31 protein-coding genes and 1 rRNA gene are annotated in these 46,227 nt (G+C 70.3%); 16 read left to right on the forward strand and 16 right to left on the reverse strand.

Features of this window, described 5'->3' with window-relative positions:
• Positions 1-35: 35 nt before the first annotated feature.
• Positions 36-3,509: a CDP-glycerol glycerophosphotransferase family protein gene (locus tag RCO28_RS25425; protein ID WP_308943589.1), complete on the forward strand. Its 3,474-nt coding sequence runs from the start codon at positions 36-38 to the stop codon at positions 3,507-3,509.
• A complete protein-coding gene (locus tag RCO28_RS25430) occupies positions 3,506-5,113 on the forward strand; it encodes a hypothetical protein (RefSeq protein WP_308943590.1) in 1,608 nt (535 codons plus the stop codon). Before RCO28_RS25425 ends, RCO28_RS25430 begins: the two co-directional genes overlap by 4 nt.
• 131 nt (positions 5,114-5,244) lie before the next feature.
• Here the strand turns inward: RCO28_RS25430 and RCO28_RS25435 are convergent, their stop codons facing one another.
• A complete protein-coding gene (locus RCO28_RS25435) occupies positions 5,245-6,852 on the reverse strand; it encodes a glycosyltransferase family 39 protein (protein WP_308943591.1) in 1,608 nt (535 codons plus the stop codon).
• 82 nt (positions 6,853-6,934) lie between these two features.
• Between RCO28_RS25435 and RCO28_RS25440 the strand changes: the two genes are divergently transcribed.
• The 3 genes from RCO28_RS25440 (at position 6,935) to galE (ending at position 11,037) form a co-directional block, all read left to right on the forward strand.
• On the forward strand, positions 6,935-8,218 hold the full coding sequence (locus RCO28_RS25440) for a glycosyltransferase 87 family protein (RefSeq protein WP_308943592.1): 1,284 nt from the start codon (positions 6,935-6,937) through the stop codon (positions 8,216-8,218).
• Positions 8,219-8,254: 36 nt separating this feature from the next.
• Positions 8,255-9,883, forward strand: coding sequence for a glycosyltransferase family 2 protein (locus tag RCO28_RS25445; protein ID WP_308943593.1), 1,629 nt, complete (start codon positions 8,255-8,257; stop codon positions 9,881-9,883).
• A gap of 173 nt (positions 9,884-10,056) precedes the next feature.
• On the forward strand, positions 10,057-11,037 hold the full coding sequence (gene galE, locus RCO28_RS25450; protein ID WP_308943594.1) for a UDP-glucose 4-epimerase GalE: 981 nt from the start codon (positions 10,057-10,059) through the stop codon (positions 11,035-11,037).
• A gap of 76 nt (positions 11,038-11,113) precedes the next feature.
• Here the strand turns inward: galE and RCO28_RS25455 are convergent, their stop codons facing one another.
• On the reverse strand, positions 11,114-11,725 hold the full coding sequence (locus RCO28_RS25455; protein ID WP_308943595.1) for a TetR/AcrR family transcriptional regulator: 612 nt from the start codon (positions 11,723-11,725) through the stop codon (positions 11,114-11,116).
• A 122-nt stretch (positions 11,726-11,847) separates the two neighbouring features.
• Here RCO28_RS25455 and RCO28_RS25460 point away from each other — a divergent pair, with 122 nt between their 5' ends.
• Positions 11,848-12,786, forward strand: coding sequence for an ABC transporter permease (locus tag RCO28_RS25460; RefSeq protein ID WP_308943596.1), 939 nt, complete (start codon positions 11,848-11,850; stop codon positions 12,784-12,786).
• On the forward strand, positions 12,779-13,600 hold the full coding sequence (locus RCO28_RS25465) for an ABC transporter ATP-binding protein (protein WP_308943597.1): 822 nt from the start codon (positions 12,779-12,781) through the stop codon (positions 13,598-13,600). The genes RCO28_RS25460 and RCO28_RS25465 overlap by 8 nt, the downstream gene beginning before the upstream one ends.
• Before the next feature lie 49 nt (positions 13,601-13,649).
• Here RCO28_RS25465 and RCO28_RS25470 read toward each other — a convergent pair whose 3' ends face one another.
• The 3 genes from RCO28_RS25470 to RCO28_RS25480 form a co-directional block, all read right to left on the reverse strand.
• Positions 13,650-14,816, reverse strand: coding sequence for a glycosyltransferase (locus RCO28_RS25470; RefSeq protein ID WP_308943598.1), 1,167 nt, complete (start codon positions 14,814-14,816; stop codon positions 13,650-13,652).
• On the reverse strand, positions 14,813-17,716 hold the full coding sequence (locus RCO28_RS25475) for a bifunctional glycosyltransferase family 2 protein/CDP-glycerol:glycerophosphate glycerophosphotransferase (protein ID WP_308943599.1): 2,904 nt from the start codon (positions 17,714-17,716) through the stop codon (positions 14,813-14,815). Before RCO28_RS25475 ends, RCO28_RS25470 begins: the two co-directional genes overlap by 4 nt.
• A 268-nt stretch (positions 17,717-17,984) precedes the next feature.
• Entirely contained in the window at positions 17,985-22,919 is a 4,935-nt protein-coding gene (locus RCO28_RS25480) for an NAD-glutamate dehydrogenase (protein ID WP_308943600.1), read from the reverse strand.
• Positions 22,920-23,449: 530 nt separating this feature from the next.
• Here RCO28_RS25480 and RCO28_RS25485 point away from each other — a divergent pair.
• Positions 23,450-24,016 (forward strand): DJ-1/PfpI family protein, encoded by a 567-nt coding sequence (locus tag RCO28_RS25485; protein WP_308943601.1) that lies wholly within the window; start codon positions 23,450-23,452, stop codon positions 24,014-24,016.
• 136 nt (positions 24,017-24,152) lie between these two features.
• Here RCO28_RS25485 and RCO28_RS25490 read toward each other — a convergent pair whose 3' ends face one another.
• Both RCO28_RS25490 and RCO28_RS25495 read right to left on the reverse strand, forming a co-directional pair.
• Positions 24,153-24,821: an HAD family hydrolase gene (locus tag RCO28_RS25490; protein WP_308943602.1), complete on the reverse strand. Its 669-nt coding sequence runs from the start codon at positions 24,819-24,821 to the stop codon at positions 24,153-24,155.
• 130 nt (positions 24,822-24,951) lie between these two features.
• Positions 24,952-25,458, reverse strand: a complete 507-nt coding sequence (locus RCO28_RS25495) for a DUF6912 family protein (protein WP_308943603.1) — start codon at positions 25,456-25,458, stop codon at positions 24,952-24,954.
• Between the two features lie 394 nt (positions 25,459-25,852).
• Between RCO28_RS25495 and RCO28_RS25500 the strand changes: the two genes are divergently transcribed.
• On the forward strand, positions 25,853-26,245 hold the full coding sequence (locus RCO28_RS25500; RefSeq protein ID WP_308943604.1) for an Rv3235 family protein: 393 nt from the start codon (positions 25,853-25,855) through the stop codon (positions 26,243-26,245).
• Between the two features lie 104 nt (positions 26,246-26,349).
• Here RCO28_RS25500 and secA read toward each other — a convergent pair whose 3' ends face one another.
• Positions 26,350-29,196 carry a preprotein translocase subunit SecA gene (gene secA / locus RCO28_RS25505; RefSeq protein WP_308943605.1) on the reverse strand — a complete coding sequence of 949 codons (2,847 nt, stop codon included), beginning with the start codon at positions 29,194-29,196 and terminating at the stop codon, positions 26,350-26,352.
• Between the two features lie 249 nt (positions 29,197-29,445).
• On the opposite strand from secA, the gene RCO28_RS25510 reads away from it, so the two are divergent.
• Positions 29,446-30,030 carry a GNAT family N-acetyltransferase gene (locus RCO28_RS25510; RefSeq protein WP_308943606.1) on the forward strand — a complete coding sequence of 195 codons (585 nt, stop codon included), beginning with the start codon at positions 29,446-29,448 and terminating at the stop codon, positions 30,028-30,030.
• Between the two features lie 29 nt (positions 30,031-30,059).
• On the forward strand, positions 30,060-31,232 hold the full coding sequence (locus RCO28_RS25515) for a DNA glycosylase AlkZ-like family protein (protein WP_308943607.1): 1,173 nt from the start codon (positions 30,060-30,062) through the stop codon (positions 31,230-31,232).
• Between the two features lie 30 nt (positions 31,233-31,262).
• Here RCO28_RS25515 and RCO28_RS25520 read toward each other — a convergent pair whose 3' ends face one another.
• The 7 genes from RCO28_RS25520 to mtnA form a co-directional block, all read right to left on the reverse strand.
• A complete protein-coding gene (locus tag RCO28_RS25520) occupies positions 31,263-32,009 on the reverse strand; it encodes a response regulator transcription factor (RefSeq protein ID WP_308943608.1) in 747 nt (248 codons plus the stop codon).
• A 185-nt stretch (positions 32,010-32,194) separates the two neighbouring features.
• Positions 32,195-32,887: a ribosome hibernation-promoting factor, HPF/YfiA family gene (gene hpf, locus RCO28_RS25525; RefSeq protein WP_374991243.1), complete on the reverse strand. Its 693-nt coding sequence runs from the start codon at positions 32,885-32,887 to the stop codon at positions 32,195-32,197.
• Positions 32,888-33,202: 315 nt separating this feature from the next.
• The gene (locus RCO28_RS25530; protein ID WP_308943609.1) at positions 33,203-34,144 is read right to left on the reverse strand and encodes a ComF family protein; all 942 of its coding nucleotides are present in this window, start codon (positions 34,142-34,144) and stop codon (positions 33,203-33,205) included.
• 299 nt (positions 34,145-34,443) lie between these two features.
• Positions 34,444-36,282, reverse strand: coding sequence for an LpqB family beta-propeller domain-containing protein (locus tag RCO28_RS25535; RefSeq protein WP_374991244.1), 1,839 nt, complete (start codon positions 36,280-36,282; stop codon positions 34,444-34,446).
• Positions 36,272-38,581, reverse strand: a complete 2,310-nt coding sequence (gene mtrB / locus RCO28_RS25540) for an MtrAB system histidine kinase MtrB (RefSeq protein ID WP_308943610.1) — start codon at positions 38,579-38,581, stop codon at positions 36,272-36,274. Before mtrB ends, RCO28_RS25535 begins: the two co-directional genes overlap by 11 nt.
• Before the next feature lies 1 nt (position 38,582).
• Positions 38,583-39,272, reverse strand: coding sequence for a two-component system response regulator MtrA (gene mtrA, locus RCO28_RS25545; protein ID WP_282537543.1), 690 nt, complete (start codon positions 39,270-39,272; stop codon positions 38,583-38,585).
• A 4-nt stretch (positions 39,273-39,276) separates the two neighbouring features.
• On the reverse strand, positions 39,277-40,422 hold the full coding sequence (gene mtnA, locus RCO28_RS25550; protein WP_308943611.1) for an S-methyl-5-thioribose-1-phosphate isomerase: 1,146 nt from the start codon (positions 40,420-40,422) through the stop codon (positions 39,277-39,279).
• 140 nt (positions 40,423-40,562) lie between these two features.
• Here mtnA and RCO28_RS25555 point away from each other — a divergent pair, with 140 nt between their 5' ends.
• The 5 genes from RCO28_RS25555 to RCO28_RS25575 are packed head-to-tail and all read left to right on the forward strand — an operon-like array spanning position 40,563 to position 46,008.
• On the forward strand, positions 40,563-41,840 hold the full coding sequence (locus RCO28_RS25555) for a hypothetical protein (protein ID WP_308943612.1): 1,278 nt from the start codon (positions 40,563-40,565) through the stop codon (positions 41,838-41,840).
• A gap of 4 nt (positions 41,841-41,844) precedes the next feature.
• Complete coding sequence (locus tag RCO28_RS25560; protein ID WP_308943613.1) at positions 41,845-42,531, forward strand: DUF4129 domain-containing protein; 687 nt, start codon at positions 41,845-41,847, stop codon at positions 42,529-42,531.
• Positions 42,528-43,706 carry a DUF4350 domain-containing protein gene (locus tag RCO28_RS25565; RefSeq protein WP_308943614.1) on the forward strand — a complete coding sequence of 393 codons (1,179 nt, stop codon included), beginning with the start codon at positions 42,528-42,530 and terminating at the stop codon, positions 43,704-43,706. The genes RCO28_RS25560 and RCO28_RS25565 overlap by 4 nt, the downstream gene beginning before the upstream one ends.
• Positions 43,703-44,686, forward strand: a complete 984-nt coding sequence (locus RCO28_RS25570; protein WP_308943615.1) for a MoxR family ATPase — start codon at positions 43,703-43,705, stop codon at positions 44,684-44,686. The genes RCO28_RS25565 and RCO28_RS25570 overlap by 4 nt, the downstream gene beginning before the upstream one ends.
• Before the next feature lie 11 nt (positions 44,687-44,697).
• Positions 44,698-46,008, forward strand: a complete 1,311-nt coding sequence (locus RCO28_RS25575) for a DUF58 domain-containing protein (protein ID WP_308943616.1) — start codon at positions 44,698-44,700, stop codon at positions 46,006-46,008.
• A 102-nt stretch (positions 46,009-46,110) separates the two neighbouring features.
• Here the strand turns inward: RCO28_RS25575 and rrf are convergent.
• A 5S ribosomal RNA gene (rrf, locus tag RCO28_RS25580) occupies positions 46,111-46,227 on the reverse strand.

The following is a 46,227-nucleotide window of genomic DNA, read 5'->3' on the forward strand; positions in this document are numbered from 1 at the left end:
TCATGCGATCAGCGCAGCCACGTCTCAGCGTCGTCGTGCCCATCTACAACGTCGAGGACTATCTGGAGGAGTGCCTGCACTCCGTCGCGCGGCAGACCCTCGCGCCCGAGCACGGCATCGAGGTCGTCCTCGTGGACGACGGCTCCACCGACGGCAGCACCCGCATCGCCCGCGCCTTCGCGGCGGACGACCCGCGCTTCCGGTACGTCCACCAGGAGAACGCCGGCCTCAGCGCCGCCCGCAACACCGGCGTACGGCACACCTCGCCGGACTCCACGTATCTGGCCTTCGTCGACAGCGACGACATCGTGCCGCACGACGCGTACGCGCGGATGCTCGCCAGCCTCGACGGCACCGGCTCCGACTTCGCCACCGGCAACGTGTGGCGCCTGGGTGAGCGCGGCCGGCAGCAGGCCTGGCAGTACAAGTGGCTCACCAGGGCCGCCCGCCGCACCCACATCACGCGCGACCCCGCCCTGCTCTCCGACCGGGTCGCCTGGAACAAGGTGTTCCGCAAGGACTTCTGGCTCCGCCACGCCCTCACGTTCCCCGAGGGCAAGCTCTACGAGGACACCCCAGTGATGATCCCGGCGCACTTCCTCGCCTCCTCCGTGGACGTGCTGCGCGAGCACGTCTACTACTGGCGCGTCCGGGAGGGCTCGATCACCCGGCGGCGCAGCGACGTCAAGGGCGTCACCGACCGCATCGCCGCCTGCCGAGGCGTCAGCGCCTTCCTCGCCGAGCACTTCCCCGAGCAGAAGCGCACGTACGACGTGTCCTGTCTGCGCGACGACTTCGTGTACTTCCTGGAGGGGCTGCCGATGGGCGGGCCCGAGTACCGCGCCGCCTTCCTCGACGGCGCCGGGGCCTTCCTGGACGAGGCCGATCCGTCCGTGGTCGCGGACCTGCCGGTCGAGCTGCGCGTCAAGTGGCAGCTGGTGCGCGAGCGGCGCCTCGACGACCTGATCGGCCTGTGGGAGTGCGAGCAGCACAGCGGGACCGCCTTCCACGTCCGCGGCCGCCTGCGCCGCACCGCCGCCCACCCCACCCCGGCCGGCCCGCCGCTCGCCGTCGACTCCTCGCTCACCCGCCTGAAGCGCCGCGAACTGCCGGTCGTGGCACGGGTGTCGGAGACCTCCTTCGACGCGCAGGGGCGGCTGCGGATCAGCGGCTACGCGTACGTACGGAATCTGGAGGCGGCCCGCCGGGGTCAGACGATCAAGGCCGGGCTGCTCAAGTCCTCGCGGCACAAGGGCAGGCTGCGCACGGTCCCGACCCGGACCGTCGCCGCCCCGCGGGCCACCGAGGACTCCGGGCAGCGGCTGCACGACTACGACCTGTCCGGGTTCGAGATGACCCTCGACCCGAAGAGGCTGAAGACCAGGGGCCGTTGGCGGCCGGGGAACTGGCAGCTCGGCATCGTCGTCGCCGGTCACGGGCAGCTCCGCCGCGCCGCCGTGCGCGCCGTCGACGGCCCGGCCGCGCAGTCCGTGGTGCGCGACCTCGGCGACGGCACCCGGCTCGTCCTCGCCTTCAGCAACGGCCGGCTCGTCCTCAAGGTGCAGACGTACGCGGCCCGGATCGAGCAGCACGCGCGCGTGGGTGAGGACGTGCTGCTCACCGGGCGGCTGTACGGCGGGCTGCGGCCGACCGGACTGCACCTCAAGCACAAGCACTCCGACACCGAGATCACCTGCCCGGTCACCGTCGACGGCACCGACTTCACCGCGCGCGTGCCGCTGCCCGAACTGGAGGCCGTACCGCCCGCCCCGCACCTCGCGCCCCGCGAGGTCGAACCGCGGCCGGGCGACCGCTGGCAGGCCAACCTGGTGCTCGCCGACGGCTCCCTGAAGTCGGTCGCCGCTCTCACCGACCTGCCGCCCGGCCGGTACGCGACGGGCGCGGGCCGCGAGCTGTGCACCACCGCCAACGACACCGGGCAGCTGGTGGTCGAGCTGACCCGGCAGCCGATCGCGGACACCGTGCTCTGGTCCGACGACGGCGTCCTGGAGGTCGAGGGCAGCCTGGCGGCGGCGAGTTGGGGCGAGACGGAACTGGTGCTGCGGCACAGCGCGCGCGGCGACGAGGTCACCGTGCCCGTCGAGCGCACCGACGACCGCTTCCGCGCCGCCTTCCCGCCCGCCTCGGTGCACGACGGGCTGCCGCTGCGCGCGGGCCGCTGGTACGCGTTCCTGCGGGAGACCGCGCCGGGGCCCGACGTGGGCGAGGTGCACGCGCGCGACGGCATGCCGGTGCGGCTGCTCACCTCGCTCTGCGCCGAACTGCCCCGCAAGCAGAGCATCGACGGCCGCGAGTACGCCGCCGACCGGCGCTTCGGCGACCGGCTCCTGATCGAATCGGGCCCGGTCCTTCCCCCGGCCGAGCGGGGCGCGTACCGGCGCGAGCGGCTGCGTACCGAGCACTACGCACGGCAGCGTGAACTCCCGCTCCGGGAGGCGGTGTTGTGGTGCGACGGCGGCTCGCCGCGGGCCGTCCACGAGGAGCTGGTGCGGCGCGGCGTGGAGATCGACCACCTGTGGGTCACGGACGACGGCCGGACCCGCGTACCGCCCGCCGCGCGCGGAGTGGAGCGGCACAGCGCCGACTGGTACGAGGCGCTGGCCCGCTGCCGCCGCATCGTCACCGAGGACCACCTGCCCGACTGGTTCGAGCGCCGGGACGGCCAGACCGTCGTGCAGACCTGGCACGGCTCCCCGCTCAAGCGCATCGGCACCGACCTCACCGACACGCTCTACGCCGACCACGGCCACCTCGACGCGCTGCCGCGCCTGTCCGCCCAGTGGAGCGTCCTGGTCACGCCGAACCGGTACGCCATCCCGCACATGACCCGCGCCCTGCACTACGAGGGCGAGATCCTGCAGGCCGGATCGCCCCGCAACGACCTGTTCTTCGCCGAGGACCGCGAGAAGGTCGCCGACCGCGTCCGCACCGAACTCGGCCTCGACGAGGACCGCCGCATCGTCCTGTACGCCCCCACCTACCGCGACCACCTCGCCCACGCGCGCGGCCGATTCCGCTACGAACCCACCCTGGACTCAGCCGAGTTGGAGCGGCAACTGGGCGCCGACCACACCCTCCTCGTCCGCCGCCACCCGCTCGCCTCCGGCCGTCTCACCGGCGCCCGCGCCCCCTTCGTACGGGACGTGAGCGACCACCCGCAGCCCGCCGAGCTGCTCCTGGTCGCGGACGTCCTGGTGACCGACTACTCGGCCCTGATGTTCGACTTCGCGCACACCGGGCGGCCGATGCTGTTCCTCACCCCGGACCTGGAGCACTACCGGGACACCCTGCGCGGCTTCTACGTCGACCTGGAGCGCCGCGCACCCGGACCGCTCCTGCGCACCACCGCCGAACTCGCCGCAGCCCTCGGCGACTTGGACAGGGTCGCGGACCGGCACGCGGACGCGTACGCCACGTTCCGGCAGGCGTACTGCGACCTCGACGACGGCCGGGCGGCGGGCCGGGTCGCGGACAGGCTCCTGCGGTGAGCACGACCGCCCCGGCCGCCTCGCGTACCGAAAACCGTCACTACGCGCGCGTGGTGCGGGGCGCGACGGCCGTGTTCGGCGGCCACCGCTCCCTGCGCCCGAGCCCCTACCTGGTCTTCGGCACCCTCTTCTGGGTGCTTGTCTCGGCGGCCGCCTGGCGGGTGCCGATCTGCTGCGACTTCGGCCAGCACGCGGCCGTCGTCGAGCGCCTCAAGGCCGACCTCCTGAACCCGGCCCACCCGACCGTCGCGCTGCCGGGCGACGGCAGCGCCTACTACTCGCCGTACGCCGTCATCCAGGGCGCGTTCGCGCAGCTCACCGGGCTCGCGGGCTGGCAGGTCGTCAAGCTCACCGGCGCGGTCAACCTGATCGTCCTGCTGACCGGCCTGAACCGCGCCGTCAAAACCCTCACCACGCGCGCGTGGGCGCCCGTTCTCGCCCTGGCCTTCATGGTGCTGCTGTGGGGCACGCGGATGGCCTGGTGGTCCGGGTACCTGGGCCTGATGTCGCTGACGGGGCACCTGCCCTTCCCGTCGACGTTCGGGATCGGGCTCACCTTCTGGGCCTGGGCGCTGACGGCCCGCCTGGCGCGCTCGGGCGGTTCCCCTCGGGCGTACGCGGGACTCGGCGCGCTGTGCGGACTCGTGCTGCTCGTGCACCCGATCTCGGCGGTGGCGGCGATGACCGGCGTGCTCGCCTTCGTCGTCGGTCGGCAACGTGACTGGCACGCGCGCGTGGTGGGGTGTTGGGCGCTCGCCGGTGCGGTGGCGATTCTGGTCGCGCTGGTGTGGCCGTACTACAGCGTGTTCTCACTCGTCGGCGACCAGAGCGTGCACGGCATCCACGAGCAGCTCTACTCCGAGATGGAGGCCCGCTTCTGGCTGGCCCTGATCGGCGTACCGGTGCTGTGGCTCCGCCGCCGGAGGGACCGCCTCGACCCGCTGGTCCTCATGTTCGCGGCGGAGGTCCTGGTCATCGCGTACGGCTGGTTCAGCGGCCACTACACGTACGGCCGGATCCTCGGACTCACCCTGGTCCCCCTGCAGTTCGCGCTCGCCGTGGAGCTGGCCGAGCCCCGCCCGTGGCCCGTGAGCCGCCGCTTCCTGGCCCAGGCGGCGGCGGTCGGCACGGCGCTCGGCTTCCTCGTCCACGGCGGCGCGGTGGTGCCCCGCTCGGTCGACCCGATCGGCTTCGACCAGCCGCCGCGCTGGCCGCAGTACGCGTGGGCGGCGCGGCGGATCGCCCCCGGCGAGGTGGTCCTCACCGACGGCTACCGCGCGTCCCGCTCGCTGCCCGGCTACGGCCCCAACCTGGTCGCCCCCGCCTGGCCGGACGCGTCCCTCCCGGAGCCGGAACGGACACGGCGCCAGGACGCCGTCCACCGCTACCTCGCCGATGACTCGACCCCGGCCGAACGCGCCGCGATCGTCCACGAGTACGACGTCCGCTGGCTCCTCCTCTCCCCCGACCAGAAGGCGCCGAGGGAGGCGGTGGTGGTGGCTTGGGGTCCGGAGACGGGCGAGGTACTGGCACGCGTGCCTGGCGATCCCGGCCGGGGAAAATCCAGCCCGGCCCGGGGAAAAACCAGCCCGGCCGGCGCTTGAGGACGAGGCCGGAGGCCGACAATCCAGCCCGTCCGGCGTTTGAGGACGAGGCCGGAGGCCGATGGGGGTCTGGGGGCGGAGCCCCCAGGTGCCGAGCCCCGGACCACGGCAAGTGGACGTCGACGTAAGACCTACTCCACCGGCGGCCAGCCGACCGGCTTCTCCGGCGGCCGCCGGAGGTAGTGCCGCAGCACCCCGCTGCGCGTCTGGTACTCGTCCCGCAACAGGAACTCCTCGTTCACGACGGTGAGTTTCGCCCGCTCGGTCGCGCTCTTCGGGTTCCACTCGGCACTCGCCGCGTACGGCTCCGCGAGCAGCCACACATGCTCCAGGTTCGCGAGCCGCCGCCGCAGTTCCGCCGGGCCGGTCTCCTCGCCGTACAGCGTTCCGGAGGCGGCGGCGGTGCGCGCGAGGGCGATGTCGTTGGTGTTCCGGAACTCGTGCGGGTAGGCGAGCGCGGTGCGCCGCCCGACGGACGGCAGGTAGAGCATCGCGTCGCCCGGACCGATCCGCTCCGCCACGAGCTGGGCGACCGCCGCCGGATCGTCGGGCCGCTGCTCCGTCGTACGGTCGTCCCGGTGCAGCGGCAGCTGCCAGCAGAACGCGAGGCCGAGGACGGCCGCCCCGAAGACCGCGCCGCCCGCGCGGCGACCGGGCCGGGAGCGCATCATCCGTACGCCACGGGCGATCCGCTCGGCACCCGCGGCGGCGCACAGCGGCGCACCGGCGAGGGCGAAGAACAGGTAGCGGTCGTGGTGCAGCGGCGTGTACTGCGAGGCCGCGAGGAGCACCAGCGGAGGCAGCACCATCAGCGGCATGGCGACCGCGTTGAGCGAGAGCCGGCCGGTGCGCTCCAAGGGCGAGTTGAGGGAGACGCAGGCGAGCAGCAGGGCCGCGGTGAGCACGAGTTCCGTCGGCCCGGCGAAGGCCTTGAGGAGGGAGGCGGAGCCGCCCTCGTCGGAACCCGCGAGCCAGGCGGCGTGCTCGCTCTGGCCGAGGGTGAGCCGGGCCAGCGGCAGCAGCACGGTGAGCGCGGCGCAGCCGCAGACGGCCCAGTTGCGCCAGGCCCGCGGGTCGAGCCGCTTCCAGGAGAGCAGCAGCGTGACGGCGTGCGCGAGCAGGATCAGCGCGGCGAGCTGGTGCAGCAGGACGGTCACGGTGACGACGGCCCCGTACAGGCACCAGTCCTTGACACGGCCCTGCCGCACGGCCCGGACGAGGAGCAGCGTGGCACCGGTGACTCCGGCGGCGACGAGGGCGTAACTGCGGCCCTCCTGGGCGTAGTACCCGGTGAGCGGGGTGGCCACGTAGAGGAGTCCGGCCCAGAGGCCGACGCGGGGGCGGGCGAGGCGGACGCCGAGTGCGGCGATCAGGGCGGCGGTGGCGGCGCCGGCGAACACCGACGGCAGCCGCAGGGCGACTTCGCCGGGGTGCACGGCGAGCACGGCGTGCATCAGGAGGTAGTAGAGGCCGTGGACGGCGTCGGCGCTGCCGAGCAGCCGCACGATCTCGGGGAGCGAGCGGGTGGCCACCTGGTGGGTGACCCCTTCGTCGCGCCACATGGATTCGCGGTCCAGGCCCCAGAGGCCGAGGAGGAGCATGGCGGCGGCGGGAACGAGCACGGCCGTGGCGGCCGGCCTGGCGGTGAGTGCAGCCCATGCGGTGCGGATGTGGCCCGGCGCGGCGGCCGTGGCGGACGGTCCGGCAGCGAGGGCCGCACGAAGAGTCGTGACGTGCATGCGCCACAGTTTGTGCTATTAACTCACCGATCCTGTGGATTGACGGCGCCTCAGATGGTTTGTACGACCTACGCTGCCCTCGATGACCACGACACTCATGCCGCCGCCCGCCACGCCCCCGGCCGACCGCCGCGCCACCGTCCGAGCCCTGCTGGCCCTGGTCACGGCCTGGGCGGCGACGCGTGCCGTGATGCTGGTCCTGCTCGCCCGGGACGGCCGCCACCCGCTCGGCGTCGGCGGCATCGCCCGCGAGGTGCACGAGCTGTACTTCCACTGGTTCGGCGTACTGACCGAGGGCGGATTCCCGCTCGACGACCCGCTCTGGCAGTACCCACCGGCCGCGGGCCCGGTGCTGCTCTCCCCCGCGCTGCTCCCCGGGCTCAGCTACTTCCAGGGCTTCGTGGCCCTGGCCCTGCTCGCGGACGCCGCCGTCGCGGTCGCGCTCGCCGGCGCGGGGCGCCGTCCGGGGCGCAGCCTCGCCGGGGCCGCGCTCTGGGTCGGCGGTCTGCCGCTGCTCCTGCACATCCCGCTCGCCCGGTACGACGTGCAGGTCACCGCGCTCGCCGTGCTCGCCCTGCTGTGCGTGGCGCGCAGACCTCGCGCGGCCGGGGTGCTCGCCGCGCTCGGAGCCCTCGTGAAGGTCTGGCCCGCGCTCGCGCTGCTCGGCACCCCGCGCGGGCGCACCACGCGCGCGTCCTGGGCCGCCGCGCTCGCCGCCGCCGCGGCGCTGCTCCTCGTCCTTGTGGCCGCCTTCGAGCACCCCTTCGCGTTCCTGCGCCAACAGGGCGGCCGGGGCGTGCAGATCGAGTCGCTCGGCGGCACGGCGCTCGCGTTCGCGCGGCTCGCGGGACAGCCCCTGCACGTCGAGTACCGCTTCGGCGCGATGGAGTTCACCGGCCCGTACGTCACGGCCGTCGCCCACGCCTCGCTGCTCGCGACGGTGCTGGGCGGCGCGGCACTGCTGCTCTGGCGGGTGCGGGCCCGGCGCTGGACGGAGGCCACGCCCTTCGACGCGGCGCTCTGCGCGGTGCTCGTCTTCACGGTCACGAGCCGGGTGATCAGCCCGCAGTACCTCATCTGGCTGCTCGGCCTCGCCGCGGTCTGCCTCAGCTCCCGCGCGACCAGCCAGCGCCCGGCCGCGGCCCTGGTCACGGCCGCCGCGGCGGTCACCACGCTCGGCTATCCGCTGCTGTACGAGGACGTCATGGCCTCCACCTGGACCGGCACACTCGTCCTGTTCGTACGGAACGTCCTGCTCGTCACAGCCGTCTTGCTGTCCTGGCGGGGGCTCTGGCGTTCCACGGTCTCCGCCCACCCTCCACGCGGGACTCCACTTCGGACTGCCACGCCCACCAAACCCCGCTAGTCGGACAATTCCTCGTAAGGGCTAAAATTCCGACCTATGAACAGCGCTCCGTCTCAGCAGCCCCAGGTGTGCGTCGTCGTCATCGGATTCAACGACGCGGCCCATGTGGCGGACGCGGTGCGCTCGGCGCTCGGCCAGGGCGCCGCGGTCCGCGAGGTCATAGCCGTCGACGACTGCTCCACCGACGAGAGCCCCGAGCTCCTCGGCCGCCTCGCCGCCGAGGACCCGCGCCTGAGACTGGTCCTGCGCAGCGCCAACAGCGGCGGCTGCGGCACCCCGCGCAACGACGGCATCGACGCCTGCACCTCGCCGTACGTGATGTTCCTCGACAGCGACGACATCCTGCCGCCCGGCGCGGTCGACACCCTGCTCACCGCCGCCACCGAGCACGGCACCCAGGTCGCCGCCGGCCGCTGCGTCCGCCGCGAACTGCCCTCCGGGCGCGAAGTCCCCTGGCAGCCCGAGCTGTACGACTCCCCCGCGATCGTCGACCGCCCGGAGAAGCGGACCCGGCTCGTCCACGACACGCTCTGCGTCAACAAGCTCTACCGCACCGACTTCCTCCGCGAGCACGGCATCCGCTTCCCCGACGGCCGGTTCGTCTACGAGGACTTCGTGTTCACCGCGCGCGTGCTCGCCGCCGCCCCGCGCCTCGCGCTCGTCCCCGACACCGTCTACATCTGGCACGTCCGCCGCGCCGCCGCGAAGCTCTCCCTCTCCCTGGACCGGGCGGGCGTCGCGAACTGGCGGGCCCGCGTGGAGGCCCACCGCCAGGTCGTCGAGATCCTCCTCGACGCCGGTGAGAAGAAGCTGGCCCGCGCCGCCCGCGCCAAGTTCCTCGACCACAGCCTGCGGATGTACGCCAAGGAGCTGGACCAGCGCAGCGCCGAGTACCGCCGCGCCTGGTGGGACAGCACGCGCGCGTACCTCCAGACCTTCGACGACGCCGACTTCGCGCTCGCCCCCGCCCCCGGCCGGGTCATCGGCCGTGTCGTCCTGGCCTCCCCCGAGCCCGTCGACCTGAACCGCCTCAAGCAGGTCGCGGCCGGCCCGGCCCGCCTCGTCCCGCCGTACGCACAGGCCGCCGACGGGACGCCCGTCTGGTCCGAGCAGCTGCCCCAGGTGACGCTCGACCACCTCCTGGTCCGCCCGATGCGGCTGCTCCCGCTGGCCGTCGACGCCGAACTGCGTCCACGCGCGCGTGCATCCGCACTCCGGCTGCGCCTGCACGAGCTGTACGGCAGGGTGGCCGCGGCCGAGCCGACCACCGTCGACGTCGAGCTGCGCCACCGCGACAGCGGCCGCTGCGGCCTCCGCCGTACGGCGGCCTGGTCCCCGGAGTCCGGCGGGGCCGGCTGGACCGCGCTGCTCCTGGTCGACCTGGCCGCGCTCGACACCGGGGTGTGGGACGTGAAGGCGCGGGTGCGCTTCGCCGACGGCACGGCGCGCGACACGACGGTGCGCGCGGTCGAGGGCGCGGGCCTGCTGCGATCCGCCGCCCGCCCGCACCCGCGCCGCGGCGTGCTGCTCGTACGCCCGTACGCCACCACCTCAGGCAACCTCGCGCTACGCCTCTCGGTCGGGACGCGCAGCGCGGCGGGCATGCTGCGCCGGAAGGCGGTACGGCTGCTGACGTCGGTCGGACTCAGGCCGTCCGACGGATAATTCAGCCCGTCCGGGGGCACCTCCCAGCGCTAGCTGGGGGAGTTCGAGGACGAGCCCGAAGGGCGATCGACGGCGCCCGAGTCGCACGCACCGACCAAGACCGCGGAACCCCGGCCAGGGCCCACGCGTTACCGTCACACCACCACAAACATCGCACGCGGAACAGGGTGACCATGACCTGGCTGATCACCGGCGGAGCCGGCTACATCGGGGCGCACGTCGTCCGCGCCATGACCGAGGCGGGCGAGCGGGCGGTCGTCCTGGACGACCTCTCCACCGGATTCGCCGAGCGCGTCCCCGAGGGAGTGCCGCTCGTCCAGGGCTCCACCCTCGACCGGGCGCTGCTCGACCGCGTCATTGCGGACCACGGCATCACCGGCGTCGTCCACCTCGCGGCGAAGAAGCAGGTCGGCGAGTCCGTGGAGCAGCCGCTGCGCTACTACCGCGAGAACGTCGAGGGCCTGCGCACCCTCCTCGAAGCGGTCACCGACGGAGGCGTGCCCAGCTTCGTCTTCTCCTCCTCCGCCGCCGTCTACGGCATGCCGGACGTCGACCTCGTCACCGAGGAGACCCCCTGCACGCCGATGAATCCGTACGGCGAGACGAAGCTCGCGGGCGAGTGGCTGGTCCGGGCGGTCGGCCGGGCGCACGGTCTGTCGACGGCCTGCCTGCGGTACTTCAACGTGGCGGGCACGGCGGCCCCCGAGCTCGCCGACACCGGTGTGTTCAACATCGTCCCGATGGTCTTCGAGCGCCTCACCGCAGGCGAGCCCCCGCGCATCTTCGGCGCCGACTACGACACCCCGGACGGCACCTGCGTCCGTGACTACATCCACGTGGCCGACCTCGCCGACGCCCACGTGGCCGCCGCCCGCAAACTGGCCACGGCCCCCGGCTCCGACCTGACGGTCAACATCGGCCGCGGCGAAGGAGTTTCGGTGCGCGAGCTGATCGACCTGATCAACGACGTGACGGGGTACGGCATCGCCCCGCAGGTCGACCCGCGCCGCCCAGGCGACCCGGCGCGCGTCGTCGCCTCGGCCGAGCGGATCTCCGCGGAGCTCGGCTGGAAGTCCCGGCACGACGTACGCGCGATGATCACGTCGGCGTGGGCGGGCTGGGTGCTCCGGCACCCGGAGGCCGCGCGCGGCTGACCCAGCAGCACATGCACAGCCCAAGGGGGCGCCGGGTTCACGGAACCGGCGCCCCCTTCGCGTACCCGCTACTTCCTCACAGCGCCCGCAGCCCCGCGGCCGTGGCCGCTGCCAGCCTGCCCAGGTAGCCCTTCGGCAGGTCGGCCCGCACGACGACCGAGCGCCAGTAGAGCGGGCCCGAGACCAGGTCGAGGGCGAGGTCCTCGTCGATGCGGGCGCGCAGTTCGCCGCGGGCGACGGCGGCCTGCACGATGCCGCTGGCCACGCTGTGCTGCCCTTCGCGCAAAGCTTTCTGCAGGGCCTGGGCGATCTCCGGGTTGCGGGCCGCCTCCGCTTGCAGGTCCGGGATGATCTGCCCGGCCACCGGGTGCTTCAGGGCGCGCGACGTGACCTCGTAGAGCAGCCGCAGGTCGCCTTCGAGGCTGCCCGTGTCCGGCGCCGGGAGGCCCTGCACCGCCACCGCCGAGACCAGGTCGAGGACCAGGTGCAGCTTGGACTTCCAGCGGCGGTAGACCGCCGTCTTGCCGACGCCCGCGCGGCGCGCGATGCCCTCGATCGACATCCGTGCGTAGCCGACGGCGGCGAGCTCCTCGAAGACCGCGGCGCGAATGGCCTCGGTCACATCCTCACGGAGTACGGCGGCGCCCGCGGGGGCTCTGCGGCGGGTACCACCGGGGCTTTCAGTCATGGCACCAGCATAGGACGGGACGACGAAACGGTTGCGTTCCGACGTCGCGGCGCTCTACCCTCGGCGTGACGACGATACGGGTCCGTCCCGACGTTGGTCCCGACGTAAGGAGCCGGTCGGCAGTGAGTCAGACGCTGGACACCCCCCAGACACCCGCGCCCGCACAGACGCCCGCGCAGGCCCCCCTCGACGCCGCAGCGCTCGCCGCCCTGCACGGGCTCTCGGTCAGCAACGCGCGCCCCTCCCTGCCGCAGTACGTACGGCAGTTGTGGGCCAGGCGGCACTTCATCACCGCCTTCGCGACCGCCAAGCTCACCGCGCAGTACAGCCAGGCGAAGCTCGGCCAGGTCTGGCAGGTGATGACGCCGCTCCTGAACGCCGCCGTCTACTACTTGATCTTCGGGCTGCTGCTCGGCACCAGCCGGGGCATCGAGGACTTCGTGCCGTTCCTGGTCACCGGCGTCTTCGTGTTCACGTTCACGCAGAGCTCGGTGATGGCAGGCACCCGCGCGATCTCCGGCAACCTCGGCCTGGTGCGCGCCCTGCACTTCCCCCGCGCGTCCCTGCCGATCTCGCTCTGTCTGCAGCAGCTCCAGCAACTGCTGTTCTCGATGGCCGCCCTCGCCGTGATCCTCCTCTGCTTCGGGGTGCCGCCCGCCTGGTCCTGGCTCCTCGTGGTCCCGGCCCTGGCGCTGCAGTTCGCGTTCAACACCGGGCTCGCGCTGGTCATGGCGCGGCTCGGCAGCCGGACGCCCGACCTCGCCCAGCTGATGCCCTTCGTGATGCGCACGTGGATGTACGCCTCCGGCGTGATGTTCAGCATCAAGAAGGTGCTCCCGGAACAGGGCGTGCCGGAGTTCGCGAAGGTCCTGCTCGAATGCAACCCGGCGGCCGTCTACATCGACCTGGTGCGGTACGCCCTGATCGACAGCTTCGACGCGGGCCAACTCCCGTACGGCATCGGGGCGATGTGGGCGCTGGCGCTCGGCTGGGCCGTGGTCCTCTGCGCCGGCGGGTTCATCTACTTCTGGAAGGCAGAGGAGACGTACGGCCGTGGCTGACACCCTCATCGAAACCGCACCCGAGGCCGGGGCGGGCACCGAGCCCCGCACGCCCACCGTCATCGCGGACGGCGTCGACATCGTCTACCGCGTCACCGGCACCGGAGCCGGCCGCGGCAGCGCGACCGCCGCGCTCAACCGCATCGTCCGGCGCGAGAAGCACGGCAAGGGCGGGGTGCGCGAGGTGCACGCCGTCAAGGGCGTCTCGTTCACCGCGTACAAGGGCGAGGCCATCGGGCTCATCGGCACCAACGGCTCGGGCAAGTCCACCCTGCTCAGGGCCGTCGCGGGCCTCCTCCCGACGGAGAACGGCCGGATCTACACCCACGGCCAGCCCTCGCTGCTCGGGGTCAACGCGGCCCTGATGAGCGATCTGACCGGCGAGCGGAACGTCATGCTCGGCGGCCTCGCGATGGGCATGTCCCGCGAGCAGATCCGCGAACGGTACGACGGGATCGTGGAGTTCTCCGGCATCAACGAGAAGGGCGACTTCATCACCCTGCCGATGCGCACCTACTCCTCCGGCATGTCCGCCCGCCTCCGCTTCTCCATCGCCGCCGCCAAGGACCACGACGTCCTGCTCATCGACGAGGCCCTCGCCACCGGCGACCGCAAGTTCCAGAAGCGCTCCGAGGCCCGCATCCGCGAACTGCGCGCCACCGCCGGCACGGTCTTCCTCGTCAGCCACAACAACAAGTCCATCCGCGACACCTGCGACCGCGTCCTGTGGCTGGAGCGCGGCGAACTACGCATGGACGGCCCGACGGCCGAAGTCCTCAAGGAGTACGAGAAGTTCACGGGCGCCGGGAAATAGCTCCCCGGCGCCCGGTGGGAGATCCCCGGCGCTCCGGGGAGGGTGGGGCTCAGCGCTCAAGGAACGCGAACAGCTCCTCCCAGCGGCGCACGATCTCGTCCGTCGTGTACCGCTGGATGTTCTGCCGCGCCAGCTCGCCCATCTTGTCCCGCAGCTCCTTGTCGGACATCAACGTGTCCAGCCTGCGGGCCAGTTCACCGGTGTTGCCGAGCCCGGCGAGCAGCCCGTCCTCGTCGTCCTGGACGATCTCGTGCACACCCGGCGCGCAGTCGAACGCGGCGCACGGCACCGCAGCCGCCATCGCCTCCATCAGCGCAAGCGGGAAGCCCTCGCCGCGCGAGGACTGCACGAACACCGAGCCGCCGCGCAGCGCCCCCGGCACATCGCCGGTCCGGCCCATCCACTCCACCGAGCCGTCCAGACCCAGGTCGGTGCACTGCCGCTTGAGCTGCTCCTCGTCCTCGCCGGAGCCGTAGATCCGCAGTGTCCAGTCCGGGTGCAGCGGCGCGACCTCCGCCCAGGTGTCCAGGAGCATGTCGATGCCCTTCTGGTCCTGCAGCCGACCGATGCTGGTGACGACCTTCTCGGTGCGCGGCGAGGGCACCTCGGGCATGAAGGGCAGTGGGTTCGGCATGTACGACGCGTTGTCCATGCCGCCCTTGCGTATCCACAGGTCGGCGTCCTCCCGCGTGAGCGCGAGCATCCGGTCCACGTTCTTGTAGAACTTCCGCACCCGCCAGTAGCGCGAGGAGGCGCGCGTGTACGCGTACGACTCGTGGCTCATGCCGATCACCGTCAGGCCCGTGGTGTCGGCGAGCCTCACCCACTCCATCGCCCACACCTGCGTGGCGATCACGACGGCGCCGGGCCGCGCCCGCCGGAACAGCGCGGTCAGCTTCGCCGCCTGCTCGTGCATGCCCGCCTCACGCGCGGCCCGCAGGCGTCGCTCGGCGATGTTGAGCCGCCCCTTGATCCCGCGGGCCGGGCCGACGCGCGGCGGGTGCTCGTCGTAGAGCGTCGTCGTCGCGTACGGCAGGTCCGTGCCGATGTCCTGCGGCTCGGCGGGCTCGGTGATGCCGATGACGTGCACGCGGTGGCCGCTCTCGGTGAAGAGGCGGGCCATCTGGTGCGACCAACTCGTGACTCCGCCCAGCTCGTTGACGCTGTTGCTGACGAAGTAGACGTCCCGGTCCCGGTGTCCGGTCTGGGTGCTCATGCACGGCTCCAGTGGGAGAAGAACTGCTCGACGATGCTGCGGGCGGCGGTCCCCTTGTCGTACTCGCCGAACTCGGCCACGAACCGCCCTCGCTCCGGCTGGTACTTGGCCTCGTCCTCAGCCAGCGACTCCAGCGCTCCGTACAGCTCGTCCTCGCTCCGCACGACCGGGCCCGGCGCACGTTCGAGCAGGTCGAAGTAGGTGCCTCGGCCCTCGTGCACGTACTCCTCGTAGTCGTACGCGAAGAACAGCATCGGGCGGTCCAGGAGCGCGTAGTCGAACATCACCGAGGAGTAGTCGGTGATCAGCGCGTCGGACAGTTCCATCAACGGGTTGACGTCGTGCCGGGCGGAGACGTCGATGACTGTGCCGCGCACGGACGGCGGGAGCACCACGTGGTTGAGGTAGTGCGAGCGCACCAACAGCACGTACCGGTCGCCCAGTTGCTCCGCGAACCGCTCCACGTCGAAGGGCAGCTCGAAGCGCTGACTCCGGCCGCCCTGCTTGCGGAACGTGGGGGCGTAGAGGAGGACCTGCTTGTCCTCGGGGATGCCGAGCTCGGCGGCGAGCGGCCCACGGGTGCGGCGCCCCTCGGCGGCCTCGCGCTCCCTGGCGTGCACCAGTGCGTCGTTACGCGGATAGCCGACGCGCAGCAGTGTCCTCTCCTGCAGCCGGAACGCCTTGGCGAGGGTCCGCACATCGTGCTCGGAGCGGATCAGGAACCGGTCGAAGCGGTTGAGGACCCGCTGCTGCTCCTGCTGCCGCGCCTGCGACCTGAGCTTCCAGGCCGGTTCGTCGAAGCCCATCCGCTTGAGCGCGGAGCCGTGCCAGGTCTGGAGGTAGGTGGTCCCGGGCCGCTTGGTCAGCTTCAGCGGATAGCTCTGGTTGTCCACCCAGAACTCCGCCTGCGCCAGGGCCTTGAGGTAGGGCAGCGACCAGCGGCGGACGAGGGTGGCGTCGGCGGGGAAGCCCTCCGGGGACCCGGCGTACGACCAGACCGCCTCGAACTCCAGGCCCTGGCGGCGCATCTCCTCGTAGATCGCCTTCGGGCTGTCGCTGTACTGCTTGCCGAGCTGGCTCTCGAAGACGACCAGGCCCTTCTTCACGGGCAGCCGGCTGAACACCTCGTCGTACACGCGGATTCTGGTCTCGCCCGAGGTGAGCTTCTTGCGGATCTGCTTGGCCCTGCGGAACCCGCTCTTGGCGAGCTTGCCGGGGCGCCCCCGGATGCCGCGTACGACGAGTTCGTGCACCCGGTCCTTGTCCTCGACGCGGTCGCGCGTGACAAGGCGGAAGCAGAGGTGGCCGCGCTGCGACACCTCGGGCTCGACATGGTCGGCGACAAGGCGGGTCAGCCGGGGCCGCACCGGAAGCAGGCCCTGTGCCGGCTCGGGCTCACCCGCGGTGAGCCGGGTCGTGGTCCGCACCCCGTCCACGTCCAGCTTGAGCCGTACGTCCCACACCTCGTCGACGATGCCGAGCGGGCGCAGCTTCCCGGCGAGGTCGGCCTCGGCCTCCCAGTTCACGAAGGCCCCCTCGTGGCGCAGCTCGGCCACCGGGAAGCGGAAGCTCTGCAGGCTGCGGCGGCGGGCGCTGAACTCCAGCTGTCCGGTGAGCCGCGCGCCCTCGGGGATCACGCCGAGCGGGTTGACGATCCGGCCGCCGAGGCGGACCGTGCCGCCGCGCTCCTCGTAGCCGGTGAGGGCGTTGCGCAGGAACATCCGGTCGATGGTCCTGGTGTGGTACCCGAGGTCGGTGACGTCCAGGACGTGCCGCCCGAAGGCGTCGTCGAGATGCTCCGCGCACCAGAAGACGTGGCCGTCGCGCTCCACGAGCGGGGCGGAGATCTTGTCGCGGTTGGTGAGGGTGTCGACGGCCGGGAGCAGGTTGTCCCAGTCGTTCTCCCGCAGCAGATAGGCGCAGACGGCGTGGATCGGCTGTACCTCGTCGTAGGCCTCGGGGGCGAGCGAGGTGAGGTAGTCGCGGGCGATGCCGGCGAACTCCTGGCGGTAGGAGTCGTCGCGGAACGGCAGGTCGCGCAGGTGGAGCACGAGGTCGTGCTTGAGGAACTTGACGTCCTTGGCGAGCTTCAGCTCGGTCAGTCCGCGTTCGGCGAGGAGCGCGTCGATGCGGCGGTGGATCTCCATCCGGTGCACGAAGTTGGTCATCTCGTGCCGCCTGTTGGAGATCGACTTGGCGGCCGCCTTCTCGTACACGTGCCAGAAATACACCTGGTTGGGTATGAGGCTGATGCGGTCCGCGGCGACATACGCCTCGGCGATGAACATCAGGTCCTCGTAGAACATCCCCCTGAGGAACCGGAGTTGGTTCTCCATGAGGAACGCGCGGCGGTACATCTTGTTCGTGGAGAGTGTGTCCCACGCCAGCAGGTCCGGCAGCTCGGTGACCGACTCCAGGACCTGGGTGCGCGCGTAGAGCCAGGGGTACCACTCGTCGCGCTTCTTGCTCCGGCGGTCCAGATGCAGGCGTACGCAGAGGCCCGAGACGATGTCGGAGCCGTCGCGCTCGGCGGCCTCCAGGAGGTTGCGGCAGGCGTTGCATTCCAGGACGTCGTCGCTGTCGAGGAACATCACGTACCGGCCGCGGGTGTGACCGATACCGACGTTGCGCGGCTCGCCGCACCCGCCGCTGTTCTCCGGCAGCTGGAAGGCGCGCACCCGCTCCGGGTTCTCGGCCGCGAGCCGCCGCGCCACCTCGTACGAGCCATCGGTGCTGCAGTCGTCGACGATCACGATCTCGACGCCGCGCAGGGTCTGGTCGAGCACCGACCGCACCGCGGCCGGGAGCCGGGCCTCGTCGTTGTAGACGATCACGACGACGGAGACGTCTGCTTCGACGCCCGGGCCGGCCTCGGTGTCGCGCTCAGCGATCAAACCCATGCGTTCCTCCAGGCAACCTGCACCGCTCGTTCAACATCCTCTCGATTGTCCGACATGCCCGGTACGCGGGCCCGCGTACGTTGGCCCGTTCCGGCGACAGGAGTCAAATGTGCCATACCGGTGAATTCGTAAAAATTTGGGGTCTAACCGGGCAGATGAATCGCGGGCTGGGCACACGACAGGGCGCCCCGGCCTGAAACACGACAGGGCGCCCCGGCCTGAAGTTCAGGCCGGGGCGCCCTGGTGGCTGCCGGAGGTGGGTGCGGACTCAGCCGTGCGTACGCAGCAGCGTCCTCATCGTCCGCATCGCCACGGACAGGTTCGCGAGGTCGAAGTCGTCCGAGCCCTGGATCTCGTCGAGCGTCGCCTTGGCGCGGCCCAGGATCGCGGCGTTCTGCCCCTCCCAGGCCTTGTAGCGCTGCTCGGGCGTCGATGTGCCGTTGCCCACCGCCAGCACATCCGCGGTGAGGGCCGCATGCGCCGCGTACAGATCCTCGCGGATCGCCGCACGCGCCATCGACTGCCAGCGGTCACTGCGCGGCAGCGCGCTGATCCGGTCCATGAGCTGGGTGATCTGCAGACGGTCCGCGAGGTCGTAGTAGACCTCGGCGACCTCCAGCGGCGCCTTGTCCATCCGGTCCGCGATCAGCACCACGTCCAGCGTCGGGAACGCCGACGAGAAACCGGATACGCGCTGCGCCAGCTCCTCCGGCACTCCGGCGCCGGTCAGCTCCTCGAAGATCCCCTGGTACCAGTCCAGGTCCGCGCCGCGCACCAGGTTCGGCAGCTCCGACCAGACCTGCGTCACGCCCTCGCGGAAGAACTCGATGGTCTCCGCCAGGTCGATCGGCTGCGGCCGGTTGTTGAGCAGCCAGCGCGTGCCGCGCTCCACCAGGCGCCGCGAGTGCAGCCTGATCCGGGTCTGCACATCCGCCGCCACGACGTTGTCCAGCGCCTCGACCGCGTCCCAGAAGTCGCCGAGCCCGAAGATCGCGCGGGCCGCGGTGTGGGCGCGCACCACCTCTTCGAGCGAGGCACCGGTCTCCTCACGCATCCGGTGCAGGAAGCTCGTACCGCCCGAGTTCACCGTGTCGTTCACGAGGACCGTCGTGACGATCTCCCGGCGCAGCGCGTGCGCGTCGATCTGGTCGAGGAACCGCTCGCGCAGCGCCGTCGGGAAGTACGCGTGCAGCAGGCCCTGCAGGTACTTGTCGTCCGGCAGATCCGTGCCGAGCAGCGCCTCCGCGACGGTGATCTTCGTGTACGCGAGCAGCACCGCCGTCTCCGGCTGCGTCAGGCCGAGCCCGGCGTTCAGGCGCTCCCGGATCTGGCGGTCGGTGGGCATGAACTCGAGGGAGCGGTCGAGGTGCCCCTCGCGCACCAGCGTGCGCAGGAAGCGCTGCTGGGCGTGGACCATGCTCGACGACTGCGCCAGAGCGTTGGCCAGGGCCGTGTTCTGTGCGTAGTTGTTGCGCAGGACCAGGCGGCCGACCTCGTCGGTCATCTCGGCGAGCAGCTTGTTGCGCTGCTTCACCGTCATGTCGCCGTCCGAGACCACGGAGTTGAGAAGGATCTTGATGTTCACCTCGTGGTCGGAGGTGTCCACGCCCGCGCTGTTGTCGATCGCGTCCGTGTTGACCCGGCCGCCCGCACGCGCGAACTCGATCCGGCCCAGCTGCGTCAGACCGAGGTTGCCGCCCTCGCCGACGACCTTGACCCGCAGGTCCGCTCCGTCGACCCGGATGGCGTCGTTGGCCTTGTCGCCGACGTCGCCGTTGGACTCGGCGCTCGACTTCACGTACGTACCGATGCCGCCGTTCCACAGCAGGTCGACCGGCGCCTGCAGGATCGTCTTCATCAGCTCGGCCGGGGTCATCTTGGAGACGCCCGACTCGATACCGAGGGCCTCCCTGATGTGCGCGTTCAGCTGGATGGACTTGGCGCTGCGCGGGAAGACGCCGCCGCCCGCGGAGAGCAGCTCCTTGTTGTAGTCCGCCCAGGACGAGCGCGGCAGCTCGAAGAGCCGGCGCCGCTCGGCGTACGAGGTGGCCGCGTCCGGCTTCGGATCGATGAAGATGTGCCGGTGGTCGAAGGCGGCGACCAGGCGGATGTGCTCGGAGAGCAGCATGCCGTTGCCGAACACGTCACCGGACATGTCACCGACGCCGACGACCGTGAAGTCCTGGTTCTGCGAGTCGTGGCCGAGCTCCCGGAAGTGCCGCTTCACGGACTCCCAGGCACCGCGCGCGGTGATGCCCATGCCCTTGTGGTCGTACCCGGCCGAACCGCCGGACGCGAAGGCGTCACCCAGCCAGAAGTTGTACGACTCCGCGACCTCGTTGGCGATGTCCGAGAAGGTCGCGGTGCCCTTGTCGGCCGCGACCACGAGGTAGGTGTCCTCGCCGTCGTGCCGCACCACGTCGTGCGGGGGCACGACCTCGCCCGCGACCATGTTGTCGGTGATGTCGAGCAGGGCCGAGATGAACGTCTTGTACGAGGCGATGCCCTCGGCGAGCCACGCGTCCCGGTCCACGCTCGGGTCGGGCAGCTGCTTGGCGACGAAGCCGCCCTTCGCGCCGACCGGCACGATGACGGTGTTCTTCACCATCTGCGCCTTCACCAGGCCGAGGATCTCCGTACGGAAGTCCTCACGCCGGTCGGACCAGCGCAGACCGCCGCGCGCGACCTTGCCGAAGCGCAGGTGCACACCCTCGACACGGGGCGAGTACACCCAGATCTCGTAGGCCGGCCGCGGCTCCGGAAGGTCCGGGATCGCCTTTGGGTCCAGCTTCATGGAGACGTACGTGTGCGGCTGGCCGCCGCCCGCCTCCTGGAAGAAGTTCGTCCGCAGCGTCGCCTTGATGACAGTGAGGAAGGACCGCAGGATCCGGTCCTCGTCGAGCGACGCGACCTGGTCGAGCGCGCCGTCCAGCTCTTCAAGGAGGCCGTCGATCAGCTCGGTGCCGGCCCGCTGCCGGTCCGGCGACATCCGCGCCTCGAAGAGGCTCACCAGGAGCCGCGTGGTGTGGACGTTGTTATGGAGGGTGTCCTCCATGTAGTCCTGGCTGAACGTGGCGCCCGCCTGCCGCAGGTACTTGGCGTACGCGCGCAGCACCATCGCCTGCCGCCAGGTCAACCCGGCGCCCAGGACGAGAGAGTTGAAACCGTCGTTCTCGGCGAGCCCGTTCCAGACGGCGGCGAAGGCCTCCTGGAAACGCTCCCGCGCGTCGTCCGCGAGGTAGTCCCCGTTCCCGGCGGCCCTGGGCATGCGCAGACCGAAGTCGTAGATCCACGCCGTCGTGCCGTCGCTGACGCGCAGCTCGTACGGCCGCTCGTCCACGACCTCGCAGCCCAGGCGCTGCAGCACGGGCAGCACCGCGGAGAGGGAGACCTGGCCGCCGGCCCGGTAGATCTTGAAGCGCCGCTCGCCGGGTCCGGCGCCCACGGGCTCGTAGAGGGAGAGCGCGAAGTCCTTCGGGCTCTGGGCGAGTTGCTCGACCCGCACCAGGTCGGCGACCGCGCCGCGCGGCGTGTGGTCCGCCTTGTAGCCCTCCTGGAAGGCGTTGCTGTAGCGGCGCAGCAGCTCGGCGGCGCGCTCCTCGCCGCACTCGGCGGTCAGCGCCTCCGCGAAGCCGTCGGCCCAGGAACGCGCGGCCTCGACGAGGCGGGCCTCGATGCGCTCCTTGTCGGCGTCTGACAGCTGCGGCAGCTCGGTGCCCGGCGTCACACGGACGACGAAGTGCAGCCGGGAGAGGATCGACTCGGTGTTCCAGGCGGTGAAGTCGACGCTGGTGCCGCCGAGCTCCTCCTTCAGGATGTCGATGATCCGCAGGCGCACACCCGTGGTGTAGCGGTCCCGGGGCAGGTAGACGAGCGCGGAGTAGTACCTGCCGTACTCGTCCTTGCGCAGGTACAGCCGCAGCCGGCGGCGCTCCTGCAGGTAGAGCACGGACGTGACGATGGAGCGCAGCTCGTCGGCCGGGGTCTGGAAGAGCTCGTCACGCGGGTACGTCTCGAGGATCTGCAGCAGGTCACGGCCGTCGTGGCTGTTGGGCGAGAAGCCGGCCTGCTTGAGGACCTCGGCGACCTTGCGGCGGATCACCGGCACGCGACGCACGGACTCGGTGTACGCGGCGCTGGAGAACAGGCCGAGGAAGCGGCGCTCACCGACGACGTTGCCTTCGGCGTCGAACTTCTTCACGCCGACGTAGTCGAGGTAGCTGGGGCGGTGGACCGTGGCGCGGCTGTTGGCCTTGGTCAGGACGAGCAGCTTGTGCTCGCGGGCCTTGGCCCGGGCGTCGGCAGGCAGCCGGTTGAAGGAAGGGCTGACCGGGTGGCCGTGCACATCCTCGCCGCTGTGCTGCGGGTCGGAGCGCAGGATGCCGAGGCCGGTGCCGGGGACGGCGCCGAGGGAGTCGTCCTCGTTCAGCTCGTACTCGCGGTAGCCGAGGAACGTGAAGTGGTCGGCGGCGAGCCACCTGAGCAGCTCGCGGGCCTCCTCGACCTCCTGGTTCTGCAGGTCGTCCGCGGTCGGCTCGCTGGGCAGCTCGTCGGCGATGCGCAGCGCGGCGTCGCGCATCTTCTCCCAGTCCTCGACGGCCTCGCGGACGTCGGACAGCACCCGGAGCAGGTCGTTGGTGATCTGCTTGAGGTCGGCCCGGTCGGTCTCCCGGTCCATCTCGACGTGGATCCAGGACTCGGTGAGCGTGTCGTGCGCATCGTCGGGCGCCCCGGCCGGGAGCACCTCGACGAGCTTGCCGGTGAGGTCCCGGCGCACGACGACCTGCGGGTGGATCACGACGTGGATGCCGCGGCCCTGGCGGGAGAGCTCATTGGTGACCGAGTCGACCAGGAACGGCATGTCGTCCGTGACGACCTCGACGACGGAGTGCGAGCACGTCCAGCCGTTCTCCTCGACCGTGGGCGTGTGCACCCGGACGTTGGCCGTGCCCTGCGGGCGCTCCTCCGCGAGGCGGTAGTGCGAGAACGCTGCACCGAAGATGTCGACCGGGTCGCGGTCCGCCAGGTCTTCCGGTGCGGTGTGCAGGTAGTAGCGCTGGAGGTACGAGAGCACTGTGTCCTCGTCCGGACGATCTCCCGTATTGGCCCCCGTCGGAAGTTGCCCCCCGACCGGGCTGTTCTCAGCTACCCGGGCAGCCCGTGTGAGCAGCTCGGCCTTTGCTTCGTCCAGCTTGGTCTGCATGTCCTCTGGCTCCTGTCGCGCGCCGTTGCGTGACGTTGAAGGAAGTGATTTTTACGCCGGTGTGGCGAGCAAGCGCACTACGTGGAGACACGGGGATTCCGGTCCCCGCCGACGCTATGCCTTGGTGAGATGTGACAGGGGCGGTCTCGGCCATTTTCGGCTGCGTGCCCCGAATCCGAAGCGCGACAATCGCCCGGGCACGCCGACGTACCGGGCACGGGCCGGGGGCTGCACTGCCCCCGAGGGATATCGCGCTGATCACGGGTCAAGGCTATCTCCCCCCACCAGGCCCCCGTCATGGGCTGTATGTGTACAAAAGAACGGTCATTACTTTGACACTCTGGACAGGGACAACACCCCCTGGTTCATGCGTCGGCCCTCCGTGCCCCCTCCTCAGTGCCATGACCCACTTGGCAAATCGCCGCCGCCGGTGCACGTTGGCAGGACAGGCGCCGCTCCGCGCGAACGCCCTCCCGACCAGGACCACGGACCGGCGCACCACATGGTTCACGCCAAGGGAGCGAGCGGCCATGGCAGCAAAGATTCTGATGGTGACCGGTGACGCGGCGGAGTCCCTCGAGGTGCTCCACCCCTATCTGCGGCTGCGCGAAGAGGGGTACGACGTGCACATCGCCGCGCCCGCCCGCAAGAAACTGCAGCTCGTCCTCCACGACTTCGAGCCGGGCTTCGACACCTACACCGAGAAACCCGGCTACACCTGGCCGGCCGACCTCGCCTTCTCCGAGGTCGACCCCGGGGCCTATGTCGCCCTGGTGATCCCCGGCGGCCGCGCCCCGGAGTATCTGCGCAACGACCCCGAGCTCCGCAAGATCCTCAAGGCGTTCTTCGACTCGGACAGGCCGATCGCCCAGATCGCGCACGGTGCCCTCCTCACTGCTGCCATCGGCGGCCTGGTGGGCCGCAGAGTCACGGCCTTCCCGGCCCTTGAACTGGACATGCAGGCGGCCGGAGCGACGTTCCAGGACGCGGACACCGTGGTCGACGGCACCCTCGTCTCGGCCCGTGCCTGGCCGGACATCTCCCGCTGGATGCGGGAGTTCATCAACGTGCTGCGCGCCAAGGCGCCGGTGACGTAGATCCGCGGCCCCGTTGATCCGTGGAGCCGCGGCCGCGTGGATCCACGCCTGTGGACCTGTGGACCCGTAGGCCAGCCCTCCAGGCCCGTCGGCCGTGCGGTCAGCTGGTCACCCCGCGGGCTCCCGTCACGCGGGCTCAGGCCGCGAGCCGGGTGGCCTCCTGGACCGCCTCAGCGAGGGTGTCCACCACCGGCACGCCCGCCACGGCCAGGCTGGCGCGGCTGTGCGAGCCGCCGGTGTAGAGCACCGCGAGCGCCCCCACGTGCGCCGCGGCCACCGCGTCGTCCACCGCGTCCCCGATCACCACCGTGCGGGCCGGGTCGACGGTCGAGGCCAACGCCGCGATGTGCCGCTCCATGTGCCCGGCCTTGCCCTCGGTGGAGTTCCCCACGCGGCCGTCGACGCGTATGAAGTGGTGTTCGATGCCGTGTGTGCGCACGATCGGCAGCAGGCGGTCGTGCGGGGCCAGGGAGCACATCGACTGCGTGAGCCCGGACGCCTGCCAGTCGGCGAGCAGCTCACCCGCCCCTTCGGCGAGCCCCGCGCTCTCCGCCAGGATCCAGTAGTGCCGGTGGAAGGCCTCGTCCATGACTTCCCACTCAGCGTCGGTGGGCAGGCGGCCCATGAGCCGCTCGTAGAAGCGCGGCACCGGCACGCAGTACAGCTCGCGGTACCGCTCGAGCGTGATCGGCGGCAGGCCGATCTCCTCGAACGACGCGTTGGTGGCCCTGATGACCACGTCGATGTCGTGGAACAGCGTGCCGTTCCAGTCCCAGACGATGTGCGGTGCTTGCTGCTTCCCCATGCCCAAGACGGTACCCGCAGGACGCGATCCGCCTCCAAGCCTGTGGATAACTCGACGCGACTCGACATAAGTCCTGCTCAGAGCCCGAATGGAGTCACGCCGACCCAGCGCCGGACAGGTCGGCCGCGGCTCAGTCCACGATGTTCGGGATCTCCTGCGTGGCGAACCAGAGCAGTTCGTGGTCCTCCGCCCCGTCCACCGTGAACTGGGCGTCGTCGTCCCCCTGGTCCGCCGCACCCAGGGCGTCTGCCGCGGCCCGTACGTCGGCCTCGGCGTCGTCGGAGTCGACGTGCACCGCGGCCGCCTTCGCCAGCGGCACGGCCCGCGCCAGGCGCACCTCGCCGAGCGTGCTGACGGCAAGCCCGTGGTCCGGGTCCACTGCCGCCTCGGCGTCCGGCACGTCCACGGCCACCACGACCCGCCGCCGCGCAGCCCCGCGGCTACCGGCGAGCATCCGCAGGGACGCGGACGCAGCCCGGTTCAGCGCCGCGTACTCCAGCTCCTCGATGTCGTCCGAGACGTACCACTCGCGCAGCGCGGGCGTCACCGCGTAGGCCGTCAGCGGGCCGGGGCCCAGCTCGCCCGCCTCGTGCGCCTCGGCGAGCGCGGGGAGGGTCAGGGGTACGTAGACGCGCATGGCCGCCGCTTTCTTCGTCGTTGGACGTGGGCTTGAAGACCCTCAGGATACGGGTCGGGAGTCCCCCATCGGGGGGCTGGTTCGAGGCTCCGCACTTTCGCTTACGTCCGGAATGTCTCCGGAGTGAACGGCTCCGAGGCCAGTCGCCCCTTGGGCCCTCACCCTGATAGGTGATCTTTCGGAAGGGCTTTACGGAGCGTGACGCCACGTTGCGTGACCAAGGCTCGTACCCGTACAAGAAATCCCGTAGCTACTGCCCGGTAGCGATTCCGGGCCCGGCAGATACGGGGAAATGATCATGGATGTGACACAGAACGACTCACACGGTTCCAGGGGATCCAGGGGCCCCGGCCGCCCGAGGAACGGAGGCGGCACCCGCCCCGGCGGGCGGGCGATGACCAGGCCCGGCAATCGTCGCGACCAGCGCAGGCCCGCAGCCGTACCGGCGCAGCGGAGGCGGTTCAAGCCGCACGAGCTGTTCGCCGAGCGACTGCTTGCCGTGCTGAGCGGCGAGCGCCCGGTGCACTGGATGCTCAACCACACCGTCGGCCACGGCTACCAGCAGCTCGTCGAGCTCGCCCCGCACGCGCCGTTCCAGGCGCACGGGCCGCGCCCCGTCGTGCGCACCTGCCGGGCGCTTCCGCTCAGCCCGGGTGTGGTCGAGGCCAGCGCGTGCATCGGCGCCGGTGACCAGGTGCGGGCCATGGCGTTCCGCCTGGAGCGCGGCTCCGACCTGCGCTGGCGCTGTGCCGCCGTGGAACTGGGCGGGGAGCGTCAGCCGGCCTGAGGCCCGCAGCGCCCCGCCCGCAGGGACGCGAACGCCGCGGGGCCGGAAGCCAGCTTCCGCTGAGCCCCGGCCCCGACGACGTACGCACTACATGCCGCACCGCGTCACTTCTTGCGGCGGCGGCCGCCCTTCTGGGCCTTGCGGCGCTCGGCACGCGTCATACCGTCCGCGGACGAGCGCGCCGCGGCTTCGTCGTCGTTGCTGAAGTCGCCCTCCACGACACCGCCCTCGCCGTCGACCGTCGGCGCCGAGAAGTGCAGCCGGTCCGGGCGCTGCGGGGCCTCGAGGCCCTTGGCACGGATCTCCGGACGGCCGGCGCCCGCGGGCACCGCGTCCTCGACCGGAGCCTTCTCCAGGGACGTCGCCTTGTCCTCGACGGGGACCTCCTCGACCTGCTGCTCGACCTGGACCTCCAGGTTGAACAGGTAGCCGACGGACTCCTCCTTGATGCCCTCCATCATCGCGGTGAACATGTCGAAGCCCTCGCGCTGGTACTCGACCAGCGGGTCCTTCTGCGCCATCGCGCGCAGGCCGATGCCCTCCTGGAGGTAGTCCATCTCGTAGAGGTGCTCGCGCCACTTGCGGTCCAGGACGGAGAGGACCACGCGGCGCTCCAGCTCACGCATGATCTCCGAGCCGAGCTGCTCCTCGCGCGCGTCGTACTGCGCGTGGATGTCCTCCTTGATGGACTCACTGATGAACTCGGCGGTCAGGCCCGCGCGGTCACCGGCCATGTCCTCCAGCTCCTCGATGCTGACCTGCACCGGGTAGAGCTGCTTGAACGCGCCCCAGAGGCGGTCCAGGTCCCACTCCTCGGCGAAGCCCTCGGCGGACTCCGCCTGGATGTACGCGTCGATCGTGTCGTCCATGAAGTGACGGATCTGCTCGTGCAGGTCCTCGCCCTTCAGGACGCGGCGGCGCTCGCCGTAGATGACCTCGCGCTGGCGGTTCAGGACCTCGTCGTACTTGAGGACGTTCTTACGCGTCTCGAAGTTCTGCTGCTCGACCTGCGACTGGGCCGAGGCGATGGCGCGCGTGACCATCTTGTTCTCGATCGGGACGTCGTCCGGGACGTTGGCCATCGCCATGACGCGCTCGACCATCTGGGCCTTGAACAGGCGCATCAGGTCGTCCCCGAGCGAGAGGTAGAAGCGGGACTCACCGGGGTCGCCCTGACGGCCGGAACGACCGCGCAGCTGGTTGTCGATACGGCGCGACTCGTGGCGCTCGGTGCCCAGGACGTACAGGCCGCCGAGGTCCTTCACCTCGTCGTGCTCGGCCTTGACGGCCTCCTCCGCACGCTCCAGGGCGGCGGGCAGGGCCGCGGCCCACTCCTCGATGTGCTCCTCGGGGTCGAGGCCGTGCTGGCGCAGCTCGGCCTCCGCGAGGTCGTCGGGGTTGCCGCCGAGCTTGATGTCCGTACCGCGACCGGCCATGTTCGTGGCGACCGTGACGGAGCCCTTGCGACCGGCCTGGGCGACGATCGAGGCCTCTCGGTCGTGCTGCTTGGCGTTGAGCACCTCGTGCGGCACGCCGCGCTTGGCGAGCTGCTGCGAGAGGTACTCGGACTTCTCGACCGAGGTGGTGCCGACGAGGATCGGCTGGCCCTTGGCGTGCTTCTCGGCGATGTCGTCGACCACCGCGTCGAACTTGGCCTTCTCCGTGCGGTAGATCAGGTCCGACTGGTCCATGCGGACCATGTCGCGGTTCGTCGGGATCGGGACGACACCGAGCTTGTAGATCTGGTGGAACTCGGCGGCCTCCGTCATGGCCGTACCGGTCATGCCGGAGAGCTTGCCGTAGAGGCGGAAGAAGTTCTGCAGGGTGATCGTGGCGAGTGTCTGGTTCTCGTCCTTGATGTCCACCCCTTCCTTCGCCTCGATCGCCTGGTGCATGCCCTCGTTGTAGCGGCGGCCGGCGAGGATACGGCCGGTGTGCTCGTCGACGATCATGACTTCGCCGTCGATGACGACGTAGTCCTTGTCCTTCTTGAAGAGTTCCTTCGCCTTGATGGCGTTGTTGAGGTAACCGACGAGCGGGGTGTTCACCGACTCGTAGAGGTTGTCGATGCCCAGCCAGTCCTCGACCTTGGCGACCCCGGACTCGTGGATGGCGACGGTGCGCTTCTTCTCGTCGACCTCGTAGTCGCCGGTCTCCTCGATGCCCTTGAGCTGGTTGCCCGCCTCGCCCTTGGTCAGGCGGGTGACCAGCTTGGCGAAGTCGCCGTACCACTTGGTGGCCTGGTCGGCGGGGCCGGAGATGATCAGCGGCGTACGCGCCTCGTCGACGAGGATGGAGTCGACCTCGTCGACCACCGCGAAGTTGTGGCCGCGCTGGACGAGTTCGTCCTGGGACCAGGCCATGTTGTCGCGGAGGTAGTCGAAGCCGAACTCGTTGTTCGTGCCGTACGTGATGTCGCAGTTGTACTGCTCGCGGCGCTGGGCCGGCGACATGTTGGCCAGGATGCAGCCGACGGACAGGCCGAGGAACTTGTGGACGCGGCCCATCAACTCGGAGTCGCGCTCGGCCAGGTAGTCGTTGACCGTGATCAGGTGGACGCCCTTGCCCGAAAGGGCGTTGAGGTACGTCGGCAGCGTGCCGACGAGGGTCTTGCCCTCACCGGTCTTCATCTCCGCGACAAAGCCGAGGTGGAGCGCCGCACCACCCATCAACTGCACGTCGTAGTGGCGCTGCCCCAGGACGCGCTTGGCGGCCTCGCGCACCGTGGCGAAGGCCTCGGGCAGGAGGTCGTCGAGGCTGTCTCCGGACTTGCCGTCGCTGTCGACCCACTCCTGGTAGCGCTCTTTGTACTCGTCCGTGAGGGCGCGCAGCTCGGCGTCCGAGAGGCTGATGAAGTCCTCTTCGATGGAGTTGACCTGGTCCGCGATGCGGTGCAGTTTGCGCAGGATCTTTCCTTCGCCTGCACGCATGAGCTTGTTGAAGACGGACACGAGGGTTGGTCTCCTTGCCGGTCGGGCCTGGCTCGGTCGGTTTCTGTCTCGGATTCGGCGGCGGTTCGGGCACAGCAGGTGGACCCCACCGCAACGGCCATCGTAAGCGAGGACGACTCCGGCTCGGGAAGGTCGTCGTGACGAAGGCCACCCGCCATCCTCTTGGAGAACGCTTCAGTGCCCCGGTAGGTGCCCGTGCGCTCGGCAAAAGTTCTGGCACTCGCTGTCCGCACGGTCGAGAATCGGCCGATGGAACCGGTCACACTCACCACCGAACGCCTGGTTTTGCGCCCCCTCGGCTCCGACGACACCGAGGACTGCTACACCGCCTGCCAGGACCCCGAAATTCAGCGCTGGACGACCGTTCCCTCTCCTTATGAGCGCGCACACGCCGAGAACTTCACGCGGACCTTCGCTCCTGAGGCCTGGCGCAACAGCAGGGAGTACACGTTCGCGATCCGCACACGCGCGGAGGGCGTTCTGGTGGCGGTGATGGGGATCGCGCTGCGCGGCGAGGGCGCCGCCGAGGTGGGCTTCTGGTCGGTGAAGGAGCAGCGCGGCCGCGGTTACGTCACCGAAGCGCTCCGCGCGCTGTCCCGCTGGGCTTTCACACGCGCGGCGATCGACCGCCTGGAGTGGCGCGCCGAGGTGGGCAACACCGCCTCACGCGCGGTGGCGGTCCGCTGCGGCTTCACCCTGGAGGGCACGCTGCGCGCCGGCCTGCTGCACCGCAGCACCCGACGCGACTGCTGGGTCGGCTCGCTGCTGCCGTCGGACCTCGAACTGACGCCGCTCGACCCGTACTTGCCCGCGAGATCCGCAGGTCAGCCCTGACTGTCAGTGGCGCGCTCTACGGTACGGACATGACCTCCGCCGTGGCTCCAGCCGTCCCCGAAGTCAAGCTCTCCGCCGACGAGGCCCGCCGTCTCGCCCTGCGCGCCCAGGGCTTCCTCGGTGCGCCCGACCGCCGTGGCGCGGTGCGCGGCGTCCTGCGCCACCTGGGCGCCGTCCAGCTCGACACGATCTCGGTCCTCGCCCGCTCCCACGAGCTGATTCCGTACGCGAGGCTCGGCGCCGTCGGCCGCAAGCCGGTGGAGGAGGCGTACTGGACGGACACGCACGCCTTTGAGTACTGGTCGCACGCCGCGTGCATCCTGCCCATCGAGGAGTGGCCGCACTTCGCCTTCCGCCGCCGCGCGTACCGCGCCCGCCCGCACTGGTACCACGACCTGAAGCAGTCGGCGTACGACCAGGTCGTCAAACAGCTGCGCGCCGAAGGCCCGCTCACGGCGACGGAGTTGGGCGGCGCGAAGAACAAGGGCGAGTGGTGGGACTGGTCCGAGTCGAAGGTCGCCGTGGAGCGCGCGCTGATGTACGGCGAGGTGGTGTGCGTGGAGCGCCGCGGCTGGAAGCGGGTGTACGACCTGGCGGAGCGCGCCGTTCCGGGCGAGCTGCTCCATGACGACCTGGACGACCGTGAGTGTCTGCGCCGCCTCGTGAGACTGGCCGGGGAGGCGCTGGGGGTGGGCACGCGTTCCGACATCGCGGACTATCACCGCCTGAAGAGCGAGCAGTTCGACTCCGTCGTCGCGGACTCGGGTCTGGTGCCGGTGCGGGTCGAGGGCTGGTCCAAGCCGGCCTGGGCGGACCCGGCGGCGCTGGCGAGCACGCCCCGCGGACGGCATCGGACGACGCTGCTTTCGCCCTTCGACTCCCTGGTCTGGGAGCGCGCGCGTACGGAGCGCATCTTCGGCTTCACCCACCGCCTGGAGGCCTACGTCCCGAAGCCGAAGCGGGTGTACGGCTACTTCGCGATGCCGCTGCTGTCCGGGGGCCGTCTCCTGGGCCGTGTGGACCCGGCGCGCGAGGGCGGCACGCTGGTGGCGAAGCACGCCTCCCTCGACACCCCGAAGGCCGTGGAGCCCATGGCGAAGGCGCTGCGGGAGGCCGCCGAGTGGGTGGGCTGTGATCAGGTCCGCGTGGAGCGGGTGACGCCCGTGGAGCTGCACGCGCCGCTGGCGGCGGCTCTCGTCTGAGCCGCCGCCGGCGAGCCGTCTCCGGACGGCTCAGCGGATCTCGAGGATCTTCTCCCGCATCGCATAGACCACGGCTTCCATGCGGGAGTGCAGCTGCAGCTTCTCCAGGATGTTGCGCACGTGGTTCTTCACGGTGTTCTCGGAGATGAACAACTCCTTGGCGATGTCGCGGTTGTTCATGCCGGTGGCGACCAGCTTCAGCACTTCGAGCTCTCGGTCGGTGAGCCTCGGTGCGGGGACGAGCCGGCGCTCGTCGGTGCGCTGGATCATCGACTTGAACTCGGTGAGCAGCTTCGACGCCATCGACGGGCTGATCTGCGACTGCCCGTCGGCCACGGCGCGAATCGCGGTCGCCACCTCGTCCGTGGAGATCTCCTTGAGAAGGTAGCCGGTGGCGCCCGCCTTGATCGCGTCGTAGAGGTCGGCCTCCTCGTCGCTGATCGTCAGCATGATGATCTTGGCGCTGGGTGCGACTTCCTTGATGGCGGTGCACGCCTCGATGCCGCCCCGCTTGGGCATCCGGACGTCCATGAGGACGATGTCGGGCAGCAGGTCGGCTGCCTTGTCCACGGCCTCGGAGCCGTCCCCCGCCTCGCCGATGACCTCGATGCCCTCCTCCTGCGCGAGGACGATCTCAAGGCCACGCCGGAAGAGCGCGTGGTCATCCACCACGAGGACCCGGATGGGCTCCTTCCGTGGGGCTTCCGCCTCCATTCCGATGCCTACGACACCGTCGTCCGCATCCTCGTCACGCAACGGTCCAAACGTGCCCGCCATCGTTCCTCCCCCTGAAGGCCGAGGCCTGTTCAAGATGCCGCAACCCGCTTCCGTGGCCCACGGGTTGGCCTGCTCGGCCATGATTTCATGCCCCGGCGGCGCACCGGCGCCGGAAGGGGTCGCACGATGGTGCCCCTGGGGGCGCACATGCGCTCCAGGGGCACCGTCGTCGTGGTCATCGAGGGTCAGCCGCCGAGCGAGCCGCCGGGCGCGGTCGACTGGGCCTTCGAGACCATCGGGTCCGTGCTGAGGTGGATGACGCCGTAGTCGTAGGCGTGGCGTCGGTAGACGACGCTGGGTTCCTTGGTCTCGGAGTCGACGAACAGGTAGAAGTCGTGCCCGACCAACTCCATCTCGTAGAGCGCCTGATCGAGTGACATGGGTGTCGCGACGTGGGTCTTCTCGCGCACGACGATCGGGCCTTCGCCCTGGATCTCGAGTGAACCGATCCGCTTCGTCGGTACGCCCTGGTCCTCATCGGTCGGGACGGGCGTGCCGTCGCCGTTGAGCGTCGCCGCACCGGGCACCCGGTCGGCCACTTCGGCCGCCGAGAGGCGGCCGTTGCCACGGCGCGTGGAGCGCTTGCTGTGCTGCTTGCGCAGTCGTGCTTCCAGCTTCTCCTGGGCCAGGTCGAGCGCAGCGTACGGATCGCTGGCCGAGGCCTCTGCCCGGATCACCGGGCCGCGCGTGCGCAGAGTGATCTCCACGCGGTCAGAACGGTCGGCCTGTCGCGGATTGGGCTCCTTGGACACCTCGACGTCGAGGTTGATCACCTTGGCATCGAGCTTCTGGATTTTCTCCAGCTTCAGCTTCTCGGCCACGTGCTTGCGGAACCGCTCGGGCACCTCGGTCTTGCGGCCCTTGACGACGATGTCCACGCAGAACTCCGTTCCCGGATCGCCCCGCATACTCGGGCGGAGCGTCTCCCTTTTTGCACCAGACCCCGGTGACCCCGGAGTCTCGGACTCGGTGACTTCCACCTCCTCCTCCCCCGCGGGCAAGATCTCCACCCCACCGGTGCGGGTGATTGCAGAAAACCCGTGCACCGTCATTCCGATATACGAGGTCAGGCGCCTGCCTTTCCTCACAACCGAACATATCTCGCCCGGACGGATGGCGTCACCCTCTACTGCCGCGTACCTCCGTTCAGGTGCATTTCCACTCTCACTACCTGCAACGATGCAAGTTCTCGCTCAGTTCCGGTTTATTTCGAAGGAATCAGGTGACGTGGCGATCACCGCAGCGGCCAGCGGGAACGGCATGCGGAACATTCCCCGCTGTTCGATCGTTCTCGACGCTCCCGACCAGACGTTGGATGTGCCTCCATCCACTGTTTCGCCCCGGGCTCTTCCCCGCGACCCGGCCTGCCTTGCGGGCTGCGTTACTTGCGTTCCCGTAACACGTACTCGCGTTCCAGCTGCGCCCGATCTTGCGGTTGCAGCGGTCAGGGCCCGGGCCCCTTCCGCCAGTGACGCACCCGTAGTCATCAGGTCGTCGACCAGGACCACGCGCCGCCCCGCGAGGAGCCGCTCCGCGCCGGGTGCCACCTCCAGCGCACCGCTCATGTTCGCCATCCGCTGCCGGGAGTTGAGCCCCGACTGGTCCATGACGCGGCGCCGCTGGAGCAGCACCGAGACGGCCTGGGCCGCGACGCCCGAGCGCCGCAGTTCGCAGGCGGCCGCGCGGGCGACGCGCCGCACCGAGTCATGTCCTCGAGCGGCGACCGCTCGCCTGGCCGACGGCATGGGCACCAGCAGCAGCGGACTCTCCAGTTCGTACGCATCACCCCCATCGTCTTCTCCGTGTCCCCCGTTCTCGTCGCCCCACACGCCGTCCCCGCCGGCCCGAAGCCCCGTACGCACCGCGCCCGCGAGCGCCACGCCCAGGGCCTGGGCGAGCGCCAGTGCGCCCCGCTCTTTGTGCGCGAGCAGCACCGAGCGCACCCCGTCCGCGTACGGCGCAGCCGCGTACACAGCCGGCAGCCCGGCCGGCTCGCGGTGGGGACGCGCGCGGCGCGGCTCTCTGCCGTACAGCGCCGCCCGGCAGGTCTCGCACAGCAGCGTGCGGGGCAGCTCACAGCCCGCGCAGTCGGCAGGCAGCACCAGGTCGGCGAGGTCCCGCCACCAACCCCGCATGCCCCTCACTGTGCCAAGGCGCACGACTCCCTGCCACCCCTGTGGATAACTCTCGGGAGAGGGTGGGCAGGGCGCGGCGAGAGGGCCGTAAGGCACGCCAAATCACCCTGTGGCAACGGAGTTTGACGGCAGGTCATCTCAGCGTGGTGCATACCGGCGGGCGGCTCGCGCCGGTCACCACTGGCGAGGCTCCCGGCCGCAGCTACTGAGATTCGTGGTCGCAACTGGCGAGGCTCCCGGCCGCAGCTACTGAGGCTCGTGGTCACAACCACTGAGGCTCGTGGCCGGGATATCCCGAACTATCCCGGATAGACCGGAGACGTCCCGTCCTTGACCACCGGCCGCCAGTTCGCCCCCGGAGGCAACCGGACGATCCCGTCCTCCTCCGAGCGCGCCACCATCGGCAGTCGCTCGTCCTCCGAAGCCGCAATGTCCGTCACGCCGGTGAGCGCAGGCAGCGCCGAGTCCTGCAGGACCGATCCGTCGCTCTGCACGTACTGCAGCTGCTGCACCCCGCCGGCCTCCTTGCCGACCACCACGAGGCGGCTGCCACCGGCCCAGGACATCGCCGTGACCTCCTCCATCTGCGGTGCCCCGGGGCGCAGTTCGACGACCGACACCTCGGGGTCCTCCGACGTTCCCTGGCGTTCCACACGGCCGATCTTCAGCTCGGTTTTGCCGTCCTGCTCGACGATCAGCGCGACCCGCACCCCGTCCGCCGACACCCGCACGGCGTTGATCCGGGCGTCGTCAAGCCCGACGACCTTGACCTCCACCGGCTCGCCGCCGCCCTGCGCCAGCCACAGCAGCCGCTGATCGCGCGGATCCCGGTCGGCGACCCAGAGATCGCCGCGGCCGTCCCAACTCGGCTTGGTCAGGCGGTCCTTCTCCTGCTTGGCCTGGCTGCGGATCTCCGTCTTCTCCAGCCGCTCGTCGGACAGCAGGGACCCGACGTACAGCGAACGGCCGTCGTTCGACACCCCCGCCGCGCGGTCCTCCGCACGCGACACCGCGGCCGAGCGCAGCTGCCGATCCCCGTTGCCGAGCGGGCCAGGAACCGGCTCCACCTCGTCACCGTTCTTCGGCATCCGCACCAGGCGGTGCTTCTCGTCGATGAAGTACTGGTAATCCGCGCCGCTCAGCGAACGGTTCGGCGCGCTGGCCTCGGCCTGGTCGGCGTCAAGGGCGCACAGCTTCGAACCGTTCTCGCGCTGCAGCTCCACCTGTTCGATGCCCGCAGGCGTCAAGTCCCTGAGGGTGAAGAAGAGTTGGGCAGCCATCTTCGCGCAGCGGTCCGGCTTCACGGCGTTGGCCCGCTCGTTCAGCGGGATCTTCAGATGGTTCTGGTCGTCGGGCGCCAGCGACTTGGTGCCCTTCGCCAGCGCGATACCCGGCGAGAAGCGGGAAGAGACCACGTTGTCCAGCCAGTTGGTCGGGCCGTCGAGCAGCGAACGCACCGCCTCCGTCACCGGGTCTATCCGCTTACGGATGTACACCGGATCGGCGACCATCGCCGGCGTCGATGGCGCCTCCCCGCCGTCCGGCGAGGACGACGACGCGTAGAAGTACTTGCTGACCGGCAGATACAGGCGCTCGAAGTCGGACTGCGCGAGCACCACACCGTTCGGCGGCACGTCGATCCGCCACTGGTCACCGTCCTGCCGGACGAGATGCACCAGCGACGAGTACTTCCCCTGCTCGGAGCGGTACGCGTGCTCGTCGTCGACCGTCGCGATCATCCGGCCCGTCAACGCGTACAGGTATCCGCCGCCGTCAGGGTCCGTCCGCGTACGCGTCGAGTCCGCGTTGGGCCCGTCGGCCAGGACCGTGGTGGACCTCTCCGGCTCCCAGCGGTCCGACGCCTCCTCGGTCAGATACTTGCGCGCCGTCGAGAACTCCGGATCGTCGCTGGTCAGCGCCTCGAGGAAGCCCTCGACGATCTCCGAAGGGCTCGCGTCCTTCTGCGGCGGCACAGCGAAGACCTGCACCTGCGGCTCCTGCGGGGAAGCGTCCACATGCTCCACGCCGCCGCTGTCCGGCATGGAGGCACACCCGGCGAGCACGACCGCCGAGCACACCAGGACCACCGCGGTACGCGAGGAACGGAAGAGGCCGGACCGTCCACGATCAGCGCCCACGCGCACTCTCCTCTTCCGCCGGCGCCTGTGCGGCCTGCGCTCCTGGCTGTGCCTCAACTTGCTTTTGTCTGCTGCTGGTTGGTGCGGGTACGGAGGTTGATTCGGTTGCCGGGCCGGTCGCGGCTTCTGCTGTCGGTTCGGTCGCAGCTTCCGCTCTCGGTTCGGTCGCAACTATGGCTGGCGGCTCGGTGGCCGCCTCGGTTGCCGGTTCGGCGGACGGCCCAGTGACGGCTTCCATCGCCGGTTCGGCGGACGGCCCAGTGACTGCGTCGGTCGCCGGTTCCGCAGCACGCTGGGAAGCCGGTCCGCCGATGGCACTCCCGCCCCTCGCCCACTCCGGCGACCCCACCTGCCGCGGCACCACACGCGCACCACTGCCCGGCAACGCCGTCGGATCGGCGCTCGGCGAGGTCACGCGCAGCGACGACGCGGTCGGCGGTACGGCCACGGGCCCGCGCTCGGTCACCGGCTGCGCCGGCACCGTCGCCTGCTTGCCCTGCGCACCGCCCGCCAGGCCCGCTCCGTGCAGCCCGCGGTTACGACGGGAGTCCTCCGGCTCCAACGGTATCGGCGAGCCCCGCAGCGCCTCGTCCGCCGTGCGCGGCAGCGTCAGACGGAACTGCGAACCGCCTCCCGGCTCGCCCCAGGCCTGCAGCCAGCCACCGTGCAGCCGCGCGTCCTCGAGCGCGATCGACAGGCCGAGGCCGGTCCCCCCGGTCGTACGCGCGCGTGCCGGGTCGGCGCGCCAGAACCGGTTGAAGACCCGTGTCGCCTCCCCCGGCTTGAGGCCCACTCCGTAATCACGCACCGCGACCGCCACCGCACCTCCGGCAGCGCCCAGCCGTACGATCACGTCCTTGCCGTCGCCGTGCTCCACCGCGTTCACGACCAGGTTGCGCAGGACCCGCTCCACGCGGCGCGCATCCGCCTCCGCCACGACCGGCTGCTCGTCACCGACGACGCGGATCCGGCCGCCCTTCGCCTCGGCCAGCGGCTCGGCTCCGCCGACCACTCTGCGTACGACGTCCCGCAGGTCGGTCGGCTCCGCCTCCAGCGCCGCAGCGCCCGCGTCGAACCGGCTGATCTCCAACAGATCCGCGAGCAGCGACTCGAACCGGTCCAACTGATCCGCCAACAGCTCGGCCGACCGCGCCGTCACCGGATCGAAGTCCACCCTCGCCTCATGGATGACATCGGCCGCCATCCGTACCGTCGTCAACGGCGTACGCAGCTCGTGCGAAACGTCCGACACGAACCGGCGCTGCATCCGCGAAAGGTCCTCCAGCTGCTGAATCTTCAGCTGCAGGTTCTGCGCCATCTTGTTGAAGGCCTCACCGAGCCGTGCGATGTCGTCCTCGCCGGTGACCTTCATCCGCTCCTGCAACCGCCCGGCGGAGAGCCGCTCCGCGATCCCGGCCGCCATCCGCACCGGCGTGACGACCTGGCGCACGACAAGCCAGGCGATCGCCCCGAGCAGCACCACCACGAACAGCCCAGCTGTGGCCAAGGTGCCCTTGACCAGGCTCAACGACTTCTCCTCCTGCGTCAGCGGGAAGAGGTAGTACAGCTGGTACGGATCGTTGTTGATGTCCGTCATCCGCTTGCCGATCACCAGCCCGGCGACCGGATCGGGCCCCGATTCCGTGTACACGATCCGAGAGAAGCTCTGATACGCGCCGTCGCCTCGGTCGACCTGCGTGCGCAGCTCGTTCGGGACGCTTTTCAGCCCTTCGACATAGCCCGAGGCCCGTGGCGCACGCCCCGGCCCGGCGTCGCTGCCCGCCGCCAACGCGACCACGTGGAAGGCACTCTGGCCACCACTCGACAGCTGGGTGACCATGTCGGAACGCCACAGGCCGGCATTCTGCTTCCCCTGATCGCCGTTCGCGGCGCCACCGCTACCAGCGCCCACCCTGTTCGCGGCGTTCTCCTGAGCGACCTTGAACCCACCGGTGGCCTGGATCTGTGCCGCCTTCTCCTTGGCGTCGAGCAGGCCGTTGCGCACCTGCCCGATGACGACGAAGCCGAGCAGCAGCACCACGCCGAGCGACATGACCAGCGTGGCCGCGACCACCCGCAGCTGGATGTTGCGCCGCCACAGCCGCATCACCGGCAGCAGCGGCCGCCGCACCCAACGCGTGAACAGCCGCAGCACCGGGCTGCCCTGCACACCGTCCTGCAGCACCAGCCCGCCGTCGATCAGCCGCCCGAACCGGGAGGTGCGCCCCGACGGGCTCACCGGCCGCCCCTGGCGGTTCCCCGGCTCCCCGGGCGCCGAGGCAGCACTGTCCCGGGACACGTCAGCTCGGCCCGGCCTTGTAACCGACGCCACGGACGGTCACCACGATCTCCGGGCGCTCAGGGTCCTTCTCGACCTTGGAACGCAGCCGCTGCACATGCACATTGACCAGCCGCGTGTCCGCCGCGTGCCGGTATCCCCACACCTGCTCCAGGAGCACCTCACGCGTGAACACCTGCCACGGCTTACGGGCCAGCGCCACCAGCAGGTCGAACTCCAGCGGCGTCAGCGCGATCGACTGACCGTCCCGCTTCACGGAGTGACCGGCCACGTCGATGACCAGGTCACCGATGGCCAGCTGCTCCGGAGCCGGCTCCTCCGATCTCCGTAGCCGTGCCCGGATCCGGGCCACCAGCTCCTTCGGCTTGAACGGCTTCACGATGTAGTCGTCGGCGCCCGACTCGAGGCCCACCACCACATCCACGGTGTCGCTCTTGGCCGTGAGCATCACGATCGGCACCCCGGACTCCGCCCTGATCAGGCGGCACACCTCGATGCCGTCCCGACCGGGCAGCATCAGATCGAGCAGCACCAGATCTGGCTTGGTCTCACGGAAGGCAGCCAGCGCCTTGTCGCCATCTGCTACGAACGACGGCTCAAAACCCTCACCACGAAGCACAATGCCGAGCATCTCGGCCAGTGCGGTGTCGTCGTCGACGACAAGGACTCGTCCCTTCATGACTGACATCATCCCATTAGCTAATCGTTACCTGGCGTGACCTGGCACACAGCTCCACGAGCCCGTCGGTGGTCACCGGCGAGACGGCCCCGTACTCGGTGACGATCGCCGTCACCAGCTCCGGCGGGGTCACATCGAACGCCGGGTTGTACGCCTGCGTCCCCGCAGGCGCCACAGACCGGCTTTCCGAAACCCCGCCAACCCCCGGCACCTGCGGTGCCATGAACTCCGTCACTTCCTGTCCCGCCCGCTGCTCGACCTCGATGGAGGCGCCGTCGGGCGTATCCGGATCCACCGTCGTCACCGGCGCCACCACGAGGAACGGCACATGGTGGTAACGGGCGAGCACGGCGAGCGGATAGCTCCCCACCTTGTTCGCCACCGAACCATCGGCCGCGATCCGGTCCGCTCCGATCACCACCGCGTCCACCTCCCCAGCAGCGAACAGCGAACCCGCCGCGTTGTCCACCAGCAAGGTGTACGGCATCCCATGCCGCGCCGCCTCGTACGCCGTGAGCCGGGCACCCTGCAGCAACGGCCGCGTCTCGTCCACCCACAGCCGGCGCAGCCGCCCCGCCCGGTGCGCGGCGAGCGCCACCGCCAGCGCCGTGCCCTCGCCCCCTGACACCAGCGCCCCGGTGTTGCAGTGCGTCAGCAGCCGGTGTCCGCTTCCGGGCAGCAGCTCGTCGAGGAGAGCCAGACCGTGCTTGGCCATCCGCCGGCTCGCCTCGGCGTCCTCGGCGTGCAGTGCCTTGGCCTCGGCCAACGCCGCGGCAGCAGCCTCGGCCTGCCCGGCCCCGCCCGCGACCGCGGCCCGGTACGCGGCCTGCGCCCGGCGCACCCCACGCCCCAGGTTGACCGCCGTGGGCCGCGCGGTGGCGATCGCCTCCGCCGCCTCGTCCACGTCCTCTCCTCGTACGGCGGCGAGCGCGACCCCGTACGCCCCCGTGATCCCCAGCAACGGAGCTCCCCGAACGGCCAGCGACCGGATCGCCCGCACCAGCGTCGGCACGTCCTGGCAAGCCAGCTCGACCTCCTCGGCCGGCAGCCGCGTCTGGTCGAGGAGGACCACCACGGGGTCTTCATGTGGTTCGCCCCAACGGATCGAAGGCGTCCGTATCCGCCCGCCGCCCTCGTGGGATTGCGCGTACTGATCAGCCATCCGCCCAGTCTGCCCTTTCCCTGTCGGACAATTGAAGGTACGCAGCTCATCCAGCACCCCGTCCCCGAACGAGCACACCGTGGCACGATGGCAGCCAACCTGCCGCCGCAACCGCGGTCGTGCACCGTGAAGGAGCGACGATGAATGACACTCCGGGCTGGGCCTCGCCCGGATCTGCCCCCTCCGACGGACCGGACGGGGAGACGCCCCGCCCCACCGAGCCGACCGCCCCGCAGGACGGTCCGGCCTCGAAGTGGTCCAAGGAACAGCCGCCACCCGCCCAGTGGTCCGCCCCGGGAGCCCCCGGCCAGACACCTCAGCCTCCGGGCCAGGGCGGCCACGGCGGCTGGGGCGGTGGCCCTGGCGTGCCCCCTGGCCAGCCCCGCGGCGGCTGGGGCGGCGGAGGCTGGGGCACGCCGCCCGCCGCGGCGAAGCCCGGTGTCATCCCGCTCCGTCCTCTCGGGGTCGGGGAGATCCTCGACGGCGCGGTCTCGACGATGCGCACCTACTGGCGCACAGTGCTCGGCATCTCCCTCGCTGTAGCCATGGTCACGGAGATCATCGTCGTCCTGTTGCAGGGCCTGGTCCTGAACACCCAGACCACCACCGACGCCCTCAGCGACCCGAGCGCCACGGTCGAGGAACTGACCACCGCCCTGTTCCAGACCCTGCTCGACTCCGGCGTCATCCTCCTGGTGTCGCTGCTCGGCAGCTTCGTGGTCACAGCGCTGCTCACCATGGTCACCAGCCGCGCCGTCCTCGGTAAGCCGGTGACGACCGCCGAGGCCTGGCGCGACGCACGCCCTCAGCTCCCGCGCCTCCTGGGGCTCACTTTCCTGCTGCCGCTCCTGGCCGCTGCCCTCGTCACGGTGGGCGCTCTGCCCGGCATGCTCGTCGCCATCGCGGGCGCATCCGCGGCCGGCACCTCGCTTGCCTTCCTCGGCGGTCTTGGCGGACTGATCGTCGCCATCTGGCTGATGGTCCGGTTCTCCCTCTCCTCGCCCGCGCTGATGCTCGAGAAGCAGACCGTACGTAAGGCCCTCGGGCGCTCCGCGAAGCTCGTCCAGGGCTCGTGGTGGCGGGTCTTCGGCATCCAACTCCTCGCCGCGATCCTCGTGAACATCGTGGTGTCGATCATCCTGATCCCGTTCACCGCCGTGGCCGTCGCCCTCAGCGGCGATGGAGTCAGCGGCTTCCTCAACAGCGGCGTCGGAAACGTCGGTTGGACGTTCCTGATCATCACGGGCATCGGCTCCGTCATCGGCTCCATGCTCGCCTTCCCCATCACGGCAGGCGTCACGGTGCTGCTCTACATAGACCTGCGGATCCGCCGCGAGGCACTCGACCTGGAACTGGCCCGCGCCGCCGGCATCCAGGATTACGGCCCCCACACCCCCGGCGCCACATCGGGGAGTTGATGCGGTGACGACGGGGGGATTCCGCGGGGTGTGGGCCGCGCTGCCGCTGTCCGACGACGAACCTCCGGTCACGATCCCGCGCGAGCCGGCACGGGAGGCCGCGGAGCGCGAGCTGTCCAGGCCCATGTACCACGAGAACGATCCGAGCCTCCTCCAGCGCGCGTTGGACCGCTTCTGGGAGTGGGTCAGCGACCTCTTCGACGCTGCCTCGGGAGCAACACCCGGCGGTGGGCTCGGACTCGTGGTGCTCGTACTGGTGGTCCTTCTCCTCCTGGGCGCTTTGTGGTGGCGCCTGGGGACGCCCCATCGCTCCCCGTCGACTTCCGCGCCTGTCTTCGACGACCGGCCGCGCAGCGCCGCCGAGCACCGAGCAGCCGCCGAGGCCCACGCCGCGGACCGGCAGTGGAGCCAGGCACTCCAGGAACGGATGCGCGCCGTCGTGCGGTCCCTCGAGGAGCGCGCCCTCCTCGACCCCCGCCCCGGCCGCACCGCCGATGAGGCAGCCTCCGAAGCGGCCCAGTCGCTTCCCTCCCACAAGGAGCGGCTCCACACAGCCGCCCGCGACTTCGACGACGTCACGTACGGCGGACGCAGCGCCGAAGAGCAGGTATACCTCCGTATCACCGCCCTCGACCAGGACATCGAGCACACCCAGCCCGTCCTCGCCTCTGCTCCGGGAACCCCCGAATGAGCGGAGCCTCCGCGTCCACCTCGGTCGCCACCACTCCCCGCCAGGTATGGACTCGTACGCGCGGTCTGCTCCTCGGCTTCGTCATCCTGCTCGCCGCAGGCATCGCCATCGCCGCTGTCCGCTCCGGCGGCCATCACGGCCGGCTCGACCCACGCTCCGCCGACCCCTACGGCAGCCGCGCAGTCTCCGAACTTCTCGCCGACCGAGGCGTCTCCACACGCGTGGTAACCACGAGCAAGGCCGCCGAAGCCGCCGCCGGACCGGACACCACTCTCCTCATCGCGACCCCCGACCTGCTCACAAAGAAGCAGCAATCCTCGCTGCACGATGCGACGAAGCGATCGTCCGGCCGCACCCTCCTGGTAGCCCCCGGGCAACCCTCCGTCGGCACCCTTACCCCTGGCGTACGCGCCGAACAACCGAGCAACAAGACCACGCTGCAGCCGGCTTGTTCGCTCCCGGCAGCACAACGCGCCGGCAACGCGGACACCGGCGGCATCCGCTACGCCTCGGACCTTCCGCATACGACCTCCTGCTACGCGAGCGGCGGCCTCCCCACCCTGCTGCACATCCGCTCCGGAGCCAGAGACACCGTGCTCCTCGGCGCACCGGACATCCTCTACAACGACCGCCTCGACGAACACGGCAACGCCTCGCTCGCCCTTCAACTGCTCGGGTCCCGTTCCCATCTGGTCTGGTACCTCCCCTCGGTCAGCGATTCGTCAGCGGCCGACAGCGGTGACCGCAGCTTCTTCGAGCTCATCCCCTCCGGCTGGAACTGGGCTGCCTTCCAGCTCTCCATCGCCGCCGTGCTCGCCGCCCTGTGGCGCGGTCGCCGTCTCGGCCCCCTGGTCCAGGAACGCATCCCCGTCACCATCCGCGCCTCCGAGGCCGTGGAAGGCAGAGCCCGCCTCTACAGCAAGGCAAGGGCCCGCGACCGCGCAGCAAAGGCACTTCGCTCAGCGACCCGCACACGCCTGGCACCACTCGTCGGCGTGCCCCATGCCAGAGCCCACGCGCCCGAATCACTGCTGCCCGCGGTCTCCGCCCAACTCCCCGACACCTCCGGGGATCTGCACCCCCTCCTCTTCGGGCCTCCCCCACCCGACGACACAGCTCTGATCACCCTCGCCGACCGACTCGACGCCCTCGAAAGAGAGGTACGCACCTCATGAGCGCCCCGATCGCAGACTCCGCAGGGAACGCGAACACCGCACGTTCCTCCCTGGAGGCCCTGCGCACCGAGATCGCCAAGGCCGTGGTCGGCCAGGACCCTGCAGTCACCGGCCTCGTGGTCGCTCTGCTGTGCCGCGGTCACGTCCTGCTCGAGGGCGTCCCCGGTGTCGCCAAGACCCTTCTCGTACGAGCCCTCTCCGCGGCCCTCGAACTCGACACCAAACGCGTCCAGTTCACTCCCGACCTGATGCCGAGCGACGTCACCGGCTCACTCGTCTACGACGCGCGGACCACCGAGTTCTCCTTCCAGCCGGGCCCGGTGTTCACCAACCTGCTGCTCGCCGACGAGATCAACCGCACCCCACCGAAGACGCAGTCGTCCCTCCTCGAAGCGATGGAAGAAGGCCAGGTCACGGTCGACGGCACGCCCCGCCCACTCCCCGTGCCCTTCCTCGTGGCGGCGACCCAGAACCCGGTCGAGTACGAGGGCACCTACCCTCTGCCCGAGGCTCAGCTCGACCGCTTCCTTCTCAAGCTCAACGTCGCACTGCCGTCCCGGCAGGACGAGATCGCCGTACTCACGCGCCACGCAGAGGGTTTCAATCCGCGCGACCTCCAGGCTGCCGGCGTGCAGCCCGTCGCGGGCCCCGCAGACCTGGAAGCGGCACGCGTCTCAGTCGCCAAAACATCCGTCTCCCCCGAAATCACCAGCTATGTCGTCGACATCTGCCGTGCTACGCGCGAATCGCCGTCTCTCACACTCGGCGTCTCTCCCCGTGGGGCTACTGCGCTGCTGTCCACTGCTCGGGCGTGGGCCTGGCTAACCGGCCGGGACTATGTGATCCCGGACGACGTCAAAGCCCTGGCCCTGCCCACCTTGCGACACCGGGTGCAGTTGCGTCCCGAGGCGGAAATGGAGGGGGTCACCGCTGATTCCGTCATCAGCGCGATCCTCTCCAACGTCCCCGTGCCCCGCTGAGGCCGCTGCTCATGGCCCCCACCGGACGCGCCGCCTTCCTCGCGGCTCTCGGCACTCTCCCCGTCGGCTTCATCGAGCCGAGCTGGACGGGGATCCTCGCCGTCAATTCCCCTCTCGCACTCGCAATGATGTGCGACTACACCCTCGCTGCGCCAGTACGAACGCTGCACTTCACTCGATCTGGTGACACAACTGTTCGACTGGGCGAGATCGCAGACATCGACCTGACCATCACGAACCCTTCCAACCGCCCGCTGCGGGCCCAGCTCCGCGACGCCTGGCCTCCGAGCAGCTGGAACCCCGGCTCGGAAGCCACCGCCTCACGGCAGCGAATCGAGATCCCGCCCAAGGAACGGCGCCGGATCACCACACGGCTCCGCCCCACGCGCCGCGGCAACCACCATGCTGACCGCGTCACGGTCCGCTCCTTCGGCCCGCTGGGGCTCATCTCGCGCCAAGGTAGCCACAAGGTGCCCTGGACGCTGCGCGTCCTACCGGCGTTCCACAGCCGCAGGCACCTTCCCTCGAAGCTCTCACGCCTGCGTGAACTCGACGGCCGCACCAGCGTTCTCACCCGCGGCGAAGGTACAGAGTTCGACAGTCTCCGTGACTACGTTCCGGGCGATGACACAAGGTCTATTGACTGGCGCGCAACAGCCCGGCACTCGGCTGTCTCTGTCCGTACGTGGCGCCCTGAACGCGACCGCCGCATCCTCCTGGTCCTCGACACGGGCCGCACGTCCGCAGGACGGGTCGGTGACGCACCCCGTCTCGACGCATCGATGGACGCTGCCCTACTGGTAGCCACTCTGGCCGCCAAAGCCGGCGACCGCGTCGATCTGCTGGCTTACGACCGCCGCGTCCGCGCGCTCGTCCAGGGGAGATCCGCAAACGACCTGCTTCCGGCACTGGTCAGTTCCCTCGCATCTCTCGAACCGGAGCTCGTCGAAACCGATGCCCGAGGCCTCGCCTCCACCATCCTGAAGACCGCTCCACGCCGCTCACTGATCGTCCTTCTCACCAGTCTTGACGCGGCACCCGTGGAGGAGGGCCTTCTGCCTCTTCTCCCACGCCTCACCAAACGCCATGTAGTCATCGCAGCTTCAGTCTCAGACCCTCAGGTCGAACGGATGGCAGAAGGCCGTGGCGAATCGGAAGCGGTCTACGGGGCCGCAGCAGCCGCACAAGCACAAGAAGAACGCCGGAAGACCGCAGAACGTCTGACCCGCCATGGGGTAACCGTCGTCGACGCGCCCCCGAACGAATTGGCTCCTGCGCTAGCGGATGCGTACCTAACCTTGAAGGCTTCTGGTCGCCTCTGAATAGCACGGCAATTTTGACCAGAAATACAATGGAGCAGCGAAAGGGGGTCCTGAAAACAGGAAAGCCCCGCACCATCAGGTGCGGGGCTTCCCCAACAAATAGTTCGGCGGCGTCCTACTCTCCCACAGGGTCCCCCCTGCAGTACCATCGGCGCTGTGAGGCTTAGCTTCCGGGTTCGGAATGTAACCGGGCGTTTCCCTCACGCTATGACCACCGAA

This window comes from Streptomyces sp. LHD-70, from assembly GCF_031157275.1.
GTDB lineage: Bacteria > Actinomycetota > Actinomycetes > Streptomycetales > Streptomycetaceae > Streptomyces.

Bases quoted from the DNA above. Each gene is read 5' to 3' on its own strand.
- RCO28_RS25510 (WP_308943606.1), top strand. From the start codon at position 29,446: ATGGAACCGGTCACACTCACCACCGAACGCCTGGTTTTGCGCCCCCTC.
- RCO28_RS25455 (WP_308943595.1), bottom strand. From the start codon at position 11,725: ATGACTGAAAGCCCCGGTGGTACCCGCCGCAGAGCCCCCGCGGGCGCC.
- RCO28_RS25495 (WP_308943603.1), bottom strand. From the start codon at position 25,458: ATGCGCGTCTACGTACCCCTGACCCTCCCCGCGCTCGCCGAGGCGCAC.
- RCO28_RS25565 (WP_308943614.1), top strand. From the start codon at position 42,528: ATGAGCGGAGCCTCCGCGTCCACCTCGGTCGCCACCACTCCCCGCCAG.
- RCO28_RS25470 (WP_308943598.1), bottom strand. From the start codon at position 14,816: ATGAGCACCCAGACCGGACACCGGGACCGGGACGTCTACTTCGTCAGC.
- RCO28_RS25475 (WP_308943599.1), bottom strand. From the start codon at position 17,716: ATGGGTTTGATCGCTGAGCGCGACACCGAGGCCGGCCCGGGCGTCGAA.
- RCO28_RS25485 (WP_308943601.1), top strand. From the start codon at position 23,450: ATGGCAGCAAAGATTCTGATGGTGACCGGTGACGCGGCGGAGTCCCTC.
- RCO28_RS25490 (WP_308943602.1), bottom strand. From the start codon at position 24,821: ATGGGGAAGCAGCAAGCACCGCACATCGTCTGGGACTGGAACGGCACG.
- RCO28_RS25570 (WP_308943615.1), top strand. From the start codon at position 43,703: ATGAGCGCCCCGATCGCAGACTCCGCAGGGAACGCGAACACCGCACGT.
- mtrA (WP_282537543.1), bottom strand. From the start codon at position 39,272: ATGATGTCAGTCATGAAGGGACGAGTCCTTGTCGTCGACGACGACACC.
- RCO28_RS25530 (WP_308943609.1), bottom strand. From the start codon at position 34,144: ATGCGGGGTTGGTGGCGGGACCTCGCCGACCTGGTGCTGCCTGCCGAC.
- RCO28_RS25515 (WP_308943607.1), top strand. From the start codon at position 30,060: ATGACCTCCGCCGTGGCTCCAGCCGTCCCCGAAGTCAAGCTCTCCGCC.
- mtnA (WP_308943611.1), bottom strand. From the start codon at position 40,422: ATGGCTGATCAGTACGCGCAATCCCACGAGGGCGGCGGGCGGATACGG.
- RCO28_RS25445 (WP_308943593.1), top strand. From the start codon at position 8,255: ATGAACAGCGCTCCGTCTCAGCAGCCCCAGGTGTGCGTCGTCGTCATC.
- galE (WP_308943594.1), top strand. From the start codon at position 10,057: ATGACCTGGCTGATCACCGGCGGAGCCGGCTACATCGGGGCGCACGTC.
- RCO28_RS25440 (WP_308943592.1), top strand. From the start codon at position 6,935: ATGACCACGACACTCATGCCGCCGCCCGCCACGCCCCCGGCCGACCGC.
- RCO28_RS25435 (WP_308943591.1), bottom strand. From the start codon at position 6,852: ATGCACGTCACGACTCTTCGTGCGGCCCTCGCTGCCGGACCGTCCGCC.
- RCO28_RS25555 (WP_308943612.1), top strand. From the start codon at position 40,563: ATGAATGACACTCCGGGCTGGGCCTCGCCCGGATCTGCCCCCTCCGAC.
- RCO28_RS25575 (WP_308943616.1), top strand. From the start codon at position 44,698: ATGGCCCCCACCGGACGCGCCGCCTTCCTCGCGGCTCTCGGCACTCTC.
- RCO28_RS25520 (WP_308943608.1), bottom strand. From the start codon at position 32,009: ATGGCGGGCACGTTTGGACCGTTGCGTGACGAGGATGCGGACGACGGT.
- RCO28_RS25480 (WP_308943600.1), bottom strand. From the start codon at position 22,919: ATGCAGACCAAGCTGGACGAAGCAAAGGCCGAGCTGCTCACACGGGCT.
- RCO28_RS25500 (WP_308943604.1), top strand. From the start codon at position 25,853: ATGACCAGGCCCGGCAATCGTCGCGACCAGCGCAGGCCCGCAGCCGTA.